The following is a 57,671-nucleotide window of genomic DNA, read 5'->3' on the forward strand; positions in this document are numbered from 1 at the left end:
GATGGCATCCGCCATTTCGTTCAACATCTCCCAGTTGATGCAATTCTTTTTCTCTGGACGATTCAACCAAAGTGTCGCCACGTTATTTTCCTTTTGATATTCAATAAACTTATACATATTGCACTCTCCTCTATATAAATTTTTTTACTAACTATACAACTATAGAAGTCTATTAAAAGCTTATGAATTTCTTTTACACATTACTTACTTTTGGTACAATCCATCCTGCTGTCTTTACAGCTTGCAAGGCAAATCCGAGGGCCATTGCCAACCCACCGCCATACCCACGTTTATAAACATTTCCAGTATCCGCTCCAGCAACGAGAAGTCCTGGAATCGGCTTCCCTTCTGAATTCAGTGCTCTAGCCTGATCGTCAATTCGAAGACCAGCATGAGTAAATGTAATGGCTGGTTCCACAACAAGTGTATAATAGGGTGCCTTGTCCAACGGCCGAAGATCATAAGCACGTGAAGGGTTGATTTTTTCAGGGGATGAAACAACTTTTTCATTGTATTCTTTGATGCTTTGCACAACTGTCTTCCCATCAAATCCCCATTGAGCAGCAATGTCACTTAATTCTGTAATCTCCTTTACCTTTATCCCAAGTGCCCCATGTTGAAGAGCCACCTGCAACCTATCCTCCGCTTCAACGCCATGGACAAATGACTTTAAGACATGTTCCTGTTGGATATGTTCGTCCCAGACAAGCAATCCACGTGCATTTGGCTGAAACACCAACTCATTTGAACTGCGGAAATCCCCTTGACTCTCGTCGGTAAACCGGACTCCTTCCTCATTAAATAGGAGCGAATAGTCACTATGATATTGGGAGAGTCGGGTAAATAGTGATGGGTTATTAAGACAGGCTGGTGAACTTATCAAATGTCCATAAAAACCTGGGTTCTCACCAGCCCATGTTGATCCTGCCTGAAGTCCTAAGCGGATTCCATCACCAGTACTGTTAGGATTAGACCTCAGGGCAATACCTGCCGCGTTTGGGTGGATTTTTTCTGCCCTGAGAGCAGGATTTGCCTGAAAACCACCTGTAGCTATTAGAGTCCATTCTGCTTTTACCTCAATTAATTCGTTATCATCGAGAATCCGTGCTCCCTCTACCCTCCCTTCAGGACTTAAAATTAGCTCTTCAACAAATGCACCTAAGATAATTTGACCACCCGCCTTCCGAATCATTTTTGTACAATCCTGAAGATGCCCAGTTACATTCAACGCATAACCGAGTCCATGAAGAACAGGTGTCGGTCCCGACTGAAACATTCCGCGGCTGCGCATCCATTCTGTTCCTTCTGGAAAATTTTCCAACACAACACGAGCCAAATGTGGGTCTCCATCATCCCATCCTCTAAGTACCCGTTCATCAGGAACTGTCCAAAGGAATCCTGCATGTTGTCCAGAACCACCAATCTCTGACGCTTTTTCTACCACTAATACTTTTGCGCCTGCATCTGCCGCACGGCCGGCTGCAGAAAGTCCTGCCATGCCTGCTCCGATGACAATCAGATCATATTCAAGAAACATTTGTTCATCTGTCAAATTCACTAACCCCTTTCCTCTGTTTCTAGCGCATTACCAGCGGAACCCAGCAGTTAATCCCCCATCTAACGGAATGATGGTTCCTGTTGCGATTTCCCAACGCATTAAATCCACGACTGCCTGGGCAATGTCATTAGGCTTGCCACTTTTCCCAATTGGAACGTAGTCCCTTACATAATCTTGAGCATTCTCAACAGTCATGGAAGTGTTAACAAAACCTGGACAAATCGCAATCACTCTGATCCCTGCTGGCGCAAGATCCATTGCTGCCGCTTTTGTTAAAGCAATAAGCCCCCCTTTTGAAGCACAATAACTTGCTCGATTATTTAAGCCCATTAAACCCGCAATAGAAGCAATATTAATAATTAAACCCCCGCGACCAGCAGCTTTCCATGCATTTCCGACTTCCCTAGTGAGATAAAATGGAGCCGTTAGGTTCACCCTCATCGTGGTTTCCCATTCCTCATCGGTAGCATCTAAAACGGTAGTTGGCCAGCGGACACCAGCATTATTCACTAGTAGTTCGATTTGAGATGAATCTAACTCACTTACCATTTGTTTAATAAATTGAGGATCTCCGATATCCCCTACTTTTTTAATTAAAGCATTCCTTGTGACCTTCTCATCAAGAAGATCCAAGCCTACTTTATCCACATCTGCGGCAACTACAGTGTACCCCTCTTCTATTAGCCGGATAGCTATCCCGTTCCCCATTCCCCGGGCAGCACCGGTAACAATAGCAATTTTTGTCACACTCCCACCCCCATTTGATGTTACTTTGTTCCAAAGTATCCCTCTTGTAAGACCTCACTTGCAGCTGTCATAGTGACAGAACCATGATATCGAATACTTCCACCTTCAAGTACAACCATGTTTTTTGCATTCCGCAGTGCATAGGTAGCCATCTGCTCAATGACGATTACCGTCAATGCCCGTTTATTTAGCTCAGAGATAATTTCATATATTCTCTCAATCATTTTAGGTGCCAATCCCAAAGATGGCTCATCCAAAATAATGGTATCGGGTCGGGCCATTATTGCCCGGGCAACCGCAACCATCTGTTGCTCGCCACCACTTAAAAGTCCAGTAGGTTTATTTAGATGGCGTTTCAGTTCTGGCAGAAACTCTAGTATATCCTCATAGCTTCTCATCATCTCGACTTTGGATTGACCGGAGCCATAGGCTCCAATAAGCAAGTTTTCTTTCACTGTCATCGAATTAAATAATCGGCGTCCTTCAGGAACCAGAACAACTCCAAGTCCGATGAATCCATCACCTGATTGTTTACCCTTATGTTGTTTCACAGTGACCGAACCAGACGTTGGGCGAAGCATTCCACCTAAGATGAGAGCAAGTGTAGATTTACCTGCACCATTTGGCCCTAGGATAGCTGTAAAACTACCCCTTTCAATTTCTAGGGAAATATCTTGAAGAGCAAGTACTCCGTCATACCGGTGTGTTACATTTTCAAGGCACAATTCCTTTGCTACTATATTAGTGATCATCGGTTAAGTCCTCCTTACCATCTTGTAGTACAGAACCAAGATAAGCTTCCAGCACTTTTGGATTGTTTTTAATTTCATCAGGGGTTCCTGTTGCAAGTACACTTCCAAAGTCCAGTACCACCATCTGATCGGCAATACTCAGTACCTCCTGTACCACATGGTCAATAATTAAAATCGAGACTCCAGCTTGTTTCATAACTTGTAGGATTAACCGTACCTCCTTGCGTTCATCTGCATCTAGTCCTGAAAATGGTTCATCCATCACAATGATTTGTGCACCAGTAGCCAAAGCTCGAACAATATCGGTAACCTTTTGGACACCAAAAGGTACCTCCGCTGGATAGGAATTTGCATATGGCCGTAATCGAAGCTGATCAATTAACTTTTCAGCAATCTTAAGTGGTTCTTTATTATTTCCTTTGCCATTTAGTACTTTATGGCTTTGTTGGGCTGCTAGAATAATATTTTCTTCGATAGTGAGTTCTGTAAATAGTTCAGCATGTTGAAAGGTACGGCCAAATCCATGCTGTACTCGCTGGTAAGGCGCTAACTGTGCTAAATTGATTTTTCCAAAGCGCAGGCCTTCAAAACTTGAAGGTTTAACATACCCACTCAAAACATTTAACAGAGTAGTTTTCCCTGCACCATTTGGGCCAATCAGACCTACTACACTCCCAGCTGGAACATCGAGACTAACATGATTTAGAGCACGAACACCTCCAAAAGATACGCTAAGATCTGAAACCGTCAAATTGGATGTTGCTGGGTTTAAGAATCCTTCCACTAATGAATGAAGATGTTCACTTTCGTGAAATTCTATTAGAGCATTTTCCGAAGTAGCAGCAACAAGTTCTTCTTTTTTCACAATCATCTTACTTCTCTTTTTTAGGCGTTTTAAAATACCTGGTACAATTCCTTCCGGCAAAAATAACAATACAAGAATGGTTGCAAAGCCAAATACATACCCAGAAATCCCCTGTACCTCTCGAGCTACTTCAGGTACTAGTACCAGGAACATTGCACCTAACATAGCACCGCCAATACTTCCCACCCCTCCAACTACTGTACAGAGCATAAGGTTTGTAGCAATCGCTATTGTAAAGGCTTCGGGACTGATATACATTGTGGAGTAAGCAAGAGACACTCCAGCTACAGAAGTAATGGCACCACTTAACCCAAAAGCTAACGCGTTTTCAAGAGAAGGTTTTAATCCAATCGACATGGATGCCATTCGCTGACTTTTTACAGCTAACCAACGGCGTCCAAGTGTTCCTTTAGTAATAATGGTAACTAGCAGGAAAACCAAGGTGAACAATACGGTCGTTAACACTACGTAATTATTAGCACTAATCGGATCCTCAGAAAATAACAAGCGAGCAGGACCAACCGTGATACCCTGATCCCCACCGGTTACTGAGTGCCATCGTCCGATTACCTCATTTGATACCAACCCAAGTGCCAAAGTTAAAATGGCCATGTAAAGGATGGAAAATCGTCCCGCGCTGAGACCAATTATCAACCCTATTATTAGCGTAATCACAAAACTAATCAGAATAATTAATTCAACCGAGAAACCACGTACACTCAAATTTGCTGCTAGGTAAGCACCGATCGCTAAAAATGCCGTATGTCCAATGGACCAAATCCCAGAGTAACTCGCCAACATACTGATTGAAATAGTCCCAATAGCATATATGAGTGTAAGGTTGATCACGTAGCTAACATAAGAACCCACTAGACCCGCCGGCCCAAGAATAACTATTAAAGCTATCCCCACAATAACAATCAAACTAAGCTGAGTGTTTTTTTGTTTTCTATTTTGCCCTAGAGCGGAGATGTTATGGCTGTTCATACCCTAGCTCCCCCCTTAGCCCCCAGTATACCGCTCGGTCGAATAAATAGAATGGCGACGATTACGGCAAATACCATCGTGTCCCGAAAACTTGCTGAAACATAACTTCCAGCTAAATTATCCATAATCCCAATCATCATACCGCCAGCTGCTGCACCCATCATATTGTTCAGGCCACCCAAGAAAACTCCTGCAAAGGCCCGGAAAAGAACCATTGCCATCAAGGTAACACTAACGGAAGTCTCAGCGGCCATAATGAAAGCTGTTAACCCAGCTAAGCCACATCCTAAAAACCATGCAAGACTTGCTACTCGACTACTTTTTATGCCTACCATTTTGGCAGCAAAGTGATCTTCAGCAGAAGCCCTCATTGCTAATCCTATACGCGTCCAGTTAAATAAGGTTGCAACGAGCAACATAGCAACTATTGCTAGACCAGTAGCCAATAGTTTTTGATAAGTAATTGCCACTCCTAAAAACGTAAAGCTACCATCTATAATTGGAGGGATTGCCCGGGGGGTAAACCCCCAAACAGTCCCAATTAACGCCTGAAGTACTAACCCAAACCCCATTGTTATGACCAATGCTGAAAACATGCTGCCGGGCCCAAGCGGGCGGATGATAAATCGTTCTACCCCGATTCCAATCATGCCAGCTACGATGAATGTAACAGGCAGTGCCAATATTACAGGAACTCCCAACGCCATCACGGATAAAGCAACGTAAACTCCAATAGTTGCTATATCTCCAATTGCAAAGTTTACAACATCTGTTGCCCTAAAAATGATAACGATTGAAAGGCCAAGTAGTGCATAAAGAGATCCACTTACCAGTCCTGAAAAAATTACGGAGAGTAAATCATGCATCGTATTTCTTCACCCCTTTTCTAGTTTATCTACCAATCTGTCGCCGGATCTATAAAGCCCCCTACCGTTTTCCATTCTCCATTTTCAACCTTAACAGGTTGAATTTCTTTAACACCCAAATGATTGTCAGATGTAAAGGATACTGGAGGAAGAATATTTGTCTCATAATTTTCAATAGATTCCAAAGCACTAATTAACTTTTCACGTGTCGGTGCTCCATCAATCTTTTTCAGAGCCTCAACAAAGATTTTTGACTCAGCCCACGTAAATAGAGATTGGAAATCTGGTGTTGTATCAGGATCATGCTTTTTCAGAACCTCTCTATACTCCTTAACAGCAGGTGAATTAGTTGTAGGCGGCACAGTCCAAGACATAGCATGAAGTCCCTCTACGGCTCCTCCTCCTAACTCCAATGTATCTAGTGAAGCATTAGGTGAATATGTGTATAATGGAACTTCGAAATTTTTGTTATCCAACGCCTTTGCCAACGCAATTAATTCCTCAATCGGTTGAATCATAACAATAGCATCAGGTTTCCGGTTAATAACTTCGAGGGCAATTGGAGCATAGTCTGCCGTACCATATTTTACCGGCAATAGATCTACCGATAAACTCGATTCGACGGTTTTTACACCTGGTTCCACATTATTAGCCACTATTTCGTATACCGCCGGATCGTTATGAATAACAAGAATATTCTTAGCTCCTTCCTTAGCAGCCCATCTTCCAAGAGCACGAGCTTGATCTTCGTATGGAATCATCACCCCATAAAGATTTTCACGGGATGGATCATACCAGTTTTCTAGTCCTCCATAGACATTTAACAAAGGTACCTTTTTTTCATCTAATACGAATGAGAAAGTTGCTTCTGTTTGTGCAGTTCCAAAAGGAGCTACAATAGCGAAGACCTCGTCTCGTTCAATTAGTTTCCGGGCAGCAGCAACCGTTTGCTGTGGGTCCCGGCCACTATCTTCTGTGATGTATTCAATCTTCCTTCCGTTTACTCCTCCATCTTCATTGATCATTTCAAAATAAGCCTCAATCCCTTGGCGCTGGGTACTACCATAAACAGCTGCAGGTCCTGTCATCGGCAACCATGCCCCAATTTTGATGGATTCTTCTGTTATACCTAGTGTCTTCTCCGCATTTCCACCGCTACACCCAGCTATAAATAATAGCAGCATCGCAATCCCTAATAGCACCTTTTTCAATCGCCATACCCCCAATATTTTTAATAATGTAAATATTCAGAAATTATCTCCCAAAAGATATCTGTTATTTTCGGATAAAAGGTTGGAGGCTGGCTGTTCAGAATCTTTCGGTTGATCGCTAAAGGTCAAAATCACTTTGTTGCCATTTTCAAAGGACTATCCTTTACCATTCCTTATCAGGATCAATGAAATCCCCTACAGTATTCCATTCTCCATTTTCCACCATGACTGGCTGTAATTCTTTTACACCCATATGGTCACCTTCTGAGAAGGTTACTGGAGGAATAATACCGTTTTCAAAATTCTCCATCGATTTTAGTGACTGAACAAAAGATTCACGTGTAAGAGGCCCATCTACCTGGTTTATTGCCTCTACAAAGACTTTAGCGACTCCCCACATATATAGGGATTGAAAATCAGGATGTGCAGACGGTTCGTACTTTTTCAAAGCTTCCCTATATTCTTCCACCTCTGGAGTGTCGATGGTTGGCGGCACCGTATAAGACATCGCCCTTAGTCCTTCAATTGCTTTGCCACCAAGTTCTAACGTATCATTTGATACATTAGGTGCGTAGGTGTAAATAGGAAGATCCAGATTCTGTCGATTCAATGCCTTTGAAAAAGCAATGAGTTCCTCTACCGCTAAAATAGCGACAACAGCATCGGGCTTTTTGTTTGCTATCTCGAGTCCAATCGGAGCGTAGTCAGAAGTCCCAAACTTTACCGGGAGCAGATTAACAGATGCTTCCTTGGAAATTGTATTGACTCCTGGCTCAACAGCTTTAGCTACATTAATAAACGCTGCGGGGTCACTGTGAACGACAACGATATTCTTCGCCCCTTCCTTAGCTGCCCAGTGGCCTAAAGCTTGTGCCTGGTTTTCATATACCACCTGAACCCCAAAAAGATTTGGTTTAACAGGATTCCACCAATCGTTCGCTCCACCCTGTCCCGGCAGGAAAGGTACTTTCGCCTGATCTAGCAAATAGGGAAATGTTGCCGCGCTCTGTGCCGTGCCGTTGGAGCCCACGACTGCAAAAACTTTATCCCGCTCCACAAGTTTACGAGCGGCAGCCACAGTTTTCTGTGGGTCGAAAGCATTATCTTCCACTATCCACTCAATCTTCTTTCCATTTACACCACCATTATCATTGATCATCTCGAAGTAAGCGTTCATCCCAGTTTGCTGAAGTATTCCATGTGCAGCAACACCACCTGTAAGAGGGAGCCAAGCACCAATTTTGATAGAAGTATCCGTGACCCCTGTTGCTTTTTCTCCTTGAGATGTAGTTACATCCGTTCCATTACTACAAGCAGCTAACAAAGAAGTGATTATAATTAAACCTAAGGCTAGTCTTTTCAAATCCCATTCAACTCCTTTTGAAGAGCGTCCATTCTAATTAACATTGAGATACTCAGAATTATAAGCATGGCCCCTTATAGGAAGCGCTTACATTAACTATTTAGCTCATAAATCCGCTATACAAATAATATAAGAGGATTTATGATAGTCTATTAAAAAAGTACCTTATCTTTATTTACTTAGAAATTCCAAATTTCACAAATTCCATAAGCTCATCTAATAATTTGTCGTCAACTTCTTTTCCATCCCACAAAACCCATTTCATACCAATATAATTCATAATGCCCATAAAAGAATAGACAATTATTTCTGGGTTTAGTTTTCGAATATCCCCTATTTCCATTGATTCCTCAATCCGCTTGATATAAGGTTCAGCGAAAACCTCCATTATTTTCCGATGAAGCTCTTTATCGACAAATTCAGCTTGTGGAAATAAGCTATACCAGTAGGGTCTTTCTTTTAAAAAATCTAACATTGCCTTAAAACCTTCTCTTTCCATCTCAATCCTATTGTCTATCCCTGCTGTTTTTTTTCGTAGGACTTTTGTTAACTCACTTTGCATTTCCCAAAGTAGTGATTCAAATATTTGGTACTTAGATTCAAAATAAGTATAAAAATTACCTAATGAAACTCCTGCCCTTTGGGTAATCTCTGTTACACTGCTCTCGTGATATCCATTCTTCCCAAAAACATATTCTGCCGATCGTAAAAGCTTATTTCTAGTTTGAATTCCTCTGTTAGTTTTTGGAATAAGGTTCTGATTCTCTTGGGGCATTGCAATTCCTCCTTAGTACATATAAAGTGAATCATGTTTCAATTATCATTATAACCGATTGTTTTGGTCAAGCTAATACTGTTAGAGGAATTTATCAGTATTATATTTCCTTGTATGTTTTATTTTAGTGAAAACTGATTCAGTATTTAAATTAACTTTATAATAATTTAACATTTTTGTCAATATTTTGAAAATTTAAATTATATACATCCGATAATTCTCAGATTCCCCCATCCACACCGATTAATTTTTACGGGAATATTGACTTGCACCTTGGCCACCATCAATTGGAATCGTAACACCATTAATGAACGCTGCTTCTCCAGAAAGGAGGAATGCAACAAGGAGTGCCACTTCTTTCGGCCTCCCTAACCGTTTAGCTGGAATTCCATCTGCATGTTGAGCAGCTGCAACTTCCCAATTTTCCGGATTAATATTTTTAAAATTATTGATCAACATATTCGTTGCAATTGGACCTGGTGCTATTCCATTGACACTAATGCCGAATTCAGCATATTCGATTGCAGCTGCTTTTGTTAGACCTACCACTCCATGTTTTGATGCTACGTACCCTGGCTTATGGTAAAGTCCCCGAAGGCCTGCAACCGACGCAGTATTCACCACAAATCCTTCTTTCTGCTTTTTCATCACAGCAAGAACATGCTTTAGACCATAGAACACGCCAGATAAGTTAATATCAATTAGCTTGGAAAACAGATCGCTATCATACTCCTCGAATGGCGCACTTGTGTCGACAATCCCTGCATTATTAAAGAAACCATCAATTCTCTCAAAACGACGAATAGTATGATCAACGTATTTCTTCACTAACTCTTCATCGGAAACATCTGCTGTTAAAAGGAGTACCGGGGATTGCTGCGTCTTTTCGGTAATGAGGCTTCTTGTTTCCTCAAGTGCCTCGATGTTTTTGTCAACAAGGGAAAGCATAGCCCCTTCAGATGCTAAATGAATGGCTGTTGCACGGCCTAAGCCAGACCCTGCACCCGTAATTAACACTACCTTTTTTTCAAAACGTTTATACATCTTAGCCTTCCTTTCTAATTTCTTAAACAGAAGAATATTCTGTTGGTCAAAAGACCTTCTTATTCATAAAAGAGTGAACTAGTCACTACTCAGAGGTTACCCCTCCATCAATACTTATCGTTTGACCTGTCATGAAGTTGGAAGCATTGGATGCTAGGAATACTGACATCATGGCAATATCTGAGGGCTGACCTAGCCTTCTAAGTGGAATCAAATTCAGCATCTTCTTTAAGAGTCTTTCATCTGCTATTTCTCCTGTATTGATATCCGTACTGATGAGCCCTGGTGCAATTCCGTTTACTAATATTCCATGACGAGCCCATTCTGAAGCAAGCGACTTTGTCAACTGAATGACCGCCGCCTTGCTGGCCCCATACGGAGCAATCCGTTTAAAAGTTTTGATTCCCCCAATGGAAGATATATTAATGATTTTCCCGCTCCCTTGTTCTATCATGATTTTTGCTGCTTCCTGACAGGCAAAGAACAAGCCCTTAATATTAATATTAAACATCGCATCCCAATCTTCGCTTGTAACTTCAATGGAAGGTTTGGTAATACTGATACCTGCGTTATTTACTAATATATCTAGCCTTCCAAATGTATCCGCTACCATTTGGAACATATTTTGAATTTCGTCTAAATTCGCTATATCGCAGCCAATGGCCAGTGCTTGCCCTCCCTCCCGGATCACATCTTCTGCCACTTCGTTACAATGTTGAATGTTTCGGCTCGCAATGACAACGATTGCCCCTTGGTTTGAAAACGCTTTCACTATTTGCTTTCCAATCCCCCTACTCCCTCCTGTAATAAGGGCCACTTTTTCATTCAAATCAAAGAGAGAGTCCAATCTCTTTACCTCCTTAAAAAATAGCAGTTTTCCCTTTTTGATAAAACTCTTATGGGATTGCCACCACTGAGATGGATGTGACTATCTATCCAGCAATGTACTTATTAAAATTTCTTTGTCTCGATAATTTCATTGGCATATTGCATCAAACTATATATAGACTGATCCAATGTTGCAAACCGTTTGTCCTTTGTCTGGCCAAGAGACCATCTATAATAAATTTGCTGCATCACAACCGCAATTTTAAAATAAGTAAACGCCATATAGAAATGCAGTGGAGGGATATCTTGCCCGGTCTTTAAAGAGTATCGGTGTATATATTCATCGCGAGTGATAAATCCAGGTGAGGTCGTCAAGGATGGTAAACTCTGTTTAACAGATTCCCAATCATTCGTTTGGGTCCAATAACCCAAGGCGGCAGCTAAGTCGAATAAAGGATCAGCAATCGCAGCCAATTCCCAATCAAAAACTCCAACTACTTCCCCGACATTTTGTTTGGAGAACATCATATTATTTAGTTTATAATCATTGTGAATAACTGTTGCTCCTAGTGAATGAGGAATGTTCTCAGTGAACCATTTTCCTATTTTATCAAAATAGGGTATATCATGCGTTTTACTTCGCTCAAACCGAGTTAACCAATTGTTAACTTGTCTCTCAACAAAGCCTTCAGGGCGTCCAAAGTTTTCTAATCCTATAGCCTTGTAATCGATTTGGTGAAGCTGTGCCAGCGTATCAACCGCCGCATAGGAAATTTGTTTGGATTTTTCGTCTGTAGCTGTAAAATCTGTCGGGAATTTCGCATCGAATACATAGCCCTCTTTCCGTTCCATAATATAAAATGGGACTCCTATTATCGACTCTTCTTCACATAAAAGGTAGGTTTTTGGTACATAAGGGAAAGCTGGATATAATTTCTCTAATAAAGAGAACTCCCGTTTCATGTCGTGTGCTTTAGGAGGAAGAGGTCCTAAAGGGGGACGCCGCATAACAACTTCTGCCTCCCCACATCGAATTAAATAAGTTAAATTGGAATACCCGGCTGAAAATTGAGTCACTTCAAGCGGTTCATTTGGCCACCAATTTAAATGTTTAAGCATATAGGAGTGAAAAGCTTCCCGATTAAAATCTTCCCCTTCACGAACGACTGATATCACATCGCTTTCATGGGATTTCATCTTATTACCGCCTTTCCGCCAATTCACTAGTTTATTTCCATTACTTGAAAACGTTTATGATAGGTGCACCTTACGACTTTATTAATCATTCTAATGATTTAAAGTATACTTAGTCTCTTTTTGATTAAACTGTTTTAATTCTTGTTTTGCCACAGCTTCCCTGTGTACCTCATTGGGTCCATCCGCCAGTCGAACAATACGTGCATATGCCCAGTTTCTAGCAAGAGGAAAGTCTTGGCTAACTCCGCCTCCTCCGTGAACCTGAATGGCTCGGTCGATTATTTTCGTTGTCACTTCTGGTGCAATGATCTTTATCATCGCTATTTCTTTCTTCGCTTCTTTATTCCCTAATTTATCCATCATATATGCTGTTTTTAGAGTTAGTAGACGTGCTTGGTCAAGTTCAATCCTTGAATCCGCTATCCATTGCCGGATAACCCCTTTATCGGAGATAGCGCTTCCAAAAGCGACCCGAGTTTGTGCTCTCTCAATCATTGATTCCAATGCTCTTTCTGCCAAACCAATTAGGCGCATACAATGGTGAATTCGACCAGGCCCAAGTCTTCCCTGAGCAATCGCAAAACCTTTTCCTTCTCCCAATATCATATTTGAAGCAGGTACCCTTACATTTTCAAATAATACTTCTCCATGCCCATGAGGTGCATCGTCGTATCCATACACGTTGAGGCTTCGAAGAACTTTTACTCCTGGAGTATCAATCGGGACCAAAATCATGGATTGTTGCTCATAGGTTGGGGCATTGGGGCTGGATTTCCCCATAAAAACAAGAATTTTACAGCGTGGATCCGGGGCGCCCGATGTCCACCATTTGCGCCCATTAATAACGTAATGGTCTCCATCTCTTTCAATACTTGATTCAACGTTTCTCGCATCAGAAGAGGCCACTGCAGGTTCTGTCATCGCAAAGGCAGATCTGATTTTCCCCTCCAATAAAGGAATCAGCCAATCCTTTTTCTGTTGCTCCGTACCGTATCGTACCAACACTTCCATATTCCCTGTGTCAGGTGCACTACAATTAAAAGCTTCCGGACCAATGAAGGGAGAGCGGCCCATTATTTCACATAAAGGAGCAAACTCCGAATTAGTTAGTCCTGCTCCGTACTCACTTTCTGGAAGAAATAGATTCCATAGGCCCTTTTCCTTTGCTTTAATTTTCATTTCCTCAATGATTGGAGGGATTTCCCACCTCGATGTGCCTTCATTTAACTGTTGCTCATATACGGTCTCATTTGGATAAACATATTGTTCCATAAACTCCGTTACCTGATGTTGCAGATCCTTTACTTTATCCGAGAACTCGAAATTCATCCTAATACATCTCCCTTATTATTAAGATATTTACCTCCTAAACTGCCTTTCTTTCCTGTTAAATTGATACATTTATTAACTTTTTATCAATTAAATCTTACGGGCAATTCGATGACCCTCTAATATTGCATGACTTATCCGCCGAGGTGAGATGGCATCGCCAACTAAGTGAGCCGGAATAGCTACATCCCTAAGTTGCTTGGCAAGAGTGTTTTCTTGACGTCTTCCCGCATCTATGACAAGTAAGTTTGATTCTATGAGTGTTTCTTCCCCACTTAAAACATTACGAACTTTAATATTATTTCCATTAGCTTCTGCGATTTGGTGTAAAATCATAAATTGTACCCCAGCTGTACTCAGTCGATTAAGAAGCAGTTGAATGCTTTCATGCGGAATGCTTGCTCCAATTGTTCGTGACGGTGTCACATATATCACCTTATAACCCTTCGCAGCAAGACATCCTGCCGTACTTAATGATGGCCAAAATCCTGTCCCATCATCTACGACAACCGCAGTTTCACCTACGCCTTTTGACAAATCGTCAGACTTTAGCACATCATAAACCGTCAATACCTTACCTTTAATAGAATCATGAACCTTAGGTTGTTCTGGCACCGCTCCAGTTGCGAGGATAACCGTATCAAAACTGTTTAAGTCATTAACATCTACGGCTTGATTTAAATTTACAGTAACCTCAAGTCTTCGAACCTCTGATTCTAAGTAATGAATGACGTCGATCAGCTCCCGGCGGTTTGGTTCCCTTCCTGCTATTCTCACCTGTCCGCCTAAGGTCGCTTCTTTTTCAAATAGTTCGACTGAATGCCCTCGTAAAGCTGCTACCCTTGCTGCTTCTAAACCTGCTGGCCCTCCTCCGACAACGGCAACCTTTTTTATGTTATTGCTCTTAGGTATTATTCTATCTAACTCATTTTCGCGGCCTGTAGTCGGATTAACAGCACAATATAAAAACGGATCAAATGATCGGCAATCCTGGTTACAGCCGATACAAGGAATAATTTCATAACTGCGACCTGTTTCTGCTTTGAGTGGCCACTCTGGATCGGCAATGAGGGCTCGGGTAATCCCGACTAAATCTGCTGCTCCTTCTGCCAAAATCTTCTCTGCCATATTTGGGTCTTTAATACGTTGACTAACAAGAATGGGTATATTAGTAGCTGAGCGAATTTCCCTTGCTGCGTCTACCGTGACTCCTTGAGGAATGGTCAAATCCTTTACATATCCTCCTCTAATCCCCTTCGTAATGTTCAAATAATCGACAGGACTAATTCCAGACAGCACTTTGACAATTTGAAGTGTGTCAGCTAACTGCATGCCGCCGCTTACCTCTTCCTCCGCACTCAACCGAACACCTATAACAAAATCACTTCCCGTTTCCTTGCGAATGGCTTCCAGTAATTGAAGTAAGAACCGCATTCTTCCTTTTAGGGAGCCGCCATATTCGTCATTACGTTTATTGGTTCCAGATGAAAGAAATTGAGCGACCAAATAGCCATGCGCAGCATGAATTTCAACCCCGTCATACCCAGCCTTTTTTAAATTTAATGCCGATAGTACAAAGGCATCGATGATCTCGTTAATTTCTATATGTGTTAGCTCAATCGGCCGGTAAAGAGCACGAGGTGATTGAATGGCAGATGGTGCTCTTAAAGGATAATCGGATTCTCCTCCAATCATCTCTCTACCTAAGTGAACCAATTGACCAATCACCTTAGCTCCGTTGGCATGAATCGCCTCAGCCCTGCGTCGAAACATCGGAACAGCTTCTTCCAAATATGCCTCATTTAGCATTCGTCTCCGAAGTCGAGAACTTGGATGAACAATGGTTCCTCCCGTAATTAGGAGTCCTGCACCGCCTCGTGCTCGTTCCTCCCAATACTTGATGTCCTCTTCCATCGGAACACCGTCTGTAATCATTGCTGTACCATGAGCAGTCCCAACAATTCTATTCCTCAAGGTAATACGTCCAAGAGTAAAAGGAGAAAATAAATGTTGGTGCTTCGTCATCGTTTAACATCCTCTCAAAAAATTAGGAATTCAAAAAACGAGTGCCTTAAAAATAATAATTTACCAATACATGAATCACCTTTCAACATCAATTGTAATAGACCGACTTTTGATTAGTCAATATATTTAGAATATTTTTACAAATAAATATTATATCTTGAGGCTTCCTGTTGAAGTATTCCTTGACTCGGCTACATTTCTTAAACATGAAACATTATAACGTTCTAAATACTTTTACCCTTCTAATTTCAAACGACTGTTTTTACTGGTCTAACATCCCGCCATCAACGGTATATAATGATCCTGTTACGAAAGATGATTCCTCCGATAAAAGAAAATTCATTACAGCTGCTACTTCTTCTGGTTCCCCATACCTTCCTAAAGGTGTGGCCATCTCATTAAACGTTTTTTGTTTCCTTACATTACCGGAACTCTCCTCAATCCTCCTCATCATCTGTGTATTTATCGTACCAGGACATACAGCGTTTACTCGAATTCCATATGGTGCTGATTCTTTAGCCACGGAGCGCGTTAACCCTATAACTGCATGCTTAGACATATTATACGCTGAACTTCCAGGTACCCCCATTAGACCTGCAAGTGAAGAAGTATTGAGGATTGCACCTGATTCCTGTTTTTTCATTACGGGAATGACATATTGTAGTCCAAGAAATACCCCTCTTACATTTACTTTATATACTAAATCTAAATCCTCTACTGCTAGGTTTTCAATTACCCCTCTTGGTCCTTCAATCCCAGCATTATTTGCAAAGTAGTCTATCCTTCCAAATTTCTCAACTGTTTTTTGAACAAACATTTTAACATCTTGTTCTCTAGATACATCTGCTTTTACAACTAGAACGTTTGCTTTCTCTAATCCAGTCTCAAACACAATTTCTTGAAGCATTTCTTCTGCCAAGTCCACAAGCACTAAATTTAATTCTCGTTTTGCCAGCCGTTTGATTAAAGCCTTTCCAATTCCTCCAGCAGCACCTGTAACAATGGCTGTAGTTGAATAATTATGAACCATATCAACTTCCCCCTCTTTAAAAGATTCTTTCTACTGACTAACTTAGAATATTAAAAACTATAAATCAAGTAAAATTAGAATCTTTTTAATTTTCTGTTATTTTTTTTGGCGTTATGATACTTTTGATATAACAAATATTAGGAGATGGTAGTATGGGGAAACTGGACAAAAAAGTAGCTATCGTAACGGGGGGAGCTTCAGGAATTGGACTTGCAACTGTAAAAGCATTGATAGAACAAGGGGTCACAGTAGTAATCTCTGATTTAAATGAGCCCCCGGGAGTATTTGCCGAACAAGAGTTGAAAAAGAATGGAGCAGAAGTTCTATTTATAAAGGTTAATGTTGCTGAAGAAAAATCCGTTGAAAATCTAGTAACAGAAACGGTAAATAGATATGGAAAAGTCGATATCTTAATAAATAATGCTGGGATTGGCGGGTTAAATCCAACGCATACACTCACTTTTGAGCAATATAATAAAATTATATCAGTGAACCAACACGGTGTATTTTTTGCGGCAAAACATGTCATTCGTGAAATGCTAAAAACTGGGGGTGGTTGCATAGTAAATACTGCTTCTATCTTAAGTACTGTCGGCCTTCCTGAAACGTTTGCTTACACAGCTAGTAAAGGAGCAGTATTAAATTTAACCAAGACTCTTGCACTCGAATACGCTGATAAAAATATTAGGGTCAATGCCATAAGTCCCGGTTTCCTCGAGTCCGGAACCGTAAATAGGGAAGCTAATAATCTTTCCTATAAGGAGCTTATCGCTAAACACCCGATTGGAAGACTTGGAAAACCGGAGGAAATTGCTCATGCCATTATTTTCTTATGTGAAAATGATTTTGTAACAGGAACTTCGCTAATCGTTGATGGAGGCTATACTGCGAGATAATGATTTTAACAATTACTTGGGTAATTGTATAAAGGGGCTCTTCTAGAGCTCCCAAAAATCACTCAAGCAAGTGCATTAATCTCATTTCCCCTTACTATTTCAAAAACACAAGGAATAGTATACTAATATTTTTTCACTATAATAGCTCATGCTCCCATACAAACCACTCCCAATATATATATTCATACTTTCATCCCTTAAACCTTCCACAAAAAATTAGTGTTATTTTAAAAATTCTGCTGGTACTTCCTGTTTCTCCGTTTCACAATTTTCACAAATAAATCTTGATTCGTACCTATCACAAAGGACCTATTAAGGGGGTTACCATTTTATTTTCAAAAAAAGTAATTCAAGGAGAAAATCATCCATGCTTTCCTTCGTATGAATGGTGATCTGATTATAAATTGGTTATGTCATTCAAACTTCTCCATGTATTTTTTGGAATAGATAAAGCACCTCCTTTAATCATCGTACCCAGGAGGTGCTACTATTTAACATTTAAATGGAACCCTTATTTTACTACATATTAAATGGCTAACTCTAATACTGTGTATACCAGGAATTTACAATCAAATAGTAGGATGAACCAATAAATTTTAGTTTAAATTCAAATTTTTCTTTACATTGAAATTTCACAATTATCCCCACCGAGTGTTTCCTATCCTTTTCTGCTTACCCTATTTTATAAAATAGTCTTCTCCAATTCTTCTTTCCCTGCACCGATCGTCGCATTCATGTCTACATTTTCTTGATTCACCGTGGGCGGGTATATATTTCGCTTACCTGAAAAGTTATCAAGCAAGTCTTTCACATCAATGCCTGAAGATTCCTTTAAGGACTCTTGTAGTGTGGACATGAGGTTCGTCGCGTAAGAGGTCACTTTGTTAGCACCCCCATTTACACCATTCCCACCCGTATCCACTACCGTTATTTTATCAATGTTACCCAGTGGAGAAGCTATTTGTTTTGCATACTCCGGGAGCATTTTCAGGATCATATCCATCACGGCCGCTTGACCAAACTGTTCAAATGCTTCAGCAATCTTCTGTTTTGCTTCGGCCTCTGCCACCCCTTTTAAACGGATGATATCGGCATCTGTTGTCCCCTGGGCCCTTTGTGCATCGGCTTTGGCAAGTCCATCCAACCGGATACGTTCCGCTTCCGCTTTTGCCATTGCTTCAATTTTATACTTATCTGCATCAGCTTCAGTTATTTGTTTCATCTTATTTGCCGAAGCCGCTTGCTCCACCGAATAACGGTCAGCATCCGCTTTTTTCTTCACTTCGGAATCATATTGCTTTTCTCGGCGAAGAATTTCTTTTTCTTCAAGCTCAATTTGCTTTTGCCGTTCAATAATCCTGATTTGCATTTCGTGTTCCATTACATCTTGCTTTGAACGGGCTGTTTCAAGATCATATGCTTGGTCTGCACGTGCTTTAGCAATGTCCTGCTCCCGGCGAAACTCTGCAACCTTTAACTTATTGATTTTTTCGGCTTCCGCTATTTCCGTTGCCCTCTCAAGTTCAGCACGTTGGGCCTCTTTTGAAGCTTCCGCCCGTTTAATCCTGGTTTCTTTTTCAGCATCAGCCGTTGCAATATCCGCATCCCTTTTTACTTGGGCAATTCTTGGCTTCCCTAGTGAATCAAGATAACCGTTTTTATCACGCACATCTTTTATTGTAAAAGACACAATGATTAGCCCCATTTTTGCTAAATCTTGAGAAGCGACCCGCTGAACTTCCTGTGAAAATTTTTCACGATTTTTATAGATTTCTTCAACGGTCATGGAGCCAAGGATAGATCTTAAATGTCCTTCTAGCACTTCACGGGCTTCCTGTTCACGATCGTCCTTGGTCTTTCCTAGAAATTGTTCAGCAGCCGTGGCTATGTCCGTTATGGAACTACCGATTTTAATGATGGATACACCATCTGCCATAACTGGTACACCTTGTTCCGTATATACTTCAGGCGTAGAAACCTCCAGTTTACTCGATAGCAGGCTTAACGGTTCTGCTTGCTGGAAAACCGGAAGGACAAAGGCTCCTCCACCCCGGACAATTTTTATTTTATTTCCTGATTCATCGGCATGTACGTTTTTATTCCCCAAATAACTTCCAGTAATAATTAATGCTTCATCAGGACCAGCCGTACGGTACTTCGTAACAAAGACAGCAATAAGTGCAATAAGTAAAAAAGCAACAATAGCAATAACGATCCATATTAAACTTGTCATAAACATTCCCTCCTCAACCCTCTTTAATTATAATGGGGCATGACATAGACAACCCCATTTTTCACCTCAATGATCAAGACTTTAGTTTCTGAAGCGATTTGTTCATTTTTGAAACTTGCCGCAGTCTTAGAAATACTGCCGCTATTACTCTGTATTAACACTTCGCCAAACCCGTCTACCGGAACTGTCGTTAAGACCAGTCCCACCCTTCCCCTCAAATCATGATCATGAAAGGTTAAGCTTGACTCCGCCCTTGAAACGGGAATCAAAACAAACACATTCAATAATGTGACGATTGTTAATGCCAGTAAAAAAGAAAGGCTTACAATCACACCGGCATGGAGATCTGTAACTGATTCAAACAGAAAGCCACTTGCAAAAAAAATCGTCAAAAAACTAAAAATCAAAGTAGGATTAAAAATATCCGGAAGTTCTAATCCAGAAAATACATCATTAAACAAAATGATTAAAAATGTCAGTCCTCCAGATAAAATTAATCCATATAGATAGACGGTTTCTAGTGGTACTCCATACAACTCCATATTTTCATCCCTTACATAAGGTTTTCTTCCCCCAAAAAAATGAGTATCATTTAATTTAGCCGCTACCTCCTCTTTCTTTTCATTTGATACCATTTAGAGTTAGGGGATAAAAACCATATTATACTTTAATCACCATTAATACGAATGAAAGCAGGAAAGGTTTCACAAATATAATAAATCCGCCTTAATTCGGACCTACTACAATTGCCCAATTTCGATAGGAATATAAAGTGTTCGCCATTTCTTTCGATATTCATTTAGAGGATTAACTATAGAAATAATGTTCGGGGAAATTGTTGTATTTTGTCGTGGCGTAAATAAAGCACCTCCTATGATTAATCGTCCTCAGGAGGTGCTACGTGTTTAATATTCTCTTGTGAACTTTATTATTTTTACCTCTATATGCTCAATTGCCCTAAGTCCCGACTGCTGGACCGGATCCTCACGTATGGTAGAAACTTCAACTTAACGGGGGCTAACCTCGATTTTGAACTTTGTTTGGGACGTATAACTTTCGCCTGCCAAAAGCAGAATATCTCCAAAACCTTCAAATTCCTCCGCTCCTGGAGCAGCTTGGGTTTCAAACGTTATTCCACCATGTTGACTTAATTTTTCTCCATGCATCAGTGGAACACCTTTCACAAAGTTTGCCGTGTAAATGACAACTGCAGGTTCATCTGTGTATACCACGACTGTTATTTTCCCGTCAGGACTAATTAATTTGGCTGCAATTTGCTGAATTCCTAAAGAGGTAAGGAAAAATGGATGATCGATCCCTTGAACCTTTTCAACCTCTGCGTCAATAGCTTCAAAGGTTGAACGTAATTCCTTTGGCGTACGAAAGTCATAAGGCGTGCCAATCGTGCTTCGCTTTTCCCCAGTTACCGTGGTATCTTCATTTACTGGCGCAAACTCTTCAGAAAAAATTTGTAAGAAATGATTATCGATTGGATTGCTAGGGTGCCCTGTTAAGTTAAAATAGACGTGATTGGTCGGATTAAAAATTGTGTCTTTATCACTTTTTGCTTGATAGTTCACTGACCAAGTATTTAAGTTATCCAATGTATACGTCACACTTACATTCAAATTCCCCGGAAAGCCATTTTCTCCATCAGGTGAGTGAGTTGAAAAAGTGATTGACGCACTTTCATCATTCTCCTTCACTTCATAATCCCATATTTTTTCATCGAACCCGGGATTGCCACCGTGTAATGTATTCCCCAATTGATTTACAGATGTTTTGTACCGGGATTCACCAATTGAAAATTCACCATTTCTTATTCTTCCTGCCACTCTACCGATTGTAGCTCCATAATATGTTTCTTTTTGGTAATCTTCAATCGTGTCAAATCCCAATACGATATTATTGGGACCTGATTCCGTTGGAACAAAAAGATTGACGATTCTTGCTCCAAAGTTTGTAACTTCCATTCTTACTCCATGATTATTTTCCATAGTAAACAGCAATATATTTTTTCCAAATGAGCTATGTGATACTTTCATTATTTCGGCTCCTACCCTATTAAATTCTTCTTTAATTAAAAGCTAAAACACCATATCTTTTTTTATAGTAAAAAGACAAAAGCCCGAAGTATTCACTTCGGCCTTAAGTTAGGAATCATAAGAGTTTATGATGTGCCTGTAGAATATAATAACCAGATTACCCTACCTGATTTAACTTGCTCAAAATCTCGTAATTGTAATTTAAGCACTTTCTCCCTTGGCTGGTTTTATTGATCCGTTTTTTTCAATTTCCTCTAAAGAATGACCTCGAGTTTCAGGAACACATGTCCGGATAAATAGAACACCAAGCAAACATATAACACCGAATATTGCAAAAACGGCTTCTTGAGAAATCGTTGCTGTCATGATAGGGAATAGCAATCCAACCAAGAAAGATCCAATCCAGTTAAATGATGAAGCTAACCCGGATGCACGGCCACGAATCGCCAGTGGGAAAATTTCTCCAACGATAACCCATGTTAAAGGCGCCCACGTGAATGAATATAGCGCAACATAAATACTTAAAAAAACAACCATCATCATCGGATTTGCATCAGGAATTAATACATTCAATATTGCGGGCAAAATAAAGGATAGCCCCATAATAGTTCCGCCTATCGTTAATAAAGTACGGCGATTGAATTTATCAGCAATCATTAAGAATAATAATGAACCTAATACAAGTATAACCCCTTGAATAATTGGCCACATCAATACTGAGCTGGCTTCATGCCCTGTTGCTTTTTCTACAATCATAGGAATATAATAAAAAATTGCGTTTGCTCCCTGGAATTGTTGAAACGCAGCTACCCCGACCCCAGCTATTACTAGATAACGGTATTTACTGCTTAAAAGGGTTCCCCATGACGCTTTTTGATTTACTTTCGTTTCCTCTTTGGCAGTGTCTTGAATTTGTTTTATTTCAGAATCAATTTGTTCTTTGTTAGATCGAATATAGCTCATCACTTTACGTGCTTCACTAATCTTATTATTCTTAATCAAAAAGCGTGGTGATTCCGGTAACCTTAACACCCCGATAAACAAAATCAAAGCAGGTACGGCAGCCAAACTTAGCATCAAACGCCATGCCATGGTACCTGGTAAGTCTTTCAATAGATAAGCAATAATGTACGAAAGTAACATTCCGGAAACAATCATTGTTTGATTAATTCCGGACAACCGTCCACGTAAACGGGCAGGTGCCATTTCAGACATATAGGCTGGGACTAACGCAGAGGCAGCACCAACAGCTATCCCTAATAAAATACGAGCAACAATCATAAATAGAATCCCTTTATGAGGGGATACACCTGCTAAAATAGACCCAAAAGCAAAAATGATAGAAGATATTAAAATCATTTTGCGCCGTCCTAAACGATCTGAAAGTTGTCCAGCCAGGGCACCACCAAAAATAGCTCCAAACATCAAGGAAGAGGTGATCCAACCTATAGCACTAGGGTTGTTTTGAAGATTCCAATCATGTTGCAAAAAAGGCAAAGCACCCGTCATAACGCCGATATCATAACCGAAGAGAATGCCTCCAAATGCCCCAAAAAAATAAATGAATCCACTTGAGATTTTCTTTTCATTAACCATTAATGTTTCCTCCCAAAGGTTATAAAATTACATTCAAAAAATCCCTATACTATAAAAGTATTAATTTCTTTCTAAGAAACCCTAATAGTTTACAACTATTGCTTATAAGGATGAATTCTGTGTCATTATTCAGTCAATAAAACGCTTTCATCTTACCCTAAAAAATAAAGCACGCCTACAAAATAATTTCAGGATTTACGAATCTAATTTTCCCCTCCTCGGAAGCCAATCTCCCGAGGAGGGAAAAACATTACTTAATAACTACGTAATCCAAACCTACTAATTTTGCATAGGTTATGATTTGGTCTGTTGTTAAATTCAATGACACAACTGTATGGTGCCCCCCACCATTCTCTAGCCAAGCTTTCACTCCATCTTGGAAGTTTGGCTTAACTTCCCAAAGTACACGGGCCACTGGAAGGTTTGGTGCTGGAACAGATGGTTCAAAAGCAGAAACTTCATTAATTAAAAGTTTATAGTTTGTTCCAAAGTCAGCCATGGAAACAACGACACCGTCTCCCGCTTTACCATCGAATACTAAACGTGCCGGGTCTTCACGATTGCCTATACCTAATGGAGATACGACCATTTTCGGTTTATTGCTTGCTAAAGTTGGATCGACTTCAAGCATATGTGACTGTAGGATTGATTCTTGTCCGGCAGCTAATTCATATGTGTAATCCTCCATAAAGCCAGTTGATTGGTTATGGCTCATCACTTTCAGTAAGCGATCAAGTGCTGCCGTCTTCCAATCTCCTTCACCCGCAAAGCCATATCCCTGCGCCATCAAACGTTGGACGGCAAGACCAGGAAGCTGTTTCATTCCATATAAATCTTCGAAATTCGTTGTGAATGCCGTATAACCACCGTCATCAAGGAAACGTTTAATTGCAATTTCATAGCTTGCCTGTACCTTTACGCTTTTTTCCCAAGCTTCCCTGCTGTATGTACCATATTCAAATTCATAGAGTCCTTCATATTCTGCAAATAATGCGTCAATTTCTTCATCTGTAACTGCATTTACATATTTAACAAGGTCCCCTATTCCAAAATAGTCGACTGTCCATCCAAATTGGATTTGTGCTTCAATTTTATCCCCTTCAGTTACCCCAACGTTTCGCATGTTGTCTCCGAAGCGAGCGACCTTAATATTGAAGCTTTCGTTATAAGCAACCGCTACGTCCATCCATTGTGCAATTTGTCGGCGCACTTCAGGGCGTTCCCAATAACCTACAACCACTTTATTTTGTTTGTTCAAACGGGCATTGATAAAACCATATTCACGGTCACCATGAGCGGATTGGTTTAAGTTCATAAAGTCCATATCTATTGTAGCCCAAGGAATGCTTTCATTGAATTGAGTGGCTAAATGCAGCAATGGTTTTTGTAATAGTTTTGTTCCACGAATCCACATTTTCGCAGGTGAAAAAGTATGCATCCAAGTAATGACGCCGGCAACTTCATCACGATAATTGGCTTCTTTCATGATGTTTGTTATTCTATCCGCACTAACAGCTAGATCTTGCAAAACAATTGGGTATGGCAACATGCCACATTCATTTAATGCATCGGTTATCGTTTGTGCATGAGCCTTGACCTGTGCTAACGCATCTTCTCCATACAGATGTTGTGATCCTACGACAAACCAAAATTCCTTAGTGTCTGTTGTTAACATAATAACCCTCTTTTCTTAATCTACTGGTTTGATAACTTGGTAGAGTTCCTCTTACTTTTGACCATAATAAGCGTTTTTTCCATGTTTTCGTAAATAATGTTTATCCAAAATATTTTGTGGTAATTCTTTCGCAAAATGATTTAATTCCCTTGTGAATAAATTCATTTTCGAAACTTCATCCAAGACCACACTGTTCATGACAGCGGATTTTGCATCTTTACCCCATGTAAACGGTCCATGACCATGAAGTAATACGCCAGGAACGGCTAAAATATCCAACCCACGCTCTTCAAATGTTTCGATGATTACCTTCCCAGTCTCCACTTCGTACCCACGATCAATTTCCTCTTGTGTTAGATAGCGCGCACAAGGGACCGATCCGTAAAATGTATCTGCGTGAGTAGTCCCCATCGCTGGAACATCAAGGCCTGCTTGAGCCCAGATTGTCGCCCAAGTTGAATGAGTATGAACAATGCCGCCGATTTCTTGGTAATATTTATAAAGTACTGCGTGAGTCGCTGTATCTGATGAAGGCCTCAGCTCTCCTTCAACAACATTGCCATCTAAATCGACAACTACCATATCGCTGGCTTTCATTGTTTCGTAATCAACACCACTAGGTTTGATAACAAATAAACCACTTTCACGGTCAATGGCACTTGCATTTCCCCATGTATATTTCACGAGACCATATTTAGGCAAGTCCAAATTTGCTTGATATACCTCTTCTTTCAGTTGTTCTAACACGTCAACCCCTCCAGTTTTCCAACTCATAACATCAAATTGTCAACAGCTGCCTGCTCAATTACTAAGCCCTTCCTGTATCTTTCAATAAATGTTTCATATCCTTCAATATCTACTTGGTCAGGATAAATTTCCTGCCCATCCATATCTTTGAATACTTTTTGGTCGAGGAAGTCTTCTAAACTTTCTTTTTGATTTTTATTCAACATGTATGAGGCAAGAATCGCCATTCCCCACGGTCCACCTTCACCTGCTGTTGACATTACCGATACTGGCGTATTCATTGCAGCGGCAACGATTTTTTGTACAACAAGTGGGGTTTTAAATAAACCACCGTGAGCCAAAATACGATCAATCGCAACATTTTCTTCCTTTGTCAAAATACCCATTCCGATATTTAAAGCACCGAAAGCAGTAAAAAGGTGAGTCCGCATGAAGTTCGCTAAATTGAAACGACTCTCAGGCGAGCGTACAAATAGTGGTCGTCCTTTTTCAAATCCTGTAATATTTTCACCTGAGAAATAACCGTAGCTAAGCAAACCACCACCATCTGGATCCGCTTCCAGAGCTTTGTTCAACATTACTTCAAATAATTTATTTGTCTCAACCTTTTGTCCCATTGCATCAGAAAATTCACGGAACAATCCCAACCATGCATTAAGGTCACTTGAACAGTTATTCGCATGGACCATCCCAACTGGACTTCCATTTGGTGTAGTTACCATATCAATTTCCGGATATACTTTTGAAAGTTCTTTCTCTAGTACAATCATGGCAAAAACGGAAGTTCCCACTGAGACGTTGCCGGTACGTTTCCGTACACTATTCGTAGCAACCATTCCCGTTCCAGCATCGCCTTCTGGTGGGCAAATCGGAATGCCGGGTTGTAAGTTCCCGGACCTATCCAGGATTTTCGCTCCCACTTCGGTTAATTCACCCGCTTGTTCGCCTGAAACGTAGACTTTAGGAAGGATCTCTTTAAGCATCCAAGGATAACCTTTCGTAGCAATCAATTCATCAAAACGCTTGATCATTAATTCATTGTAATCATGCGTTGATTCATCAATTGGGAACATCCCTGAAGCATCCCCAATGCCAATTGCTTTATTACCAGTCAATAACCAGTGAATGTATCCAGCCAAAGTCGTAATACAATCAATACGAGGCAAATGCTTCTCTTCATTTAATATTGCTTGATAAAGGTGGGCAATACTCCATCGTTCAGGAATATTGAATTGTAATTGATCAGTTAATTCTTTTGCTGCAACACCAGTTGTTGAGTTACGCCAAGTTCGAAACGGAACAAGTAGCTCCCCTGTATGGTCAAAAGCCATATAACCATGCATCATTGCAGAGAATCCAATAGATCCAATTTTCCGAATTGTTATGCCGTAATTTCGTTCAACTTCTTGCTTCATTTCACTATAAGCTGTTTGCAGACCGGTGATTATATCCACTAAATTGTATGTCCAAAATCCATCTTCCAGAAGGTTTTCCCACTCATAACTTCCAGATGCGATTGTTTCATAACGTTTATCTATCAACACCGCTTTTATACGTGTTGAGCCAAATTCGATTCCAAGTGAAGTATCACCCTCGTTAATCGCTTGTATAATTTCTAATCGATTCGATTGCATGTTAATCCCCCTTTCGATAGCGCTTTCAATATACAGGAGGCGCTTGAATTCATTTATGAATCCATTATATTTTTTGTACGTACATTTGTCAATAAACAATATTAATTATACTCACAGCTTTTAAGTTGAACCTCATCCTCACTTCAAAGGCAGTGAATCTAGGATATTAAGTGAATAGGGATAGGGAGTAAAGGATATGGTAAAAAATCAGGTATTAATAGCTTTGTCCAAAACATATACACAAACTGAGGTAATTTGTTTTAATCCACTCAGGCTTATGTTAAAATGTGTACGTACAAATCTAAAAGGAAAATAAATAAGAATGCAAACAACCGAAACGAGGTGAGGTTTAATGAAACCAAAGTATCAGGTAATCGTCGATGATTTAAAAAATAAAATCCTTACAGGTGAGTATAGTATAGGAGAACAAATTCCTACTGAGTCCGTTATGCAGGATATGTACAACGTTAGCCGACACACTGTAAGAAAGTCCATTTTAGAATTAGCAAACGAGGGATTCTTAAGAAGTGAAAAAGGTTCTGGGACATATGTTAGTAATCAATATCAATTAAAGTCTGGTGGGAATTTCAAATATAAAACGATTGGTGTCATCACGACCTACATATCGGATTACATTTTCCCTTCTATTATCCGGGGAATCGAAAAAAGATTAAATGAAAATAATTATTCCTTACTATTGGCCAGTACAAATAATGACGTCGAACAAGAAAAAAAAGCTTTGGAAATGATGTTATCCTTTGGCGTAGATGGTTTGATTGTTGAACCTACAAAAAGCAATCTATACAATCCCAACATTGCTTACTACCTAACATTTAAGGAACAAGAGGTACCATTCATCATGATTAACGCTTATTATGAAGAATTAGAAGTTCCTTTCTTTTGCCTAGATGATGTGCAGTCGAGCTATCTCGCGACAAAAGAATTAATTTCCAATGGACACACCCAAATTGGGTTCATATCAAAAATGGATGATTTACAAGGAAAATATCGAATGAAGGGATATATAAAAGCACTTGGAGAAGCAAAATTACGCTTTCAACCCGAACAATTGCTTTCATATACTACAGAAACGAAGCTAGACTTGCACAAGAACTTGAAGCGGTTCTTAAACGAAAATAGAGACATGTTGACTGCCATTGTTTGCTATAACGACGAGGTAGGGTTAGAAGTAGTAAATGTATGCAGACAACTTGATATTTCCATTCCGGAACAATTATCAATTATTGGCCAGGACAATTCTTATATTGCGAAAAATGCTAATATCAAATTAACGACTTTAACACACCCACAAGAACAAATGGGTCATGATGCAGCTGATTGGTTGATCAAGAAATTACAAGGAAAGAAGGGCTTACCCAATGAAAATCATTACCAACCAGTCTTAATTGAAGGGGAAACTGTAAAAAAGCTAGATGAAAAATAAATCTAGTCTGGTGTAAATGAATGACTATCTTCACATGGGCCCCGATTATTCCTATGTGAAGGCAGTCAAATGATGAAATCCATTTTGTCTGCTCTTTCATGATTCCACCCTCATTTACAAAGTGGTGAACATACAGCTATACCTGTAATATTGATAAATGTTCGAGTTGAGCTAAATATCAGGCTTATAGATCCCTATATTCTTTACACTCCCCCTTATATGCAATCCAATTTTCTTCCTTCAAACTTCAGAAAAAACAAAAGATATTGACAGTATTTACATCCTATAATAAAATTTTATTTGTTAACCAAATAATAAATTAGTTTACATTAGGAGGAAACGCTATGAATACGAGTCATGAAAAATTAAGAATGATGATAATCACAGCCTTATTTGCAGCTATTATCGGAATCCTTTCCCAACTAACCATTCCACTCCCGCTCGTGCCTATTACAGGACAAACTCTGGCCGTTGGACTTGCCGCTACGATCCTGGGTGCTCGTTATGGTACTTATTCGGTAGTTTTGTACTTATTCATTGGTGCAGCTGGTGTGCCTGTCTTTGCAGAAATGTCTGGAGGACTGGCAAAGATTTTCGGTCCTACTGGTGGCTATTTATTGTCTTATATCCCTACTGTTTTCATTACCGGCTGGATTTTGGAAAAAACCCGTTTTACATTTCCCATTGCACTCATAGCTAATATCATTGGCATGATGATAACATTAACCATTGGAACAATATGGTTGAAATATGCAGCTGCATTAACTTGGACAGCTGCCATTGCTAGTGGATTCGCACCATTCTTAATCGTAGGTATCCTGAAAGCCCTCCTAGCATCCTGGTTAGGTGTTTCCATTCGCGCTAGACTTGCTTCAGCTAAAATGCTTCCGAAAAAAAATATCTCTATTTCCTAATAGACAAAATAAAGACAGGTAGATACCATGGATTTGGTACCCCCTGTCTATATCGTTTAAAGTCGGGCTTTATTTTTCAGAAAAATAAAAAAAGACTCTTTTTAGAAAAAAGACTCTTTTTTTATATGTATTTACTACGGTCCTATCCCCATAAGCCCGAATTAAATAGCATAGTAAAAGTATGATAAACCCCTTTGTTTACCTACACCATTTTACTATAACAATTAAGATTTGACAACTCTTGAATATATTCTATCACGATTGTTTTTATTTATTAACGACTTTATATACCTTTGTTTTTCCATCGCTATACGTAACTTCCAATTCGAACTCTTGGTAATCCTCTTTTAAGTTAAAGGCTTTAGTCACCTCTTGTATGACCTCATCATCCGTAGAGTCCTGGGTGAACGTCAACTTTTCTAAAATTGGCGTCAATTCTTCCATCGCTTCATCACCATGAACTTCATGTTTATTAGATTCATCATCGATAGAAGCTTCCGTTTGAGCACCCATGGTATCATATTCCGCTTCATAGTCATTGTTATTCCCTTTATAATCAACTTCTAGGTTAAAGGCTTTGAAAGTAAATGGAAGCTTTTCATTGGTTTCTGTTCCCTTTTCAGGATTTGTTTCCGCTTGGTTTTCATTTTCTTGTACCGGCGGATTCTTTACCTCGTCATCTTCTCCACATCCTGCTAATACAAGCATAGCAGCAAATGGGACCGAAAGTACTTTTAAAGATTTCTTCATATGGTTTCCTCCTAAGTCTCTTTTCTTATCTATTACCTAAATAGTAGAATTTAAAACACGAATTTATTTATATAAAGATAATCCCTCTAGTTATAGAGGGATAATATAAAATAAAACTACAAAGAAGTGTGCCACAGATCCTGCAAGCACGAAGAGATGCCATACAGCATGGTGAAAAGGAAAACCACGCCATACATAAAAGATGGCACCGAAAGTATAAAGTAATCCTCCGGCTATAAGTAATTGTATGCCTGCTGCTGGCATGGTGTTGGTTAGCGGGCCCCATGCCAGTACAATCATCCACCCCATTGCGATATATAAAATCGTGGATAGATAAAGAAACTTCTTAACAAAGAAAGCCTTGAAGATGACTCCTACCACTGCCACACCCCATACAACTCCCAGTAGCGTCCATCCTAAAGCCCCTTGAATGACGAGCAGCATGATTGGTGTATACGTGCCCGCAATAAATATATAAATGGCCGAGTGATCAAAAATCTCAAAAAGGTCTTTCAATTTCCCCTCAGGAAAGCTATGCACTAAAGTAGAAGCTACATATAAAAGGAGCATAGAAACTCCATAAATGATCGAAATCACAATGAGTGAAGCCGATCCTTGATGAGCAGAGAAAATTATTAATAAAACAAGAGCGGCAATGCTTAATAAGACACCAATTCCATGGGTGATTGCATTGAATACTTCCTCTTTTTTTGTATAAACGTGCGTATTAGCCATCTTACAACTCCTTATTCATTGAACCACTTTTTCAATTTCCTTTTCAATTATATCCTACTTCCAGAATGCATTAAAGTAAGTAATTCCATTCATCAGCCCTTTTCGACTATAACGTTTTTGAGGAAATACTCTTTTATTGAAAAAGGCCTGACCGTAGACGGTCAGGCTTCATGATCAAATGGCAAAATGGTGGCCACCGATAATTTTAACCACTTCTAATTTTTCCATCCACACACTGTCGGATATACTTGGATTCCAAAAATATAATGCATCATTCGTATAGCCGTGAATGGCTATTGCTTCATTTACTGCCCGTACTGCATCTTCTCCAGCAGGTTTGTTAATGCTACCATCATCAACAGGAGAGAATTGATTTTTTTGATAAATCACTTCTCTTACTGTTTCAGGGAATTCGTCACTATCAAGACGATTTAACACGACTCCTGCTACTTCTACCTTGCCTCTATATGGCTCACCTTTTGCCTCAGCATGAACCAATCTAGCTAATAATTCTTTATCGGTTTCATTCATGAAATGCGGAATAATCAATGTTTTGCCTGGTTCAGCAACATTATTCTTGTTATTATTGACTTCTTTTAACGTTTGAATTGGAACTCCATGCTGCTTAGCGATATCCCATATCGATTCACCTTGTTTAATAACATGTTTTTTAGCACCATTCGAAGCCTTGCTTGTGGTTTCCCAAGGGAATGCTAGTCCAAGTATGATGACACTAAGAGTTATGATCATCGGTAATACAACTGATAATTTCATCCTTTAACCTCCTCGTTAAGCACCTCCCTAGAATAACAGAATAAAAAAGAGAAAACAGCGTCAAATTATTCCCAAGGTAATCCAGGTGTTTTTTTACATTTTTTAAAAAAAGTGATTATCGTTCATTCGTTTCTCGCTTGCCATTCTTCACGTAACATCCCCATCTTGATGGAATCGTAGTAAATCCCATCGTGATAAATGCATTTCCTTATTCTACCCTCAAGTTGCATTCCTACTTTTTCAGCGACCGTCATCATTCGTTCATTTCCAGACCACGTCGTCAATCCTATCCTTTCAATGGTTAAATTTTGAAATAAATAAGGAATGAATAGGCTAATGGCTTCCGTTCCATAACCGCCATTCCAATATCTTGGTTCATATATGGTAATTCCGATTTCTAGCCATCTTGCTGGTTCATTCTCCCAATAATAAACAACCGACCCGATTATTTGGTGTTCCCTTTCTATTAATAATTCAGAGAAAACACCTAATTTTTGATCGTATCTCCGTAGTTTCATCTCATTGTTAATGTACGTAGGATAATCCATAATTTCATTAGCTGAGTAAGGTGTATCCCATTTTTTCCACATAGGATTTTCTTCTCCATACCTTAAACTCCATAAGGTTTTCAAATCGTCCTGTTGGACATTCCTCAACCGTACTTTTTTTCCTGTAATCAAAACATCTATCAAAATTGCTTCCCCCTGCATATCCTTGTCTTACTCAATCAGTTTGATGAAGTAATGACGATCTCTAGGACCATCAAATTCACAGAAATATATACCCTGCCATCTACCAAGGACCAGACTACCTTTATGGATAATAACTTGTTGTGACGACCCTACAGTGCTGGACTTTAAATGAGCAGCAGTGTTCCCTTCCATATGTAAATCCAACGTATGATTCCATGGATAAAGCTCATCCCATCTCCTAAGCATATCTTTTTTAACATCTGGATCCGCATTCTCATTAATTGTAATGCCTGCAGTAGTATGTGGACAATATACAAGCGCTATACCTTCTTGTATTCCCCTTTCCGTTACAAATGCCTGCACTTCTGTCGTAACATCTATCATATCATCTCTTTTGATGGTTTTTAGTGTGTTTTTCTTCAACAAGGTCATCCTTCTCCTTTTTATGTTATTTATATTCTCTACCCAAAAACTAGGGGAAACATGCTTTTTTATGTCTCTATCAATGGCTTATTATTCTTCATATAAAGACTTTTTAACCAATCTATAATATGGCCGAGGAACAACCTTCCCCAAAAGTGAATCATATGGAATCTTTGTACGATTAAAAAGTCTGGAAAACTGAAAAGACGGATTCAAGATTCTTGAATCCGCCAATCTTCAGTTCTGTTTTCTTTTCCAGAATCCCAAGATAAGTCCAGAGATGAGTGAGCCTATTAAAATGGCCAACAAATATAGAAATGGATGGTTAACTAATGGTATTACAAACACGCCCCCATGAGGTGCCGGCAATGTGACATTGAATGCCATCGTTAGAGCACCCGCCGTTGCTGCTCCAATCACACTACTGATAATGACCCTAAACGGATCGGCGGCCGCAAAGGGAATCGCTCCCTCTGTAATGAAAAAGGCCCCCATAAAGTAATTTGTCAATCCGGATTTTCTTTCTGTATCGTTAAATTTACTTTTGAAAAAGGTGGTCGCAAAGGCAATGGCAAGCGGAGGTACCATCCCACCCGCCATAACTGCTGCATGAGGGCCGAAGCTTTGTGCTTCAATAGCCGCAATACCAAAGGTAAAGGCAGCTTTATTGATAGGGCCCCCCATATCTACAGCCATCATGCCCGCAAGAATCATCCCTAAGAGAACGGCGTTTGTCCCTGATAAGCCCTGAAGCCAATTCGACAAACCTTGGTTGAGAGCAGTCACTGGTTCATTAATAACGAATAGCATGATTAAACCTGTTATTAGCATTCCGAACACCGGATAAAGCAAAACCGGTTTAATCCCTTCGAAAGCCTGTGGCAAATTAGAGAATAATTTCTTCAATCCTAAAACAACATACCCGGCAAGAAAACCTGCAATTAGGCCACCTATGAAACCAGCATTGGCCTGGGCTGCCAACAAGCCTCCGACCATACCAGGGGCAAAGCCCGGGCGATCGGCGATACTTGAGGCAATGAAGCCTGCCAGGACTGGTACTAGAAAGAAAAAGGCCCCGCTTGTACCTCCCCCGATGTCACTTAATGCTTTGGCTATTGGATTATATTCCGGTTTTGTCGGATCGGATGCATCTATTCCAAAAAAGAAGGATAGTGCAATTAAGATCCCTCCACCTACAACAAAAGGAAGCATATTACTTACGCCATTCATCAGATGCTTATAAATTTCGATCTTTCCTTTTGTTGAAGTTTCATCTTCTCGACTATCCTTTTTAGTCCCTTTGTAAATGGGTGCATCCTGGTTAACAGCCCTTTTAAGTAACTCCTCCGGCTTCCTAAGCCCCTGAGCAACGGGAACGATGATAACCCGCTTACCGTCAAAACGGTCCATCTCCACTTGTTTATCCGCTGCAACAATAATGACATCCGCCTTTGCAATTTCTGCTGGATTCAACCTATTTTTTACACCTGTCGATCCATTGGTTTCAACTTTGAAATCAAGACCCATTTCTTTCGCCTTAGCCTTTAAAGCATCCGCTGCCATATAGGTGTGGGCAATTCCTGTCGGGCACGCAGTGACGGCCAGGATTTTTGCAGCCCCTATAGTCGTACTTGCTTTCTGTTCTTCATTTTCGTTTTCGTCTTGATCTGCTTCGTGTTCTTTTTTATTGATAATTTCCAACACTTCTTCAGCTGATGTGGCAGAAACCAATTGAGACCTGAATTGAGCGTCCATTAATAGTGAAGACAATCGAGATAGGGTCTCTAAGTGAACCTGATTAGCTGCTTCACTTGCCGCAATCATGAAAAATAAATGAGCTGGCTGCCCATCAAGCGATTCATATTGAATACCTGAAACTGATTTTCCAAAGCAAATGGCCGGCGTTTTCACAGCACTCGTTTTTGCATGCGGGATGGCGATTCCCTCACCTATCCCTGTCGTGCTTTGCTCTTCACGTTTCAAAATGGCGGCCTTGAATCCACCTTCATCATGTAAACGTCCAGCTTGTGCTAACTTGGCGGATAATTCTTCTATCACCCCAAGCTTTGTCTCGCTTTGCAAATCTATAAGAATGGTATCCAATTTTAACAAGTCTGTAATTTTCATAGAGTTACCCCCCTTTTATCTCACTGATACTAATTTGCGGCAATACTTTTTCCATTAATTCCAACGTGCAAAGGTCCGATGAAAAAGCTGTCGCACTTCCCGCGGCGACACTATATTGGAAAGCGGTTATAACATCTTCCGTTTTTTCATACATCCCGATAAATCCGGCCACCATAGAATCACCGGCCCCCACTGAATTGATGACCTTTCCTTTCGGTATATTTGCAGCATAAGATTTATCTCTTGTGATAAGTACAGCCCCATCTCCTGCCATCGAAACGATTACATTTTGAGCACCTGCTTCCAACAACTTCCGCCCATACTCATTTGCATCCTTCACAGTTCTGATTTCAGTCGAGTAAAGACTCGCTAATTCGTGATGATTAGGCTTCAAGAGAAAAGGCTCATATTGAACGACATTCAATAATTCTTTCCCGCTAGTATCAACCACCACTTTTACTTTCCTCCCCAAACATACTTTCATCATCGTTTCGTACACATCACGTGGGAGGCTTGTTGGAATACTACCAGATAAAACGAGCCAATCATTTAGCTTGAGTTCACCAATTAAACTAAGTAAATGATGGTAATTCTCCATGGATATTTCAGGACCATGACTATTAATTTCAGTCTCCACTCCTGTTTTTAATTTTATATTGATTCTCGTATCACCAGTTATTTCCGTAAAATTTGTCCTAATATGATCTTTTTCTAAACAGGCTTTTACAAATTCTCCAGTTTGGCCTCCTAAAAAGCCTAAAGCAGTCGTATCATTTCCTAGCCCTTTCAATACTCGTGATACATTAATTCCCTTGCCCCCCGGATATTTCTTATCCATGCTTGTTCTGTTCACCAAGCCCATTTGGAAGTTTTCCACCTCGACCAGGTAATCTATTGAGGGATTGAGCGTTACGGTATAAATCATTAAATCGTCACGACCTTTATCTTGGGATTTTTCAAGAGCTGTTCGACAGCAGCTTCATTATTGCTATCCGTCAGCAAAATGACTTCACTTACATCTGCCACTTTTGCGAAGGTGACTTCATTTAATTTTGAACTATCTGCAAGCACATAACTTTGATTGGAAAGCCTTATTGCCGTCTTTTTCAATAGCGCTTCTTCAGGATCTGGTGTGGTCAAACCTAATTCAGGATGAATGCCATTGATCCCTAGAAAACATTTATCGAATCGGTAATCACTTAAAAAATCGACAGCTGTACTACCTACAACCGCATTGGTGGAAGCCTTGATGGTTCCACCAACGATAACCGTTTTTATTTCCAATTCCATCAACTTTTGTATATGCATGAGACCGTTGGTTAAAACGGTTACATTTTTATCTTTTAAATAAGGGATCAGTTCAGAGATGGTCGTACCTGCATCAAGATAAATACAGTCATCATTCTCGATAAAAGTTGACCCCAGCTCTGCTAGGAGCTTTTTTTCGGATAACGCTTTGTTTTGCTTCTCCAAGGTTGTCGGTTCCATGCCTTTTCTTTGAAGCAAGGCAGCTCCACCATGAACACGTTTTAAAAGCTTTAGTTCCTCAAGTTGGACTAAATCACGCCGAATGGTAGATTCTGAAGCTTGCAAATAATCGACAAGTTCTTGCATCTTTATAATGCCTTTTTTCTTAATCAACTTAAGGATTACGTCATGCCTCTCGGTTGTCAACAATTACCTCACCCCCAATATATTTCCATAATAACTTCATTTTTCAGATTAATCAATCATTATCGTTCACTTTTATCCAAAAACATTCATTTATATTAAAAAACCAATCATATTCCTGCAAGTGATGATATGATTATCTCTTTATCTATGAACTTTTCTACAAAAAAAAGCCCCCATCACCATGACAGGGGCTTTTCATTTTATAGGATTTATTAATTTTGTAATAAAAGTTGTTCAGGATCTTCAAGCATTTCTTTGATTGCCACTAGGAAACCAACTGCTTCTTTTCCATCAACGATACGGTGATCATAAGATAATGCAAGGTACATCATTGGTCTGTTTTCGATTTGATCGCCAACAGCAACAGGACGAGTCTTGATAGTATGCATACCTAGAATACCAACTTGTGGCGCATTCAAGATAGGTGTCGATAATAGGGAACCGAATGTACCACCATTTGTGATGGTAAAGGTACCACCAGATAAATCTGAAAGCGCTAATTTGTTGTTACGTGCTTTAACAGCTAGGTCCGCAATGTTTTGCTCGATTTCAGCGAAACTTTTACGATCAGCATCTCTTACAACTGGAACAACTAAGCCTTCTTCAGTCGATACGGCTACACCGATATCATAGAAGTTCTTTTTAAGGATATGATCCCCTTTGATTTCAGCATTCAATAAAGGATACTTTTTCAATGCCCCAATGACTGCTTTTGTAAAGAATGACATGAAACCAAGTTTAACGTCATTAGCTTTAACGAATGATTCTTTATGACGGCTACGTAATTCCATAACTGCAGAAAGATCGACTTCGTTGAAAGTTGTAAGCATTGCCGCTTCAGATTGGACTTGAACTAAACGTTTAGCAATGGTTTGACGACGGCGTGTCATTTTCACTACTTCTATACGGTCATCGTTGGCTTCTATAGGAGCTGCCGCTTGTTTAGTAGCTGCAGGTGCTTTTGGAGCTGCTGCAGGTGCTTTACTTGCTGCTTCCACGTCTTGTACACGTACACGGCCTAGTGGATCAACAACAGGTACTTGAGTTAAGTCAATTCCTTTTTCACGAGCTAATTTTCTAGCAGCTGGTGATGCAATAACTTGTTGAGTGGAAGATGCTTCTTTCGTTTCAGCCTTTGGAGCTTCTTTGGCAGGTGCTGCTTGTTCCACTTTAGCTGGTTCTTGTTTCACTTCTTCAGCTTTTGGAGCTTCCTTAGCAGGTGCTGCTGCCGATCCATTTTCATCCACGATGGCAATAGCTTGTCCAACTTGAACAGTGTCGCCTTCTTCAGCTAAAAGTTCAGTAAGGGTCCCAGTGTAATCAGAAATGATTTCCACGTTTACTTTATCTGTTTCCAGTTCAAGGACATAATCTCCCTTTTCAACATGGTCACCAGGTTGCTTTAACCATTGCGCAATAGATCCTTCAGAAATTGATTCTGCTAATTCAGGCACTTTTACTTCAGCCATTTTATTTATCCCCCTCATTATTGCGTGTAATTGCTTGACTCATAATCCGTTGTTGTTCATTTTTATGGACAAGTGGATCTCCCTCAGCCGGGCTTGATCTACGTTTTCTACCGATATACGTTACAGAAAGATTTCCAGGAGCAGCCGCATTTAAGCGAGGTTCAACAAATGTCCAAGCTCCCATGTTTTTCGGTTCTTCTTGAGCCCAGTAGATTTCTTTAAGGTTCGTATATTTTTTCAATGCTTCTTGAACGCCAGTGAACGGGAATGGATAAATCTCCTCGATACTGATGATTTGCAACCAATCGGTATTTTGTTCAGTAGCTACTTTATCACGTAGTTCTACAGCTAATTTACCGCTTGCAAATACAATGCGCTCAACAGCTTTAGGTTTTTTGCCTAGCGTTTTCGTTTCAATGAATGATTCAAAACTTCCTGTGCTGAACTCTTCTGGAGTAGATGCCATCACTTGGTTACGAAGCATACTCTTCGGTGTCATGATAACAAGCGGACGCACTTGTTCCTGATCAAGTATTTTAGCTTGTCTTCTAAGGACATGGAAATACTGAGCTGCAGAACTTAAGTTAGCAACGGTCCAGTTATTTTCAGCTGCTAATTGAAGGAAACGTTCCAGGCGAGCACTTGAATGTTCTGGTCCTTGTCCTTCGTATCCGTGTGGAAGTAGCATAACAAGTCCAGATTTTTGACCCCATTTTGCACGGCCTGCCGCAATGAATTGGTCAAAGATTACTTGTGCCGTATTGGCGAAATCACCGAATTGGCCTTCCCAAAGTACAAGTGTTTCTGGAGCAAAAACATTATATCCATATTCATAAGCAAGTACTGCCGTTTCAGTAAGCGGACTGTTATGGACAGCGAAAGATGCTTTGGCAGATTCAAGAGTATGAAGCGGTGAATATGTTTTGCCGTTCACGCTATCATGCAGCATGATGTTACGTTGTGCGAATGTTCCACGTTCTGAATCTTGACCAGTTAAACGGATTGGTGTGGCATCATTTAAAATCGTTGCAAATGCAAGCGTTTCAGCATGTGCCCAGTCAATTTTACCGTTTTCACCAAACGAATCCAGACGACGGGACAAGATTTTACCTAATTTTTTATTAGGCGTAAATCCTTCTGGCCATTTCACAAGTTGTTCATTGATTGAAATAAGTTCTTCCTTAGATACAGCTGTATCAATCGTAGGAATGCCTTTTTCAATTATTCCCGGAGGATTTACTTCTTTGGAAGCTTCCGGTTTGTTTCCAGAAATTTTGGCATAGGCTTCTGCAAGTTTAGTATCCACTTGTTTTGCCATTTCTTTCACTTCATTTTCTGTAAACTCTCCAGATTCAATCAGTTGTTTACCGTAAATTTCTTTAACTGTTGGATGCTTATGAATCAAAGCATACATTTCAGGTTGTGTGACCAATGGCTCATCCATTTCATTATGGCCGAAACGTCTGTAACCGATTAAGTCAATCAAGAAATCTTTTTTGTATTTTTCACGATATTGGATGGCAAGATTAACTGCAGCCATACATGCTTCGGGATCATCAGCATTAACGTGGACGATAGGTACTTCAAAACCTTTTGCAAGATCACTCGCATATCTAGTTGAACGTGAATCTTCACTTTCGGTAGTGAAACCAATCGTGTTATTAGCGATGATGTGGATTGCCCCACCAACTTGGTAACCGCGTAGACGGCTTAAGTTAAACGTTTCAGGTACGATACCTTCACCTGGGAACGCAGCATCACCATGAATAAGGATTGCTAGCGACTTATCAATATCTTGCACTGGGAAGCCTTTTGCTGTCCTGTCTTCTTGAGCCGCACGAGAGTAACCTTCAACGATTGGGCCAACTACTTCCAAGTGACTTGGGTTATTGGCAAGCGTAATTCTTGCTTTCTGTACGCTTTCTTTTGTAATTTGTTTATCCAAACCTAGGTGGTATTTAACATCGCCAGTCCAACCATAATTAATGCCGGTTGAGCCTTCTGATGGGACTAAATCCTTATTAGGTGAGTGTTGGAATTCAGAGAAAATCACTTCATATGGTTTTCCAAGGACATGTGCCAGGACATTAAGACGTCCGCGGTGAGCCATGGCAATATTCACATTGCCAGTTCCATTTTGGACAGTCTGTGAAATCATCTCGTCTAACACTGGAACCAATGCATCTAGACCCTCAATAGAGAAACGCTTTTGCCCTACAAATGTACGATGTAGGAACTTTTCAAATCCTTCAACTTCATTCAGACGTTTTAGCATTAATGCTTTTTTCTCTTTTGAAACTTCAGGGAACATTTTACCAGATTCGACCATATCAGTAAGCCATTGCTTTTCATCCAAGTCATTTACATGGTGAAATCCAAAGGCTATTGTTTTTGTATAAAGTTGTTTAAGATATTGGAAAGCTTCGTATCCGTCTTTTACGTTTTCAGGTGATTGCGCGCAAATAAGATCAGCCGGTATTTTCCGTAAATCCTCAACCGTCAAATCGTATTTTTCAAAGTGGATTTGCTCTGTATCTGGCTTGTCTTCAATCAATGGATAAATGCTTGAAGCAAGATGTCCATATGCACGAATATTTTCTGCCAATTTTACTGCAGACATAATTTTCTTCATTGAAAGGACTTCACCAGTCTGTGGTGCACTTTCCATTACAGTGCCTGCCTCTACTTCAAATGAAGGAGGACCAGCAACCTCAAAAAAGTTTTTCAGTTCCGGATCTACTTCTTCCGGATTAACTTGAAATAAATCGTATTGCTCCATGACATACCCAAGGTTTGGACCAGAAAAAGATTTCCATGGGTCGTAAGCCTTAGCATCCTTGATGGTCATTTTTGTAAACCCCCAAATTTTTCTCATAATTTCGTTTTATCCATCCCCAAATTCCTTCTTCTAACATTTCCCCAAATAGATAATTTATAATAAATAACTTGGTCATTGAATAATAAAATTTTAAAGGATAAAACGTTTTCAGATGCTATATTAACATGTTTTTGTCGAAATATCCAAGGGTTTCACCTCTTTATACACCCTTTTTCAAACTATTATTCTGTTTAATTCGCCTTATTTCGTCTTAAATAGACCTTTTATCTTTTTTAAGTCTATTTTTTCTAAAAAAAGATTTTTCTATTTTCGTATATTAATTCAAACAAGCTAGATTTCGCACGATTGAAAACCCTTTCAACTCAAGCAAACTCCCAAGCTGTCAAACTTAAGTTTCCATACTGAAAACTACGATGCAACATTTTTGCCTTTTTATTGGAATCTCCTGCTCCCATCGCAATGATCAAGGGAATGAAGTGACCTTTAAATGGCACCGCCTCGGAACTATATGGCCCTATTCTTTCATAATCAAACAAGGATTCCAAATCCCACTTCTCTACCTGTTCTTCCACCCAGTTTTCAAAACGGATTGCCCACCCCTCCGCAACATGCAGGTCTGGCTGAATCTGGTTAAAATTATGCACAATCCCACCGCTACCAATTATAAGGACGTTATTCCGTTTGAGAGCCCCCAGCATTTTCCCGATTTCATACTGTTTTTCAAACGGTAGGTCGGAACTGATCGATAATGAAACGATCGGTATATCAACTTTAGGATACATGAGATGCAACAGCCCCCATGCCCCATGATCGAGAGGACGCCTTTCATCAAGCTCCCCCCATATGCCAACTCGTGACAACAGGGTTAAAATCTTATCGGAAAGCTCCAAATTTCCTGAAGCGGGATAGGATACCTGGTAAATTTCTTCCGGAAAATCGATATAATCATAAAGGATTTCATGCTTCTTGACAGCTGAAACCAACTGTTCATCACTTTCCCAATGGGCTGACAGAATGACTATTGCAGTTGGCTTCTCAATTTCTTTTGTATAAGCTTTTAAAAACTCGGTGTAGCTATTCTCTTCCAAGGCTAATAATGGCGTTCCATGTGATAAAAACAACGATGGCATCATAAAAACTTTAAATCCTTTCCAAACTATGATCTTTAAATTAAAATCCAATTACCTTTAATTTACTATAGTTGAGCTTGGCTTTCACTAATTAAATTGAACCTTTGGGGTTGTCTCATCTATCGTATCAAAGATATAGCCTTCTTTTTTTAGGATTTCTATTATCTTCGGCAGCGCTTTAACGGTATTTTTCATACTGTTGATATCATGCAGCAGGATATTAGCCTGTTTTTGATTTTTCAAGCCTCTTTGCACGGATGTGATGATTTGATGTTCGCTTATAGTAGGACTGATTCCATCCGTTGAATCTATATTCCAATCTGTATATATATACCCTTTATCCGTTAGCTGCTGAAGTATTCCATTAATGATTGGTTTTGTGCTTGCTTGTTGTCTCAGACGATTTCGTGATCCACCGGGAAGACGAACGATTCGGCTTTTTATTCCATAATCTTTTTCTAACATCGTTTCAAGACGATTTAAATCCTCAAAAAAACTATTCGTGGAACGATACACGATTGAATAGTCATGTGTATAGGAATGTAAGGCAATTTTGTGGCCTCTTCCTATCATTTCTTCATAGCATTTTTTTGCATATGGCTCTTCATTACCTTTAACAAAAAATGTTGCCTTTACTTGATACCGGTCTAAGATGTCCAGGATATCCATTGTATTCGTAGAAGGCCCGTCGTCAAAAGTTAAATAAACTGTCTTTTGGTTTTCTTTACTTTTGACGAGTGGAGTTATTTCTTCCGGAATTATTGCATGTACGGGTCCGGCAAGTGTTTCACTTAGGATCATTGAAAAACAGAATACTATCGTATATAAGTGCAATAATTTCTTCATAATTCTCCCCCTTGCTTTTTACCATTAAGGTGTACTATTCCAGGGGTTTCATGCATCAAATTTTTTTAGAATATAGGCATGGAATTATGGTCTTTAACAACTTCACTTTCTGTATCAGGAATTTATCACCATACTATTCTTAATGTGCTCTCGAAATTAACTCGCCATAATCAATAAGACAGCGGATTTAACCGCTGCCTTACTTATCTATCGACATTAAAATATCTAGCTTCAGGGTGTGCAAACACTATGGCGGAAACAGATGCCTCCGGTTCCATCATGAAACCTTCAGTCAATTCTACCCCAATATCCTGAGGCTGTAATAAGCGGAAGAGTTTTTCCTGGTCTTCCAGATTCGGGCAGGCTGGATACCCGAAAGAAAATCTTTGACCAATATACTTGGCAGCAAATCTCTCTTTCATGGTCATTTCGATAGAATCGCTAATTCCCAAATCGTCACGCATCATTTGATGGATTCTTTCAGCAAATCCTTCAGCCGTTTCGAGAGCAAGGGATTGTAGGGCATGATTTTTTAAGAAATCTCCCTCTTTCTTGAACTTTTCAGCCCACTTTCTAATGCCTCTTCCTGCTGTAACCAGGAAGAAACCAACATAGTCCATTTCGCCAGAAGAAATAGGCTTCGCAAAATCAGCCAGACAAAGGTTTGGACTTGTATCTTGCCTTGGAAAATCAAAAGTTTCCAATACTTCCTGATGATCCTCGGGATTGTATACCACTAATTTGTCACCATCACTTTGGGCGGGGAAAAATTGATATACTGCATTTAATCCATATTCAGGTTCGGATTTCAGGAATTCAATCAGCTCGTCAACCAAATCATTCAATTGTATAGCTTTATCGTTACCCTCCTTCAGTAATTCGGCCACCTTCCCTTTTAGACCCAGATGATGTCCAATCAACATCTGTCTATTGATATAGGGCTGAATGACTTCGAGTGGATATTTTTTTAGTATATGCCTTTTGACATCATGAGGTTTTTGGACCGGTACATTCCTTAGTGGAACCGCACTTACTGGCTTACGTTCCGGTTTTTCAATTAATGCGGCGATGGCAGCATTGGCTTTTGCCTTTTCACGTTTATTTTTCAGTTCCTCTAGGTATACCATTTTTCTGTTCGTATCATGTAGGATATTCGTAACGGCCAAACCATCCATCGCATCCTTAGAATATAGAACAGGCCCATCGTATTCGGGTGAGATTTTAAAATCGGTGAACTTACGGGATAATGCGGCACCACCCACCAAAATTGGGGTGTCAATCCCAGCCTGTTTCAAATCCTGTGCTGTTAAGATCATTTGCTGTGCTGACTTTACAAGCAGTCCCGATAAACCGATAATGGTAGGTTCATGCTTTCGTACTTCCTCAATGATTTGCTGTGGTGCAACCTTAATTCCAAGGTCCACGACTTCATAGCCATTATTGGAAAGAATGATATCGACAAGGTTTTTACCGATATCATGGACATCCCCTTTGACAGTGGCCAAAAGGATTTTCCCTTTTTTAGCATGATCCTCTGAATTTTCCATAAGCGGTTCAAGATGTGAAACAGCGGCTTTCATTGCCTCGGCACTTTGAAGCACTTCTGCCACAATAAGTTGGTTATCATTGAATAACCGCCCCACTTCGCTCATTCCATCCATCAATGGTCCATTAATGATTTCCAGTGGAGCATCACCACGCTCTATGGCTTCATTCAAGTCCTCGATCAATCCTTCTTTTGTACCCTCGATTATGTAGTTACCTAACCTTTCATCTAATGGAAGAATAATTCCATCATCTTTCTTTTCAGCTTTTTTACCACGATAAAATTCAGTGAAGGTTGCCAGTGTTTCTGTTGAGGTATCAAATAAAAGTGCTTCAGCAAGCTTCACTTCCACTTCTGGTATTAAAGCAAACCGTTCGAGTTTTTCCGTATTCACAATCGCGTAATCTAGTCCAGCTTTCGTACAATGATAAAGAAAAACAGCATTCAATATTTCCCTTCCACGTGAAGGCAAGCCAAACGAAACATTTGAAATCCCAAGAATCGTCAAACATTCAGGGAATTTTTCCTTGATTGCTTTAATTCCTTTTACTGTTTCCAATGCGGAGCCAATATATTGTTCATCTCCTGTACCGACTGGAAATACAAGGGGATCAAAAATCAAGTCACTTTTCTTTAGGCCGTATTTGTTTACAAGTAAATCCACTGAGCGAGTAGCTACTTCTATTTTTCGTTCGGCGTCTACCGCCATACCAATTTCATCAATCGTTCCTACTACGACAGCCGCACCGTATTGATGAATAAGTGGAACGATTTTTTCAAACCTCTCTTCACCATCTTCGAGATTGATTGAGTTTATGATGGATTTCCCTTGGGAATGTTTCAAGGCTTGTTCAAGAACGGCTTCATCAGTTGTATCGATGACTAAAGGGACCTTTACCTTTTTGACGACCTCTTCAATGAATTCTTTCATGTCACCGAACTCATCTCCATCAGGGTCTGCCAGACAGATATCAATGACATGCGCACCTTTCTTAACTTGTGCCCGGGCAATCTCCGCTGCTGGTTCGTATTTCTTAGCACGAATCAATTCCTTGAATTTACGAGATCCAATGACATTCGTTCGCTCTCCGACAAACAGGGGTCGCATTGAGTCGTCATAAATAAGCGGCTCGATGCCAGATACGGCATGACCATGTGCAACCTCAGGTAATTTCCGTGGTTGAATATCTTTAAGAACTCTTGAGAGCTCTTTAATGTGTTCAGGAGTAGTACCACAACAGCCACCAATGATATTGACCCAGCCTTTTTCTGCAAATTGTTTCATTTTCTCGGCTAGGGAAGTGGGAGATTCATGGTAATGCCCCTCTTCATCAGGCAATCCTGCATTTGGATAACAGCTAATCGCATTGTCGGATAGATCTGCTAGAGTACGGATATGGTCAATCATAAACTCTGGGCCTGTCGCACAGTTCAAACCGACAGCCAGAGGGTTCATATGCTCTACCGATAAATAAAATGCCTCTATGGACTGACCGGCTAACGTCGTTCCCATCGGCTCGATTGTTCCTGAAATCATTATCGGTACTTCCTTGCCAGTTTTAGCGATGGCCGATCTAATTCCAGAAAAGGCCGCCTTTACATTGAGCATATCTTGACAGGTTTCCACGAGTAATAAGTCTACCCCACCGTCTATAAGGCCAAGTGCCTGTTCCTCATATGAATCGGTCAATATATCGAAAGTCGTTCCACCTGTAACAGATAAAGTTTTTGTCGTTGGTCCCATGGAACCCGCTACATACCTGGGCCAATTATCACTTGAATATTTTTCACATGCTTTTACGGCAAGCTCTGCCGATACTTTATTAAGTTCATATGCAAGCGTGCTTAATTGATATTCTTCCAGCACTAAGCTTGTGGCACCAAAGGTATTAGTCTCTATAATATCGGCACCTGCCGCTAAATATTTTTCATGGATAGTTTGAATGATTTCAGGACGGGTTAACGATAAATACTCATTACACCCTTCGTATTGTTCTCCACCGAAATCCTCGGCCGTTAAATCTTCAGCTTGAATCATGGTGCCCATTGCTCCATCAAGAAGAAGAATCTTTGATTGTAATTGCACGTTAATTTCTCTTTTACTCATGTCCTGCCACCTCAGATGTTTGTTTACGATCATGATCCTTAATATATGTAGTAAGTTCCGCTGTCATTTCATAGCGTAAGAAAGGCGTTATTAAGTAAATTCCCTTGAACCTCTCTTGGGCTGCGTCTACCAATTCCCTTGCTATATTTATAGCTTCAATCCTTGATTTTACTGGATCAGCTCCCGCTGAGGCCATTGCTTTCCGTACACTGTCAGGTAATTTAATCCCCGGTATTTCATTATGGATGAATTCGGCATTCCTCGTACTGGTAAGGGGCATTATCCCCATGAAAATCGGTGTTTCCAAATGTTTTGTCGCCTGATAGACTTCTTCTATTTGTTCTACTGAATAAACTGGCTGTGTCAAAAACGAATGAGCACCGCAAGCGATTTTCTTTTCCATTCTCTGAACAGCCTTATCGAGATATTTCACATTTGGATTAAAAGCTGCGGAAATCTTGAAATTAGCCCGTTTCCCTAGACTTTGTCCGGAATAGGAGTAGCCCTCATTGAATTGCTTAACCAGACTTATCAAATCGAATGAAGATAAATCATAGACAGACGTTGCCCCCGGGAAATCACCAATCTTAGAAGGATCCCCAGTGATAACTAAAACTTCATCCAGCCCGACCGTATGCAATCCCATTAAATGGGATTGTAACCCAATAAGATTTCGGTCCCTGCACGTAATATGGACCATCGGATTCACCCCTAATTCAGCCTTTAATAAATTGGCTAAGGTCGAATTCGATATCCTTGGTGAAGCAAGTGAATTATCAGCTAAAGTAATGGAATCCACCCCAGCTTTTTTCAAGGCTTCAGCTCCTGCCATAAACGTTTCGATTCCTAACTTTTTCGGTGGATCAAGCTCAACTAGGATCGTTCTATCCGTTTTTGCCTTTTCATGAAGAGCTAATTCTTGTTTTTGGTTATTCACTTCAATAATTTCTATATGTCGAGCTTTCGTAATTTTTTCCTTGACTGGCGCTAAAGTGCCAATCATTTCGTTCACAGCTTGTATATGTAGTGGTGTCGTACCACAGCAACCCCCTATAATGGTTGCTCCTTGTTTTCGTAATTCGAGTGCACTTGAACCGAAATATTCTGGTTCCGCTTTATAGACCAGTCTCCCATCCACATAATCTGGAAGACTTGCATTAGGATAGATGGCAATCGACGCCTGCATAGGCAATTTCACTTCTTCCAGTGCCCTTATCATATGATGGGGGCCCAGACGGCAATTCACCCCAACGACATCTGCACCTAGGTACTCTAGCTTTTGAAAAGCTTCATTCAAATGAAATCCATTTTGAAGATTTCCAAGTTCATGCATCGATACATTTGCAATAATCGGCAGGTCCGTTTCCTTTTTAGCAATTTGAAGCACCGTTTCAAGCTCTTCAAAATCATAGAATGTTTCAAGAAGAATTCCATCGGGATCTTCCAGGAGCAAACTGTATAATTGTTCTCGAAAACCCCGTTTTATTTCTTCTATACTTAAATCCGATTTACGTATACTACGCTGGGCCCCAATTGTACCAAAAACATAAGCCTTCCCTTTCGCTACTTGTTTAGCAAGGCTGACTCCTTGGCGATTGATCCGACTGACTTCTTCCTCCAGCCCATACCGTTTCAATTTATTGAAATTGGCACCATATGTATTGGTTTGCAGAATATCTGCACCCGCTTCTAAATAGGCCCTATGTATAGACTCAATTTTATCAGGATTGGTGCAATTTATTTCCTCATAACATTGATCGATTCCATAGGAGTACAACAACGTACCCATCGCGCCGTCTCCAACTAGCATTCTTTCCTTCAATTCACTACGAAAATCCAATTAGTACACCCTCTCTTAAAAACACTATGGTTTTTGTCGGTTTCTATGAGTGTGAGAGTAAAGAAAAAAAACCTTCTCAAAGAAGAAGGCTTTTTTCGAAACATTCTCCTCATCTATCAAGCTCTGCTTGCTGGATTTAGCACCTTTGCCTAGGCTGGTTGCTGAGGTTTCATCGGGCCAGTCCCTTCACCTCTCTCGATAAGATTTATTAAGTTTAATTTTCTAAACATTTCAAAATTTATTTATATTTAATTTACATGAATCATCTGATAATTTCAAGAGTATATTTATCATTTTTTCATTTTCTTCAGACTTTTTAACGATACATCCTTTTAGAAAGCAAGGCTCCCCATTCTTCCGACAAGGATTCAATGGAAAGCAAGGACATTGCCCCCTCCTCCCCATCACGCTTATGAAGGATGACATCCGTTGCATAAAGTACCGTAACCTTATCTTGAAGCCGATCCAATAACACGATATCATCTTGTTGGCCAATTACCCCTTCTTGTATAACCCTAGCAAAATAGCCAGTTAGATTAGTGTCCATCACCAATTTCAAAAACTCTGGCTCTTTGTTAAAGTGGGAGATGGTCGAGCAAGGAATACGCCCCTGTGTAATCTGAATAACGGTCCCGCCAATGCGATAGATATCGCCTATAAACGTTTGACGTTCAGTCATTCCAGCAATCGTCAAATTCTCCCCAAATGCAGGGATGGAAAGCTGCTTATTGAATGTTCGATTCCATAAATCATAATGCTCAAAGGGATAAAAACATAGAGCACGGTCAGGCCCTCCATGGAACTTTCTGTTACCCACTCCATCCCTATCAATCCCTGATTTTGTTACGGTGATATAGTCGATGGCCTTCTTATCCATTGCCGTTTTGATCTTTACCCCCGAAAGCTCCTCCTCTTTTGGCATCCCAATTTGAAGAGACATGATTTTACGATTTTCCATTGGACATCTTCCATTTCTTTTAAATTTCCAGATTGCAATAAAGAAACATTCTTTATATTCAATCTATTCAATTATTTGATTATACCAAAAAAAAGCAATAACCTCTTTACTAGGTATAAAATTCGATGTGAAAAGAGAATGATATAAAAATAATCCCTTTGTTTTAGTAATTTAGTTGCTATTTCCAAATTAATTATGATAGAATATGAACACAATATATAGTCGAAAAAGACAATCCGTCGCCTATATGTTGATTCACGATTAATTTCCTCATTGTCGCTCTTTAGGGGGCGAATTTTTTTGTCTCCTTTTAAAAAGGGTGGAAAACTGTAGATCCTTACTAATTATTTATACCTAACAAGTAACTACCAAATTGAACAGGCGACCTTCTTTTAATGAAAATTTATAGGTGCGATCATTACTTTCCTCACAGTACACCACTTTTTTGATAATTTTGGTGATTTTCTTATGCCTTCATTTTCCCCTTAGCTTCTATTTTTTCGCCCCTTATATTCCAGGTATCGTAACAGCCATGCCGATATCGTTAGCCAAGCAGCTCCGGCAACAAAACCTGCCACAACATCGCTCGGGTAATGCACCCCTAGATAAATGCGGCTCCATCCAATGACCAATGAAGCCAAAAAAGCCAAAAACCATATAATGCCGTTCATATATTTACTTTTGACGATTCGTAAACATACAACTGCAATGCTTCCGTAAACGATAACCGAAGCCATAGAGTGACCACTAGGAAAACTATATCCGGAAACGGATAATAATGGAGCGATATCGGGTCTTTCCCTTTGAAAAAGATATTTTAGCCCCCAATTAAATACCCCACCCATTGCTGAAGTGATTATTAAGTATAAAGCAAGCTGTTTTCTTCTGTATAAGGCCAAAATCAAGGCAAATATACCAATTAGTACGACTATCCATGTCACCGACCCAAAAAATGTGAGCGTAGTCACAAAGCTGATAAATTGTTCACTAAAGGGCACTTGGATGAAATTGATAAGGACTTTATCAAATTCGATTAACTCCCCTTCCTTCAGTTCTTCCACAATTTCAATAAAAATGAAAAAATAAACTAGGATTAAACCAGCCATCATGGCAATATAAAGAAGTTTTTTTGAAATATGTATGCTAAAAAAGTTATGCATTCTCGGACACCACCTTTTCCCTCATTTATCACGCTACCTCTAGGATAAAACAAAAAAAGCCTAAGCGATAGATTTCGCTCAGGCTTTTTTTACGCTTGTTTCTTTTTAGGCTCCGCTCTTTTGCGTGTCGTCTTTTTCTTTACAACCATTTTCTCCGGCTTCGTCCTGTCAATGGACGCTTGTAAAGCTGCCATTAAATCCGTCACATTATTGGCCACGGGTTCTTTAGATTTTGCTGTAATGGTTTTCTCGCCAGTTTTCTTTGATTCAATCAATTCAAGCAAAGCTGTTCTATAATCATCTTTGTATTTAGTCGGATCAAACGTCGATGTCAACTGATCAATTAATAATATGGCCGTATCGATTTCTTTTTTTGCAATGGCATCATTAGCAGGAATATTAGGAACGTCGGTTGCAGAACGAACCTCATCAGGGTAATGAATGGTTTCCATCAACAATGTGTTATCCACGACCCGAAGGATAGCCATTTGTTCTTTGGAACGAATGATGATTTTAGCGAGACCAACCTTGCCTGACTCCAAGAGTGCTTCCCTCAAAAGAGAATAGGCTTTTGTACCGCCATCGTTTGGAGACATATAATAGCTTCGGTTGAAATAGATTGGATCAATTTCCTCTATTTTAACAAAATCAATGATTTCCACTGCCTTATCTTCATTTTGTTTTTTTAATTGCTCAAGTTCATTGTCTTCTAGGACAACAAACTTTCCTTTTGTATACTCAAACGCACGAACAATATCATCCTTGCCTACTTCTTTCTGGCAAACTGGACAAACCTTTTCGTATTTTATCGGTGAATGGCATTCCTTATGCAAAGTTCGTAAGGATATATCCTTATCTTCCGTTGCCGCATGAAGCTTTATCGGGATATTCACCAAACCAAAAGAAATGCTGCCTTTCCATATTGTATGCAAATTCCTCACCTCATCGTTGATTAATTGATTCACTGTTATTATCATTCCCATTTCTTTCAAAAAAATTATATCTCAACTCTTAAAATTAAGATTTTATGGGGAAAATACTAATAAACGCAATGAACGGAGGGAAAAATGTGATAAAACCAATGTTGCCCACCTATCATCCAGAAGCTCCTTGTTCTAAGGAATGGATATATGAAGTCAAATATGATGGCTTTCGGGCCATTTTAACGATTGAAGAAAGTAAAGTGGCAAAGCTGACGAGCCGGAACGGAAAAGAGTTGCTGCCTCTTTTTCCGGAAATCGGTGAATTCCTAGAAACCTTGAACCTCGAAGGTATACTTCCCCTTCAACTAGATGGAGAACTAGTTTGGCTAACCAATGAAGCCAAGGCAGACTTTTCCGAGATACAGTGGCGTGGACGTTTGAGAAACCAAACATTGATATCCGAGGCTTCCACCCTCTCCCCATGCCGATTCATAGTGTTTGACTTACTAACCTTAAATGGAAAAGACATTACCAAACAAAACTTGTCGGAACGGAAAGCTTTGTTGAAGGGCTTAGGAAAGAAACTTCATTTCCCAGAAAATCCTAGCCCCCATGAAGAAAGCCCAATCCAACTGATTGGAAACTATGATACTGCAAATGAATCGATGAACAAGGTCATTCTCATGGATGGGGAAGGGATTGTAGCCAAGAACATCAACAGCATATGGCACGAAAAACGGTCAACCTCCTGGATCAAGGTGAAAAATTGGAGGGTATTCCCCTGCTTTATCACTGCTCTTCATAAAGAAAACGGATATATTTCAATTTCCGTTTATAAAGACGGTGTAATTACCCCGATTGGGAGCGTCAAAAATGGCATGAGTGCCCAGGATAAAACCATTTTACACGAATTGATTAAAAAAAATGCCGTCGAAGAGAATGCGAAGTTCTTTTACCTCCATCCTTCCATTTGTATCGAAGTGCAATTTCTGCATGTTCATGAAGAAAATGAATTACGGGAGCCTCAGTTTTCCCAGTGGCTGTTGCAAACGATACCAAGTGAATGTACTTGGGAGAGGTTCCTTATCAGTCAATTTACTTTTCCGGAGTCGGTCCATATAACATCACCAGATAAACCGATTTGGGCATTTAAGGATAGAAAGGTGATAAAAGTTGAATACCTCCAATATTTACGGGAGGTGTCATCTCATTTCTTGCCTTTTCTAGCCGACAAACTTCTGACAACAATTCGTTACCCTCATGGCGCAATGAACCCTGAACGTTTTTTTCAAAAAAATAAGCCAGAGTATGCGCCCGCATCGATTCAAACGTTCCTGAATGAAGACATCGAGTATATGCTATGTAATGAACTGGAAACATTGCTTTGGTTTGGCAACCAACTTGCCTTGGAGTTCCATGCACCATTTCAGAAAGCTGGCTCTACTAAACCAGATGAAATTGTATTGGATCTTGACCCTCCCTCGATTGAGTATTTTAACTTGGCGATTCATGCCGCTCTTGAAATAAAGAAAGTCTTGCTTCCATTACATATAGAAGCATTCGTAAAAACTTCAGGAAATAAGGGATTACAGATTCATATTCCACTACCGGAAGATACTTTTACTTATAAAGAGACACATATTTTCACTGATTTTCTTGGTCAATACTTAATAAGCTCCTTTCCAAATGACTTTACCTTAGAGAGAATGAAGAAAAATCGACAAAATCGACTTTATCTCGATTTTGTCCAACATAGTGAAGGGAAAACCATTATCGTCCCTTATTCCCCTCGTGGAAATCATTTCGCCGGGGTAGCCACTCCCTTATCATGGGAAGAAGTGAATGAAAACCTTAGACTGGAAGATTATACAGTGGAAACTGTACCTAACAGGATCAAAAGGTTGGGCTGCCCCTTCAAGAATTACAGGCAGATTGATAACGGCCCAGCATTTCTAGAGGTTTTATCCTTCCTTAAACAACAAAAGGGGCCTTATAAGTCCAAAAAATAAAACAGGTGAAGAAAAACGAATCGTTTTTCTTCACCTGTTTTTCTTTTTTTAAAATAATTTACTGATTTGACAGCCTTTTGTCCCTTACCATTTCGTTTTCAAAAAGCTTTGTACTTCATCCTGCATCTTTGCATATAATTTTGTTTCCTCTTCATATTCATGTTTTTCAAGCACTGTGAAAACCTCTGGCTGATCGATGTCTATTTCAAGCAACGCTTTGAACTCATAGGTTGCATTTCCAATCAGGTCAATGGAATACGCATTACTCTCTTCATCATGGTGAACGATACATTTCACTTTTCCACCGTTGTTATAAACGGAAATTTCCTGTTCAAGCGAATTAAGTCCAATCGAGCAAGTAACCAGACTTGAAGCCGACATCGCAGTTCCACAAGCATTCGTGAAGCCTACACCTCTTTCGAAGGTACGAACATAAATGCTCCCAGGTGTCAGTTCTTTTACAAAACTGACATTGACCCCATCCGGAAACAGGTCATTCGGTTGGTTCACTTTCGTGGCAAGCTCTTCCTGTAAATTACTTTGCAATACATCGCTATCCACTAAGGTGATCAAGTGTGGATTTGGGACAGCCAATGCCGAAAATAGGAGGGAATCATGCAACTCAGGGAGCAATTCATTTAACAACTGATCCTTTTCTATTGCAAGCGGAAGATCCTTGACCTTAAAGCTGACCGGAGAAATTTCCACTTTGAATGTTGGAATTCCCGCATAAATATCATCCGTTTTTTCGACGAGTAAATTCACTTTCATCGTCTCAACAGTCATTTTATCAAGCCCTAAAACGTCATTCGTATACCTGGCCACACACCGAAGTCCATTACCACACATGGATGCTTCTGATCCATCTGCATTAAATACCCGCATTCTGGCATCTGCATGCTCACTTTTCATGACAAATAGAATGCCATCCGCTCCAAGCTTTTCTCTATTGCAAAGGACCTTCGCTAATTTTTCGCGTTCTTCCTCTGTAAAGGTCAGAGTTGTTGTTAATTCATCAATAATTAAAAAATCATTGCCCGATCCATGAATTTTAAAACCTTCAATTAACATCCTGTCACATCCTCAATGCTGTTCTTTTATTTTAAATATTCTTTATCATAGCATTATAAGTTCGAACATGTCATCGGGAAAATTCCAATTAAGCGAATATTCCATCAAGAAAGCCGAGTTGCCATACAATAAAAAGCCTGTGGAGGCAATGCTACCCACTCCACAGACTCTTCAATTCATATTAACCTATTATGAAATAGATAATAAACAGTATAGCGCTAACATACATTGGACCTGAAACTTCTTTCGCCTTACCTGTGACCACTTTCAGGAATGGGTATAGAATAAACCCGAAAGCCATTCCATCTGCAATACTGTAGGTAAATGGAATGAAGGTAATGATAAAAAGTGCGGGGATGCTTTCTGTATAATCGCTAAAGTCCATTTTCTTAAGATTTTCAAGCATGAGCATGCCGATAATGATTAAAATTGGCGCAATGGCACTATCCGGAATCACCTTAATTACCGGAATAAATAAAAGTGACAGAAGAAACAAGAACCCCGTGATGACTGATGTTAAACCGGTCCTGCCCCCTGAGGCGATGCCTGCAGCGGTCTCAACAGTGGCTACCGTCGGACTGGAACCGATAGGGCCAGAAAGAAGAACGGAGACACTCGTTGCCTGTAGAGACTTCTTATAAGCCTCCGGACGTTCGATGCTGTTCACATGTCCGTGTACAAGACCAATGTTTTCAAAGATTAGTACCATGGTCATCGCAAAAACACTTATCCAAAATTCAATTCGCCCCACCTCGATAAATGTCAGTGAAAAAAAGAGTTCACTATAAGAGGCTGTATCCAAACCGGAAAAGTGGATATTCGAGATTTCAATCGTGCCAAAAAAGTAAGCTATACAGCTACCTATGATGATCGTGATCATAAAGTTTCCTGGGACATTTTTAATAAATAAAGCAATGGCAAGTAAAAATGTCAAAATCGTTGCTAGAACAGATGGGTCACTCAAATGACCAAGTCCAAGAAGCGATGAAGAACCCCTTGTAATAATCCCACCCTTTTCCAAACCGATTAACAGCAAAAATAAACCAAGACCAACAGAAATGGCGTCTTTTATTGAACCTGGAATGGAATCATTAATCAATTTCGAGAACTTTGTAAAAGCCACGATTACAAAAATGAGGCCCGAAACAAAAACAGCTCCAAGAGCCGATTGGAAGGATAAGCCCATTCCTTGAACCATTGTGTACGCGAACAGGGCATTGACGCCCATACCGGGGACGATGATTATTGGTACATTAGCCCACAACCCAATCAAGATACAACTCACTGCGGAAAGGATAATGGTTGCAATCACAGCTCCATTAATAGGTATACCTGCTTCAGATAAAATCAGGGAATTCACGACGAGAATATATACGATTGTGAAATAACTAACCACACCGGCAAGAATTTCACGTTTTCCATTTGTTCCATATTGGGAAAAATGAAAAAACGTTTCTAAATTTGTGTTCTTCATGTAGTATCCTTACTATGTTGTCCCTCGCCCACCCGCTTGTATAAGTGACAAACTGCACTTCGTGATTTTAACAAATATTCATTTAAAAATAAATAGAAACTCTTAAAAATGAAAAAGCTGATGGGATAATTCCATCAGCTTTTGGTACATTGTTTTTATTATTTTTCTATGTGGTCATAACCGTTAACGACCAGTTCCAATTTGCCTTTATCCGGAGAAATGATAAGTCCATGGACAGGAACATTCTTTGGAATCAGAGGATGGCTTTTAATAACCTCTACACTATTTTTTAAACTTTCATAAACATCATCAAATCCACGAAGCCAACTCTTGATATCGATGCCTGAAGCTCCGATTGTATCGATTGTTTCCTTTTGAATGCCACGTTCTACCATTTTTTCTACCGTAACATCAGCATTAACAGAAGCCATGCCGCAATCATGATGAGGGATGACGAACACTTCATCCGCCTTCAATTCATATATAGCAATCAAGATACTACGCATGACGCTACCAAACGGATGAGAAACAATCGCTCCGGCCGTTTTCAATATTTTCACATCACCATTTTTGACATTCATTGATTTTGGTAACAGCTCAACAAGGCGAGTGTCCATACAACTGACGATAACCATTTTCTTTTCAGGGAATTTGTCTGTTTTGTACTTAACATATTCCTCTTTTTCAACAAATTGCTCATTATAATCTAGAATTTCATTAAGTAAACTCATACCTTCACCCTTTTTCTATGTATTCTATTATGTATTACTATTTGATTATATCAAATCTTTAGACTATTAGCCAAAAAAATTGCCTAATGCTAACCTGATGCTAAAAGGAACGATGATGATGTACGGCTACACAAACCCCAGATCGCAAGTTTGCAATCCTCCTCCATACGCAAAGGGAAACTAAGAAGAGGTGTATTGGCCTTGAATATCGTTTCCCAATCCTTCGACAGCACCATACTTGATAGCCACCTTCTTTCCGGTGCCACTCATAATTTCAAAAGAATAAGAACCCTGCTGAAGTTTGTATGGATATCCATTCATTCTTGTCATAATTATAAATCATTCTATTGATCTTCACGAGGGACTTTGTACCGTTTTCTTCATAATAACCAATGAGTTCGCCTCTTCGGTTCATGGCCGATACTTTATTGATAACCCCTCCTTTTTATTATACTCGGCTAGTAAATGACCCTTGTTCCATCATAAAAAAAGGGATCCGCCTAAGCAGAATCCCCCGATGTAAAACTTATAAAATCCTAAATATGAAGGGAATGCGATAGTCGACCCCTTCATAAGCTCTGACTGCAGCTATAATTGTAAATACAACTAAAGCTATACCTATGACCGGTAAT

Annotated in this window: 47 protein-coding genes and 1 riboswitch (1 of these 48 cut by a window edge); of the genes, 4 read left to right on the forward strand and 43 right to left on the reverse strand. The window is 39.8% G+C overall.

What is annotated here, in order from left to right:
• Positions 1-193: 193 nt before the first annotated feature.
• The 14 genes from ACQKL6_RS03030 to ACQKL6_RS03095 all read right to left on the reverse strand — a co-directional run bounded on the left by ACQKL6_RS03030 (position 194) and on the right by ACQKL6_RS03095 (position 16,577).
• The gene (locus ACQKL6_RS03030) at positions 194-1,552 is read right to left on the reverse strand and encodes an FAD-dependent oxidoreductase (RefSeq protein WP_402988346.1); all 1,359 of its coding nucleotides are present in this window, start codon (positions 1,550-1,552) and stop codon (positions 194-196) included.
• Positions 1,553-1,585: 33 nt separating this feature from the next.
• Positions 1,586-2,305: an SDR family NAD(P)-dependent oxidoreductase gene (locus tag ACQKL6_RS03035; RefSeq protein WP_402868810.1), complete on the reverse strand. Its 720-nt coding sequence runs from the start codon at positions 2,303-2,305 to the stop codon at positions 1,586-1,588.
• Between the two features lie 20 nt (positions 2,306-2,325).
• Positions 2,326-3,057, reverse strand: coding sequence for an ABC transporter ATP-binding protein (locus tag ACQKL6_RS03040; protein ID WP_402868813.1), 732 nt, complete (start codon positions 3,055-3,057; stop codon positions 2,326-2,328).
• Complete coding sequence (locus ACQKL6_RS03045) at positions 3,047-4,909, reverse strand: branched-chain amino acid ABC transporter ATP-binding protein/permease (protein ID WP_402988342.1); 1,863 nt, start codon at positions 4,907-4,909, stop codon at positions 3,047-3,049. The genes ACQKL6_RS03040 and ACQKL6_RS03045 overlap by 11 nt, the downstream gene beginning before the upstream one ends.
• Positions 4,906-5,775, reverse strand: a complete 870-nt coding sequence (locus tag ACQKL6_RS03050; protein WP_402868818.1) for a branched-chain amino acid ABC transporter permease — start codon at positions 5,773-5,775, stop codon at positions 4,906-4,908. The genes ACQKL6_RS03045 and ACQKL6_RS03050 overlap by 4 nt, the downstream gene beginning before the upstream one ends.
• A gap of 29 nt (positions 5,776-5,804) precedes the next feature.
• Positions 5,805-6,977 (reverse strand): ABC transporter substrate-binding protein, encoded by a 1,173-nt coding sequence (locus tag ACQKL6_RS03055; protein ID WP_402988812.1) that lies wholly within the window; start codon positions 6,975-6,977, stop codon positions 5,805-5,807.
• Positions 6,978-7,149: 172 nt separating this feature from the next.
• Positions 7,150-8,349 carry an ABC transporter substrate-binding protein gene (locus ACQKL6_RS03060; RefSeq protein ID WP_427591185.1) on the reverse strand — a complete coding sequence of 400 codons (1,200 nt, stop codon included), beginning with the start codon at positions 8,347-8,349 and terminating at the stop codon, positions 7,150-7,152.
• A 175-nt stretch (positions 8,350-8,524) separates the two neighbouring features.
• Positions 8,525-9,124 carry a TetR/AcrR family transcriptional regulator gene (locus tag ACQKL6_RS03065; RefSeq protein WP_402868821.1) on the reverse strand — a complete coding sequence of 200 codons (600 nt, stop codon included), beginning with the start codon at positions 9,122-9,124 and terminating at the stop codon, positions 8,525-8,527.
• Between the two features lie 243 nt (positions 9,125-9,367).
• Positions 9,368-10,168 carry an SDR family oxidoreductase gene (locus tag ACQKL6_RS03070; protein ID WP_402868823.1) on the reverse strand — a complete coding sequence of 267 codons (801 nt, stop codon included), beginning with the start codon at positions 10,166-10,168 and terminating at the stop codon, positions 9,368-9,370.
• Between the two features lie 85 nt (positions 10,169-10,253).
• Complete coding sequence (locus tag ACQKL6_RS03075) at positions 10,254-11,015, reverse strand: SDR family NAD(P)-dependent oxidoreductase (RefSeq protein ID WP_402956949.1); 762 nt, start codon at positions 11,013-11,015, stop codon at positions 10,254-10,256.
• 104 nt (positions 11,016-11,119) lie between these two features.
• The gene (locus ACQKL6_RS03080) at positions 11,120-12,193 is read right to left on the reverse strand and encodes a phosphotransferase family protein (RefSeq protein WP_402868826.1); all 1,074 of its coding nucleotides are present in this window, start codon (positions 12,191-12,193) and stop codon (positions 11,120-11,122) included.
• Positions 12,194-12,283: 90 nt separating this feature from the next.
• Positions 12,284-13,522, reverse strand: coding sequence for an acyl-CoA dehydrogenase family protein (locus tag ACQKL6_RS03085; protein WP_427650555.1), 1,239 nt, complete (start codon positions 13,520-13,522; stop codon positions 12,284-12,286).
• Positions 13,523-13,612: 90 nt separating this feature from the next.
• Complete coding sequence (locus ACQKL6_RS03090; protein ID WP_427650557.1) at positions 13,613-15,547, reverse strand: FAD-dependent oxidoreductase; 1,935 nt, start codon at positions 15,545-15,547, stop codon at positions 13,613-13,615.
• Positions 15,548-15,809: 262 nt separating this feature from the next.
• Entirely contained in the window at positions 15,810-16,577 is a 768-nt protein-coding gene (locus tag ACQKL6_RS03095; protein WP_402868832.1) for an SDR family NAD(P)-dependent oxidoreductase, read from the reverse strand.
• A 152-nt stretch (positions 16,578-16,729) separates the two neighbouring features.
• On the opposite strand from ACQKL6_RS03095, the gene ACQKL6_RS03100 reads away from it, so the two are divergent.
• Positions 16,730-17,473: an SDR family NAD(P)-dependent oxidoreductase gene (locus ACQKL6_RS03100; protein WP_402868834.1), complete on the forward strand. Its 744-nt coding sequence runs from the start codon at positions 16,730-16,732 to the stop codon at positions 17,471-17,473.
• A gap of 682 nt (positions 17,474-18,155) precedes the next feature.
• Here the strand turns inward: ACQKL6_RS03100 and ACQKL6_RS03105 are convergent.
• From ACQKL6_RS03105 to ACQKL6_RS03135, 7 genes are all read right to left on the reverse strand, one after another.
• Entirely contained in the window at positions 18,156-19,706 is a 1,551-nt protein-coding gene (locus tag ACQKL6_RS03105) for a flotillin family protein (protein WP_402988316.1), read from the reverse strand.
• 23 nt (positions 19,707-19,729) lie between these two features.
• A complete protein-coding gene (locus ACQKL6_RS03110) occupies positions 19,730-20,248 on the reverse strand; it encodes a hypothetical protein (RefSeq protein WP_402956939.1) in 519 nt (172 codons plus the stop codon).
• A 465-nt stretch (positions 20,249-20,713) separates the two neighbouring features.
• On the reverse strand, positions 20,714-21,751 hold the full coding sequence (locus tag ACQKL6_RS03115) for an aldose epimerase family protein (RefSeq protein WP_427650559.1): 1,038 nt from the start codon (positions 21,749-21,751) through the stop codon (positions 20,714-20,716).
• Between the two features lie 201 nt (positions 21,752-21,952).
• Positions 21,953-23,347: a sugar porter family MFS transporter gene (locus ACQKL6_RS03120; RefSeq protein ID WP_427650561.1), complete on the reverse strand. Its 1,395-nt coding sequence runs from the start codon at positions 23,345-23,347 to the stop codon at positions 21,953-21,955.
• Positions 23,348-23,597: 250 nt separating this feature from the next.
• Positions 23,598-25,022: an L-arabinose isomerase gene (gene araA, locus ACQKL6_RS03125; protein WP_427650563.1), complete on the reverse strand. Its 1,425-nt coding sequence runs from the start codon at positions 25,020-25,022 to the stop codon at positions 23,598-23,600.
• 51 nt (positions 25,023-25,073) lie between these two features.
• Positions 25,074-25,769, reverse strand: a complete 696-nt coding sequence (locus ACQKL6_RS03130; RefSeq protein WP_402956933.1) for an L-ribulose-5-phosphate 4-epimerase — start codon at positions 25,767-25,769, stop codon at positions 25,074-25,076.
• 23 nt (positions 25,770-25,792) lie between these two features.
• Positions 25,793-27,403, reverse strand: a complete 1,611-nt coding sequence (locus ACQKL6_RS03135) for a xylulokinase (protein WP_402988301.1) — start codon at positions 27,401-27,403, stop codon at positions 25,793-25,795.
• Between the two features lie 352 nt (positions 27,404-27,755).
• Here ACQKL6_RS03135 and ACQKL6_RS03140 point away from each other — a divergent pair, with 352 nt between their 5' ends.
• Together ACQKL6_RS03140 and ACQKL6_RS03145 are read left to right on the forward strand one after the other, a co-directional pair.
• Positions 27,756-28,847 carry a GntR family transcriptional regulator gene (locus ACQKL6_RS03140; protein WP_402988298.1) on the forward strand — a complete coding sequence of 364 codons (1,092 nt, stop codon included), beginning with the start codon at positions 27,756-27,758 and terminating at the stop codon, positions 28,845-28,847.
• Positions 28,848-29,191: 344 nt separating this feature from the next.
• Positions 29,192-29,761 carry a biotin transporter BioY gene (locus ACQKL6_RS03145; RefSeq protein WP_402868850.1) on the forward strand — a complete coding sequence of 190 codons (570 nt, stop codon included), beginning with the start codon at positions 29,192-29,194 and terminating at the stop codon, positions 29,759-29,761.
• A 267-nt stretch (positions 29,762-30,028) separates the two neighbouring features.
• Here ACQKL6_RS03145 and ACQKL6_RS03150 read toward each other — a convergent pair whose 3' ends face one another.
• From ACQKL6_RS03150 to ACQKL6_RS03230, 17 genes are all read right to left on the reverse strand, one after another.
• On the reverse strand, positions 30,029-30,511 hold the full coding sequence (locus ACQKL6_RS03150; protein WP_402956929.1) for a YusW family protein: 483 nt from the start codon (positions 30,509-30,511) through the stop codon (positions 30,029-30,031).
• A gap of 90 nt (positions 30,512-30,601) precedes the next feature.
• A complete protein-coding gene (gene trhA, locus ACQKL6_RS03155) occupies positions 30,602-31,246 on the reverse strand; it encodes a PAQR family membrane homeostasis protein TrhA (protein ID WP_402868854.1) in 645 nt (214 codons plus the stop codon).
• A gap of 174 nt (positions 31,247-31,420) precedes the next feature.
• Positions 31,421-32,020, reverse strand: coding sequence for a cell wall hydrolase (locus ACQKL6_RS03160; RefSeq protein ID WP_402988296.1), 600 nt, complete (start codon positions 32,018-32,020; stop codon positions 31,421-31,423).
• Between the two features lie 122 nt (positions 32,021-32,142).
• The gene (locus ACQKL6_RS03165) at positions 32,143-32,712 is read right to left on the reverse strand and encodes a GNAT family N-acetyltransferase (RefSeq protein WP_402988293.1); all 570 of its coding nucleotides are present in this window, start codon (positions 32,710-32,712) and stop codon (positions 32,143-32,145) included.
• A gap of 27 nt (positions 32,713-32,739) precedes the next feature.
• On the reverse strand, positions 32,740-33,144 hold the full coding sequence (locus tag ACQKL6_RS03170; protein WP_402868860.1) for a secondary thiamine-phosphate synthase enzyme YjbQ: 405 nt from the start codon (positions 33,142-33,144) through the stop codon (positions 32,740-32,742).
• A 228-nt stretch (positions 33,145-33,372) separates the two neighbouring features.
• Positions 33,373-35,262, reverse strand: coding sequence for a PTS fructose transporter subunit IIABC (locus tag ACQKL6_RS03175; protein WP_402988290.1), 1,890 nt, complete (start codon positions 35,260-35,262; stop codon positions 33,373-33,375).
• Between the two features lie 4 nt (positions 35,263-35,266).
• Complete coding sequence (gene pfkB / locus ACQKL6_RS03180) at positions 35,267-36,187, reverse strand: 1-phosphofructokinase (RefSeq protein WP_427650567.1); 921 nt, start codon at positions 36,185-36,187, stop codon at positions 35,267-35,269.
• Positions 36,187-36,939, reverse strand: coding sequence for a DeoR/GlpR family DNA-binding transcription regulator (locus tag ACQKL6_RS03185; protein ID WP_402988285.1), 753 nt, complete (start codon positions 36,937-36,939; stop codon positions 36,187-36,189). The genes pfkB and ACQKL6_RS03185 overlap by 1 nt, the downstream gene beginning before the upstream one ends.
• 209 nt (positions 36,940-37,148) lie before the next feature.
• Positions 37,149-38,405 (reverse strand): 2-oxoglutarate dehydrogenase complex dihydrolipoyllysine-residue succinyltransferase, encoded by a 1,257-nt coding sequence (gene odhB, locus ACQKL6_RS03190; protein WP_402988282.1) that lies wholly within the window; start codon positions 38,403-38,405, stop codon positions 37,149-37,151.
• 1 nt (position 38,406) lies between these two features.
• Positions 38,407-41,280 carry a 2-oxoglutarate dehydrogenase E1 component gene (locus tag ACQKL6_RS03195; RefSeq protein WP_427650569.1) on the reverse strand — a complete coding sequence of 958 codons (2,874 nt, stop codon included), beginning with the start codon at positions 41,278-41,280 and terminating at the stop codon, positions 38,407-38,409.
• Positions 41,281-41,606: 326 nt separating this feature from the next.
• On the reverse strand, positions 41,607-42,377 hold the full coding sequence (locus ACQKL6_RS03200; protein ID WP_402956915.1) for a dioxygenase family protein: 771 nt from the start codon (positions 42,375-42,377) through the stop codon (positions 41,607-41,609).
• A gap of 84 nt (positions 42,378-42,461) precedes the next feature.
• Entirely contained in the window at positions 42,462-43,220 is a 759-nt protein-coding gene (locus tag ACQKL6_RS03205) for a polysaccharide deacetylase family protein (RefSeq protein WP_402868874.1), read from the reverse strand.
• A gap of 203 nt (positions 43,221-43,423) precedes the next feature.
• A complete protein-coding gene (metH, locus tag ACQKL6_RS03210) occupies positions 43,424-46,873 on the reverse strand; it encodes a methionine synthase (RefSeq protein ID WP_402988277.1) in 3,450 nt (1,149 codons plus the stop codon).
• The gene (locus ACQKL6_RS03215) at positions 46,866-48,713 is read right to left on the reverse strand and encodes a bifunctional homocysteine S-methyltransferase/methylenetetrahydrofolate reductase (RefSeq protein WP_402956911.1); all 1,848 of its coding nucleotides are present in this window, start codon (positions 48,711-48,713) and stop codon (positions 46,866-46,868) included. Before ACQKL6_RS03215 ends, metH begins: the two co-directional genes overlap by 8 nt.
• A 106-nt stretch (positions 48,714-48,819) precedes the next feature.
• Positions 48,820-48,918: riboswitch (SAM riboswitch) on the reverse strand.
• A 111-nt stretch (positions 48,919-49,029) separates the two neighbouring features.
• Complete coding sequence (locus ACQKL6_RS03220) at positions 49,030-49,671, reverse strand: MOSC domain-containing protein (RefSeq protein WP_402988274.1); 642 nt, start codon at positions 49,669-49,671, stop codon at positions 49,030-49,032.
• 485 nt (positions 49,672-50,156) lie between these two features.
• Positions 50,157-50,831, reverse strand: a complete 675-nt coding sequence (locus ACQKL6_RS03225; RefSeq protein ID WP_402868881.1) for a phosphatase PAP2 family protein — start codon at positions 50,829-50,831, stop codon at positions 50,157-50,159.
• Positions 50,832-50,920: 89 nt separating this feature from the next.
• Positions 50,921-51,763 carry a Ku protein gene (locus ACQKL6_RS03230; RefSeq protein ID WP_402868883.1) on the reverse strand — a complete coding sequence of 281 codons (843 nt, stop codon included), beginning with the start codon at positions 51,761-51,763 and terminating at the stop codon, positions 50,921-50,923.
• 137 nt (positions 51,764-51,900) lie between these two features.
• Between ACQKL6_RS03230 and ligD the strand changes: the two genes are divergently transcribed.
• Entirely contained in the window at positions 51,901-53,763 is a 1,863-nt protein-coding gene (gene ligD / locus ACQKL6_RS03235; protein ID WP_427650571.1) for a DNA ligase D, read from the forward strand.
• A gap of 84 nt (positions 53,764-53,847) precedes the next feature.
• Here the strand turns inward: ligD and dapF are convergent, their stop codons facing one another.
• From dapF to ACQKL6_RS03260, 5 genes are all read right to left on the reverse strand, one after another.
• On the reverse strand, positions 53,848-54,834 hold the full coding sequence (gene dapF, locus ACQKL6_RS03240; RefSeq protein WP_402988268.1) for a diaminopimelate epimerase: 987 nt from the start codon (positions 54,832-54,834) through the stop codon (positions 53,848-53,850).
• Between the two features lie 181 nt (positions 54,835-55,015).
• On the reverse strand, positions 55,016-56,308 hold the full coding sequence (locus tag ACQKL6_RS03245; protein ID WP_402988265.1) for an NCS2 family permease: 1,293 nt from the start codon (positions 56,306-56,308) through the stop codon (positions 55,016-55,018).
• Positions 56,309-56,466: 158 nt separating this feature from the next.
• Positions 56,467-57,039 (reverse strand): beta-class carbonic anhydrase, encoded by a 573-nt coding sequence (locus tag ACQKL6_RS03250; protein WP_402868892.1) that lies wholly within the window; start codon positions 57,037-57,039, stop codon positions 56,467-56,469.
• 274 nt (positions 57,040-57,313) lie between these two features.
• The gene (locus tag ACQKL6_RS03255) at positions 57,314-57,454 is read right to left on the reverse strand and encodes a hypothetical protein (RefSeq protein ID WP_402868894.1); all 141 of its coding nucleotides are present in this window, start codon (positions 57,452-57,454) and stop codon (positions 57,314-57,316) included.
• Between the two features lie 111 nt (positions 57,455-57,565).
• On the reverse strand, positions 57,566-57,671 hold the end of the coding sequence (locus ACQKL6_RS03260; RefSeq protein ID WP_402868896.1) for a DUF4870 domain-containing protein. The gene runs 215 nt beyond the window's last position; the window shows 106 of its 321 coding nt (coding positions 216-321); its start codon lies off the right edge, out of view — the gene reads right to left on this strand; the stop codon is at positions 57,566-57,568.

Origin of the sequence: Peribacillus sp. NPDC097197 (genome assembly GCF_050278025.1) — a bacterium.
Classification (GTDB): domain Bacteria; phylum Bacillota; class Bacilli; order Bacillales; family DSM-1321; genus Peribacillus.

Excerpts from the sequence above, each read along its gene's own strand:
- odhB (WP_402988282.1), bottom strand. The coding sequence starts at position 38,405 with ATGGCTGAAGTAAAAGTGCCTGAATTAGCAGAATCAATTTCTGAAGGA.
- ACQKL6_RS03050 (WP_402868818.1), bottom strand. The coding sequence starts at position 5,775 with ATGCATGATTTACTCTCCGTAATTTTTTCAGGACTGGTAAGTGGATCT.
- dapF (WP_402988268.1), bottom strand. The coding sequence starts at position 54,834 with ATGTTAATTGAAGGTTTTAAAATTCATGGATCGGGCAATGATTTTTTA.
- ACQKL6_RS03065 (WP_402868821.1), bottom strand. The coding sequence starts at position 9,124 with ATGCCCCAAGAGAATCAGAACCTTATTCCAAAAACTAACAGAGGAATT.
- ACQKL6_RS03245 (WP_402988265.1), bottom strand. The coding sequence starts at position 56,308 with ATGAAGAACACAAATTTAGAAACGTTTTTTCATTTTTCCCAATATGGA.
- ACQKL6_RS03195 (WP_427650569.1), bottom strand. The coding sequence starts at position 41,280 with ATGAGAAAAATTTGGGGGTTTACAAAAATGACCATCAAGGATGCTAAG.
- ACQKL6_RS03205 (WP_402868874.1), bottom strand. The coding sequence starts at position 43,220 with ATGAAGAAATTATTGCACTTATATACGATAGTATTCTGTTTTTCAATG.
- ACQKL6_RS03040 (WP_402868813.1), bottom strand. The coding sequence starts at position 3,057 with ATGATCACTAATATAGTAGCAAAGGAATTGTGCCTTGAAAATGTAACA.
- ACQKL6_RS03170 (WP_402868860.1), bottom strand. The coding sequence starts at position 33,144 with ATGACCTTGTTGAAGAAAAACACACTAAAAACCATCAAAAGAGATGAT.
- ACQKL6_RS03150 (WP_402956929.1), bottom strand. The coding sequence starts at position 30,511 with ATGAAGAAATCTTTAAAAGTACTTTCGGTCCCATTTGCTGCTATGCTT.
- ACQKL6_RS03080 (WP_402868826.1), bottom strand. The coding sequence starts at position 12,193 with ATGAAATCCCATGAAAGCGATGTGATATCAGTCGTTCGTGAAGGGGAA.
- trhA (WP_402868854.1), bottom strand. The coding sequence starts at position 31,246 with ATGGCTAATACGCACGTTTATACAAAAAAAGAGGAAGTATTCAATGCA.
- ACQKL6_RS03095 (WP_402868832.1), bottom strand. The coding sequence starts at position 16,577 with ATGGTTCATAATTATTCAACTACAGCCATTGTTACAGGTGCTGCTGGA.
- ACQKL6_RS03045 (WP_402988342.1), bottom strand. The coding sequence starts at position 4,909 with ATGAACAGCCATAACATCTCCGCTCTAGGGCAAAATAGAAAACAAAAA.
- ACQKL6_RS03070 (WP_402868823.1), bottom strand. The coding sequence starts at position 10,168 with ATGTATAAACGTTTTGAAAAAAAGGTAGTGTTAATTACGGGTGCAGGG.
- ACQKL6_RS03145 (WP_402868850.1), top strand. The coding sequence starts at position 29,192 with ATGAATACGAGTCATGAAAAATTAAGAATGATGATAATCACAGCCTTA.
- ACQKL6_RS03085 (WP_427650555.1), bottom strand. The coding sequence starts at position 13,522 with ATGAATTTCGAGTTCTCGGATAAAGTAAAGGATCTGCAACATCAGGTA.
- metH (WP_402988277.1), bottom strand. The coding sequence starts at position 46,873 with ATGAGTAAAAGAGAAATTAACGTGCAATTACAATCAAAGATTCTTCTT.
- ACQKL6_RS03140 (WP_402988298.1), top strand. The coding sequence starts at position 27,756 with ATGAAACCAAAGTATCAGGTAATCGTCGATGATTTAAAAAATAAAATC.
- ACQKL6_RS03220 (WP_402988274.1), bottom strand. The coding sequence starts at position 49,671 with ATGGAAAATCGTAAAATCATGTCTCTTCAAATTGGGATGCCAAAAGAG.
- ACQKL6_RS03105 (WP_402988316.1), bottom strand. The coding sequence starts at position 19,706 with ATGACAAGTTTAATATGGATCGTTATTGCTATTGTTGCTTTTTTACTT.
- ACQKL6_RS03115 (WP_427650559.1), bottom strand. The coding sequence starts at position 21,751 with ATGAAAGTATCACATAGCTCATTTGGAAAAAATATATTGCTGTTTACT.
- ACQKL6_RS03100 (WP_402868834.1), top strand. The coding sequence starts at position 16,730 with ATGGGGAAACTGGACAAAAAAGTAGCTATCGTAACGGGGGGAGCTTCA.
- ACQKL6_RS03160 (WP_402988296.1), bottom strand. The coding sequence starts at position 32,020 with ATGAAATTATCAGTTGTATTACCGATGATCATAACTCTTAGTGTCATC.
- ACQKL6_RS03175 (WP_402988290.1), bottom strand. The coding sequence starts at position 35,262 with ATGAAAATTACAGACTTGTTAAAATTGGATACCATTCTTATAGATTTG.
- ACQKL6_RS03225 (WP_402868881.1), bottom strand. The coding sequence starts at position 50,831 with ATGCATAACTTTTTTAGCATACATATTTCAAAAAAACTTCTTTATATT.
- ACQKL6_RS03135 (WP_402988301.1), bottom strand. The coding sequence starts at position 27,403 with ATGCAATCGAATCGATTAGAAATTATACAAGCGATTAACGAGGGTGAT.
- ACQKL6_RS03090 (WP_427650557.1), bottom strand. The coding sequence starts at position 15,547 with ATGACGAAGCACCAACATTTATTTTCTCCTTTTACTCTTGGACGTATT.
- ACQKL6_RS03110 (WP_402956939.1), bottom strand. The coding sequence starts at position 20,248 with ATGGAGTTGTATGGAGTACCACTAGAAACCGTCTATCTATATGGATTA.
- araA (WP_427650563.1), bottom strand. The coding sequence starts at position 25,022 with ATGTTAACAACAGACACTAAGGAATTTTGGTTTGTCGTAGGATCACAA.
- ACQKL6_RS03200 (WP_402956915.1), bottom strand. The coding sequence starts at position 42,377 with ATGATGCCATCGTTGTTTTTATCACATGGAACGCCATTATTAGCCTTG.
- ACQKL6_RS03255 (WP_402868894.1), bottom strand. The coding sequence starts at position 57,454 with ATGAACCGAAGAGGCGAACTCATTGGTTATTATGAAGAAAACGGTACA.
- ACQKL6_RS03250 (WP_402868892.1), bottom strand. The coding sequence starts at position 57,039 with ATGAGTTTACTTAATGAAATTCTAGATTATAATGAGCAATTTGTTGAA.
- ACQKL6_RS03120 (WP_427650561.1), bottom strand. The coding sequence starts at position 23,347 with ATGGTTAATGAAAAGAAAATCTCAAGTGGATTCATTTATTTTTTTGGG.
- pfkB (WP_427650567.1), bottom strand. The coding sequence starts at position 36,187 with ATGATTTATACCGTAACGCTCAATCCCTCAATAGATTACCTGGTCGAG.